At 36.2% G+C, this 57,671-nt stretch carries 48 protein-coding genes and 1 other annotated feature (1 of these 49 running past the window's edge); of the genes, 15 read left to right on the top strand and 33 right to left on the bottom strand.

Annotated features, from left to right (window positions below; genetic code table 11):
* The 3 genes from G577_RS0102170 to G577_RS0102160 all read left to right on the top strand — a co-directional run.
* On the top strand, positions 1 to 933 hold the 3' portion of the coding sequence (locus tag G577_RS0102170) for an NAD(P)/FAD-dependent oxidoreductase (protein ID WP_028789753.1). Its footprint begins 48 nt before the window's first position; 933 of the gene's 981 nt are visible here — the last part of the coding sequence; its start codon lies beyond the left edge, outside the window; the stop codon is at positions 931 to 933.
* Positions 934 to 953: 20 nt separating this feature from the next.
* On the top strand, positions 954 to 1,463 hold the full coding sequence (locus G577_RS0102165) for a phosphatidylglycerophosphatase A family protein (RefSeq protein ID WP_028789752.1): 510 nt from the start codon (positions 954 to 956) through the stop codon (positions 1,461 to 1,463).
* A 156-nt stretch (positions 1,464 to 1,619) separates the two neighbouring features.
* Positions 1,620 to 2,981 (top strand): MFS transporter, encoded by a 1,362-nt coding sequence (locus G577_RS0102160; protein ID WP_028789751.1) that lies wholly within the window; start codon positions 1,620 to 1,622, stop codon positions 2,979 to 2,981.
* A gap of 40 nt (positions 2,982 to 3,021) precedes the next feature.
* On the opposite strand, the gene G577_RS0102155 is transcribed toward G577_RS0102160, so the two are convergent.
* Genes G577_RS0102155 through G577_RS0102145 form a run of 3 tightly spaced genes read right to left on the bottom strand, consistent with a single transcriptional unit; the run spans position 3,022 to position 5,785 of the window.
* Positions 3,022 to 4,023 carry a FecCD family ABC transporter permease gene (locus G577_RS0102155; RefSeq protein WP_028789750.1) on the bottom strand — a complete coding sequence of 334 codons (1,002 nt, stop codon included), beginning with the start codon at positions 4,021 to 4,023 and terminating at the stop codon, positions 3,022 to 3,024.
* On the bottom strand, positions 4,020 to 4,997 hold the full coding sequence (locus tag G577_RS0102150; RefSeq protein WP_028789749.1) for a FecCD family ABC transporter permease: 978 nt from the start codon (positions 4,995 to 4,997) through the stop codon (positions 4,020 to 4,022). Before G577_RS0102150 ends, G577_RS0102155 begins: the two co-directional genes overlap by 4 nt.
* Positions 4,998 to 4,999: 2 nt before the next feature.
* On the bottom strand, positions 5,000 to 5,785 hold the full coding sequence (locus G577_RS0102145) for an ABC transporter ATP-binding protein (protein WP_028789748.1): 786 nt from the start codon (positions 5,783 to 5,785) through the stop codon (positions 5,000 to 5,002).
* A 170-nt stretch (positions 5,786 to 5,955) separates the two neighbouring features.
* On the opposite strand from G577_RS0102145, the gene G577_RS0102140 reads away from it, so the two are divergent.
* Positions 5,956 to 6,879: an ABC transporter substrate-binding protein gene (locus G577_RS0102140; protein ID WP_028789747.1), complete on the top strand. Its 924-nt coding sequence runs from the start codon at positions 5,956 to 5,958 to the stop codon at positions 6,877 to 6,879.
* Positions 6,880 to 7,245: 366 nt separating this feature from the next.
* Here the strand turns inward: G577_RS0102140 and G577_RS0102135 are convergent, their stop codons facing one another.
* A complete protein-coding gene (locus tag G577_RS0102135; protein ID WP_227874544.1) occupies positions 7,246 to 7,941 on the bottom strand; it encodes a ribulose-phosphate 3-epimerase in 696 nt (231 codons plus the stop codon).
* Between the two features lie 19 nt (positions 7,942 to 7,960).
* Positions 7,961 to 8,875 (bottom strand): ROK family protein, encoded by a 915-nt coding sequence (locus tag G577_RS0102130; protein WP_028789745.1) that lies wholly within the window; start codon positions 8,873 to 8,875, stop codon positions 7,961 to 7,963.
* A 265-nt stretch (positions 8,876 to 9,140) separates the two neighbouring features.
* Here G577_RS0102130 and G577_RS0102125 point away from each other — a divergent pair, with 265 nt between their 5' ends.
* The 5 genes from G577_RS0102125 to G577_RS0102105 all read left to right on the top strand — a co-directional run bounded on the left by G577_RS0102125 (position 9,141) and on the right by G577_RS0102105 (position 14,220).
* On the top strand, positions 9,141 to 10,031 hold the full coding sequence (locus G577_RS0102125) for a LysR family transcriptional regulator (protein ID WP_028789744.1): 891 nt from the start codon (positions 9,141 to 9,143) through the stop codon (positions 10,029 to 10,031).
* A 68-nt stretch (positions 10,032 to 10,099) separates the two neighbouring features.
* Positions 10,100 to 11,605, top strand: coding sequence for a UbiD family decarboxylase (locus G577_RS0102120; RefSeq protein ID WP_028789743.1), 1,506 nt, complete (start codon positions 10,100 to 10,102; stop codon positions 11,603 to 11,605).
* A complete protein-coding gene (locus G577_RS0102115; RefSeq protein ID WP_028789742.1) occupies positions 11,598 to 12,188 on the top strand; it encodes a UbiX family flavin prenyltransferase in 591 nt (196 codons plus the stop codon). The genes G577_RS0102120 and G577_RS0102115 overlap by 8 nt, the downstream gene beginning before the upstream one ends.
* Positions 12,178 to 12,576 carry a prenylated flavin chaperone LpdD gene (gene lpdD / locus G577_RS0102110; protein ID WP_155988473.1) on the top strand — a complete coding sequence of 133 codons (399 nt, stop codon included), beginning with the start codon at positions 12,178 to 12,180 and terminating at the stop codon, positions 12,574 to 12,576. The genes G577_RS0102115 and lpdD overlap by 11 nt, the downstream gene beginning before the upstream one ends.
* Before the next feature lie 306 nt (positions 12,577 to 12,882).
* Positions 12,883 to 14,220, top strand: a complete 1,338-nt coding sequence (locus G577_RS0102105; protein WP_028789740.1) for a uracil-xanthine permease family protein — start codon at positions 12,883 to 12,885, stop codon at positions 14,218 to 14,220.
* A 98-nt stretch (positions 14,221 to 14,318) separates the two neighbouring features.
* Here the strand turns inward: G577_RS0102105 and G577_RS0102100 are convergent, their stop codons facing one another.
* From G577_RS0102100 to G577_RS0102060, 8 genes are all read right to left on the bottom strand, one after another.
* A complete protein-coding gene (locus tag G577_RS0102100; RefSeq protein ID WP_038023961.1) occupies positions 14,319 to 14,957 on the bottom strand; it encodes an HAD family hydrolase in 639 nt (212 codons plus the stop codon).
* Positions 14,958 to 15,122: 165 nt separating this feature from the next.
* Entirely contained in the window at positions 15,123 to 16,022 is a 900-nt protein-coding gene (gene gnd, locus G577_RS0102095) for a phosphogluconate dehydrogenase (NAD(+)-dependent, decarboxylating) (protein WP_331279486.1), read from the bottom strand.
* A 143-nt stretch (positions 16,023 to 16,165) separates the two neighbouring features.
* Positions 16,166 to 16,780 (bottom strand): HAD family hydrolase, encoded by a 615-nt coding sequence (locus tag G577_RS0102090; protein WP_028789737.1) that lies wholly within the window; start codon positions 16,778 to 16,780, stop codon positions 16,166 to 16,168.
* Positions 16,781 to 16,794: 14 nt separating this feature from the next.
* Positions 16,795 to 18,876 (bottom strand): BglG family transcription antiterminator, encoded by a 2,082-nt coding sequence (locus G577_RS0102085; RefSeq protein ID WP_028789736.1) that lies wholly within the window; start codon positions 18,874 to 18,876, stop codon positions 16,795 to 16,797.
* A gap of 239 nt (positions 18,877 to 19,115) precedes the next feature.
* Positions 19,116 to 20,906 carry a heavy metal translocating P-type ATPase gene (locus G577_RS0102075; protein ID WP_028789735.1) on the bottom strand — a complete coding sequence of 597 codons (1,791 nt, stop codon included), beginning with the start codon at positions 20,904 to 20,906 and terminating at the stop codon, positions 19,116 to 19,118.
* Positions 20,907 to 21,097: 191 nt separating this feature from the next.
* Entirely contained in the window at positions 21,098 to 21,796 is a 699-nt protein-coding gene (locus G577_RS0102070; protein WP_028789734.1) for an N-acetylmannosamine-6-phosphate 2-epimerase, read from the bottom strand.
* A 242-nt stretch (positions 21,797 to 22,038) separates the two neighbouring features.
* On the bottom strand, positions 22,039 to 23,610 hold the full coding sequence (locus tag G577_RS0102065) for an alpha-glucoside-specific PTS transporter subunit IIBC (RefSeq protein WP_028789733.1): 1,572 nt from the start codon (positions 23,608 to 23,610) through the stop codon (positions 22,039 to 22,041).
* Positions 23,611 to 23,629: 19 nt separating this feature from the next.
* The gene (locus G577_RS0102060; RefSeq protein ID WP_028789732.1) at positions 23,630 to 24,964 is read right to left on the bottom strand and encodes a family 4 glycosyl hydrolase; all 1,335 of its coding nucleotides are present in this window, start codon (positions 24,962 to 24,964) and stop codon (positions 23,630 to 23,632) included.
* 145 nt (positions 24,965 to 25,109) lie between these two features.
* On the opposite strand from G577_RS0102060, the gene G577_RS0102055 reads away from it, so the two are divergent.
* Positions 25,110 to 25,868 (top strand): MurR/RpiR family transcriptional regulator, encoded by a 759-nt coding sequence (locus G577_RS0102055; protein ID WP_028789731.1) that lies wholly within the window; start codon positions 25,110 to 25,112, stop codon positions 25,866 to 25,868.
* 63 nt (positions 25,869 to 25,931) lie between these two features.
* On the top strand, positions 25,932 to 26,921 hold the full coding sequence (locus tag G577_RS11590) for an acyltransferase family protein (protein WP_028789730.1): 990 nt from the start codon (positions 25,932 to 25,934) through the stop codon (positions 26,919 to 26,921).
* A gap of 275 nt (positions 26,922 to 27,196) precedes the next feature.
* Here G577_RS11590 and G577_RS0102045 read toward each other — a convergent pair whose 3' ends face one another.
* The 4 genes from G577_RS0102045 to adhE form a co-directional block, all read right to left on the bottom strand.
* The gene (locus tag G577_RS0102045) at positions 27,197 to 27,865 is read right to left on the bottom strand and encodes a FadR/GntR family transcriptional regulator (protein ID WP_028789729.1); all 669 of its coding nucleotides are present in this window, start codon (positions 27,863 to 27,865) and stop codon (positions 27,197 to 27,199) included.
* 42 nt (positions 27,866 to 27,907) lie between these two features.
* A complete protein-coding gene (locus tag G577_RS0102040; protein ID WP_028789728.1) occupies positions 27,908 to 29,242 on the bottom strand; it encodes a gluconate:H+ symporter in 1,335 nt (444 codons plus the stop codon).
* An 82-nt stretch (positions 29,243 to 29,324) separates the two neighbouring features.
* Entirely contained in the window at positions 29,325 to 29,600 is a 276-nt protein-coding gene (locus tag G577_RS11715) for a beta/alpha barrel domain-containing protein (protein WP_081932001.1), read from the bottom strand.
* A 441-nt stretch (positions 29,601 to 30,041) separates the two neighbouring features.
* Entirely contained in the window at positions 30,042 to 32,732 is a 2,691-nt protein-coding gene (gene adhE / locus G577_RS0102030) for a bifunctional acetaldehyde-CoA/alcohol dehydrogenase (protein WP_028789727.1), read from the bottom strand.
* Positions 32,733 to 33,031: 299 nt separating this feature from the next.
* On the opposite strand from adhE, the gene G577_RS0102025 reads away from it, so the two are divergent.
* On the top strand, positions 33,032 to 33,862 hold the full coding sequence (locus tag G577_RS0102025) for a hypothetical protein (RefSeq protein WP_028789726.1): 831 nt from the start codon (positions 33,032 to 33,034) through the stop codon (positions 33,860 to 33,862).
* Between the two features lie 55 nt (positions 33,863 to 33,917).
* On the opposite strand, the gene galU is transcribed toward G577_RS0102025, so the two are convergent.
* The gene (galU, locus tag G577_RS0102020) at positions 33,918 to 34,787 is read right to left on the bottom strand and encodes a UTP--glucose-1-phosphate uridylyltransferase GalU (RefSeq protein ID WP_028789725.1); all 870 of its coding nucleotides are present in this window, start codon (positions 34,785 to 34,787) and stop codon (positions 33,918 to 33,920) included.
* A gap of 250 nt (positions 34,788 to 35,037) precedes the next feature.
* Entirely contained in the window at positions 35,038 to 35,553 is a 516-nt protein-coding gene (locus tag G577_RS0102015; protein WP_028789724.1) for a cupin domain-containing protein, read from the bottom strand.
* A 230-nt stretch (positions 35,554 to 35,783) separates the two neighbouring features.
* On the opposite strand from G577_RS0102015, the gene G577_RS0102010 reads away from it, so the two are divergent.
* Positions 35,784 to 36,011: a hypothetical protein gene (locus G577_RS0102010; RefSeq protein WP_028789723.1), complete on the top strand. Its 228-nt coding sequence runs from the start codon at positions 35,784 to 35,786 to the stop codon at positions 36,009 to 36,011.
* 81 nt (positions 36,012 to 36,092) lie between these two features.
* Here the strand turns inward: G577_RS0102010 and G577_RS0102005 are convergent, their stop codons facing one another.
* From G577_RS0102005 to G577_RS11710, 12 genes are all read right to left on the bottom strand, one after another.
* Positions 36,093 to 37,130, bottom strand: a complete 1,038-nt coding sequence (locus G577_RS0102005; RefSeq protein WP_028789722.1) for a PTS sugar transporter subunit IIC — start codon at positions 37,128 to 37,130, stop codon at positions 36,093 to 36,095.
* Positions 37,131 to 37,733: 603 nt separating this feature from the next.
* Positions 37,734 to 38,378, bottom strand: coding sequence for a GDSL-type esterase/lipase family protein (locus G577_RS0102000; protein WP_052077221.1), 645 nt, complete (start codon positions 38,376 to 38,378; stop codon positions 37,734 to 37,736).
* Positions 38,379 to 38,597: 219 nt separating this feature from the next.
* Positions 38,598 to 39,548, bottom strand: coding sequence for a sugar-binding transcriptional regulator (locus tag G577_RS0101995; RefSeq protein WP_028789720.1), 951 nt, complete (start codon positions 39,546 to 39,548; stop codon positions 38,598 to 38,600).
* Between the two features lie 15 nt (positions 39,549 to 39,563).
* A complete protein-coding gene (locus tag G577_RS0101990) occupies positions 39,564 to 40,751 on the bottom strand; it encodes a phosphopentomutase (protein WP_028789719.1) in 1,188 nt (395 codons plus the stop codon).
* 17 nt (positions 40,752 to 40,768) lie between these two features.
* Complete coding sequence (gene deoC, locus G577_RS0101985) at positions 40,769 to 41,428, bottom strand: deoxyribose-phosphate aldolase (RefSeq protein ID WP_028789718.1); 660 nt, start codon at positions 41,426 to 41,428, stop codon at positions 40,769 to 40,771.
* A gap of 263 nt (positions 41,429 to 41,691) precedes the next feature.
* The gene (locus G577_RS0101980) at positions 41,692 to 42,903 is read right to left on the bottom strand and encodes a pyridoxal-phosphate-dependent aminotransferase family protein (RefSeq protein WP_028789717.1); all 1,212 of its coding nucleotides are present in this window, start codon (positions 42,901 to 42,903) and stop codon (positions 41,692 to 41,694) included.
* Positions 42,904 to 42,944: 41 nt separating this feature from the next.
* Positions 42,945 to 44,015: an ureidoglycolate dehydrogenase gene (gene allD, locus G577_RS0101975; protein WP_028789716.1), complete on the bottom strand. Its 1,071-nt coding sequence runs from the start codon at positions 44,013 to 44,015 to the stop codon at positions 42,945 to 42,947.
* A gap of 154 nt (positions 44,016 to 44,169) precedes the next feature.
* The gene (gene allC / locus G577_RS0101970) at positions 44,170 to 45,399 is read right to left on the bottom strand and encodes an allantoate deiminase (RefSeq protein ID WP_028789715.1); all 1,230 of its coding nucleotides are present in this window, start codon (positions 45,397 to 45,399) and stop codon (positions 44,170 to 44,172) included.
* A gap of 416 nt (positions 45,400 to 45,815) precedes the next feature.
* The gene (gene arcC / locus G577_RS0101965) at positions 45,816 to 46,754 is read right to left on the bottom strand and encodes a carbamate kinase (protein ID WP_028789714.1); all 939 of its coding nucleotides are present in this window, start codon (positions 46,752 to 46,754) and stop codon (positions 45,816 to 45,818) included.
* Positions 46,755 to 46,772: 18 nt separating this feature from the next.
* On the bottom strand, positions 46,773 to 48,017 hold the full coding sequence (locus tag G577_RS0101960) for an MFS transporter (protein ID WP_028789713.1): 1,245 nt from the start codon (positions 48,015 to 48,017) through the stop codon (positions 46,773 to 46,775).
* An 18-nt stretch (positions 48,018 to 48,035) separates the two neighbouring features.
* A complete protein-coding gene (locus tag G577_RS0101955) occupies positions 48,036 to 48,860 on the bottom strand; it encodes an oxamate carbamoyltransferase subunit AllH family protein (protein WP_038027576.1) in 825 nt (274 codons plus the stop codon).
* The gene (locus tag G577_RS11710; protein ID WP_081675712.1) at positions 48,853 to 51,864 is read right to left on the bottom strand and encodes a bifunctional FdrA/YlbE family protein; all 3,012 of its coding nucleotides are present in this window, start codon (positions 51,862 to 51,864) and stop codon (positions 48,853 to 48,855) included. The genes G577_RS0101955 and G577_RS11710 overlap by 8 nt, the downstream gene beginning before the upstream one ends.
* Positions 51,865 to 51,985: 121 nt before the next feature.
* Between G577_RS11710 and G577_RS0101940 the strand changes: the two genes are divergently transcribed.
* Both G577_RS0101940 and G577_RS0101935 read left to right on the top strand, forming a co-directional pair.
* A complete protein-coding gene (locus tag G577_RS0101940) occupies positions 51,986 to 53,566 on the top strand; it encodes a PucR family transcriptional regulator (RefSeq protein WP_028789711.1) in 1,581 nt (526 codons plus the stop codon).
* Positions 53,559 to 54,365 carry an alpha/beta hydrolase gene (locus G577_RS0101935; protein ID WP_028789710.1) on the top strand — a complete coding sequence of 269 codons (807 nt, stop codon included), beginning with the start codon at positions 53,559 to 53,561 and terminating at the stop codon, positions 54,363 to 54,365. The genes G577_RS0101940 and G577_RS0101935 overlap by 8 nt, the downstream gene beginning before the upstream one ends.
* 316 nt (positions 54,366 to 54,681) lie before the next feature.
* Here the strand turns inward: G577_RS0101935 and G577_RS10880 are convergent, their stop codons facing one another.
* Together G577_RS10880 and G577_RS0101925 are read right to left on the bottom strand one after the other, a co-directional pair.
* A complete protein-coding gene (locus G577_RS10880) occupies positions 54,682 to 55,887 on the bottom strand; it encodes an IS256 family transposase (RefSeq protein ID WP_051176587.1) in 1,206 nt (401 codons plus the stop codon).
* Between the two features lie 141 nt (positions 55,888 to 56,028).
* Positions 56,029 to 56,943 carry a nuclease-related domain-containing protein gene (locus G577_RS0101925; protein ID WP_155988472.1) on the bottom strand — a complete coding sequence of 305 codons (915 nt, stop codon included), beginning with the start codon at positions 56,941 to 56,943 and terminating at the stop codon, positions 56,029 to 56,031.
* 172 nt (positions 56,944 to 57,115) lie between these two features.
* Positions 57,116 to 57,368: a binding site (T-box leader), on the top strand.
* Positions 57,369 to 57,671: the final 303 nt, after the last annotated feature.

The following is a 57,671-nucleotide window of genomic DNA, read 5'->3' as shown; positions in this document are numbered from 1 at the left end:
TTTGCTGCTTTTTATGCCGGTATGCGTAACGCGAAAACAAAAATCATTGATACCTTACCACAATTAGGTGGACAATTAGCCACTTTATATCCAGAAAAATATATTTATGATATTCCGGGTTTTCCTAAAGTTAAAGCAGACGAATTGGCACAAAATTTAGAAAAACAGCTCACTATGTTTAATCATCGGTATTGTTTAGAAGAAGAAGTTATAAAGCTTGATTACCAAGATGACCTTATTGAAATTATTACAAACCAACAGACTCACTATTCAAAAGCTGTGATTTTAGCTTTAGGGAATGGCTCGTTTCAACCTCGAAAACTCCGCCTAGAGCAGGCAGAGGCTTTCGAAAACAACGGCATCGATTATTTTATTTCTGACCTTATGAAGTACGCTGGAAAGAAAGTTGCGGTAGCTGGAGGTGGAGATTCAGCCGTCGATTGGGCGTTAATGTTAGAACCAATTGCAAAAGAAGTCTCTTTAATTCACCGGCGATCCAATTTTCGGGCACATGAACACAGCATCGAACAATTGAAAAATTCTTCTGTCCAAATCTTAACGCCTTATATGATTCGAGGCGTCTCAGGAGATCAAAGTTTAGAATCTTTGCATTTGCAAGTTGCCAAAAGTGAAGAAACAGCCGATTTAAATGTGGACTATCTTATTGTAAATTATGGCTTTACCACCAATTTAAATTTAAAAGACTGGCAAATTAATAGTAGTCGACAAGGTATCTTTGTGCAATCTGATATGAAAAGTTCAAAAGATGGGGTCTATTGTTGTGGTGATATTACCCAGTATAACGGCAAAGTTGATCTTATTGCTACAGGTTTTGGAGAAGCACCTACTGCGGTAAATAACGCCCTTCATTATATTGATCCAAAAAATCGAACACAACCTATGCATTCAACTAGTCTCTTTCAACAAACGTAATTAACTAGGGAGGTTCAAATTTGGTATTAGAAACAAAAACGTTAGAAGAAAAAGCACGCGGATTATTAAAAGAACGGGGAGTTTCTGTCGTAGATATTGCTAAACTCGTCATGTATTTACAAAAGGATTACATTCCAGGATTAACTTTAGAGGACTGTATCGAAAGCGTTGATTCCGTCCTATCAAAAAGAGAAGTTCACAACACCATTTTAACTGGTATTCAATTAGATGTCCTAGCAGAAGAAGACCAACTTCTTCAACCGTTACAAGATATTGTCGCTAAAGATGAAGGACTCTATGGGATCGATGAAATATTAGCTTTATCCATTATCAATGTCTATGGGTCTATTGGTTTTACCAATTACGGCTATATTGATAAAGTTAAACCAGGGATTTTACAAATGTTAAACGATCATAATGGACCACGCGTTCATACCTTTTTAGATGATATCGTTGGAGCGATTGCTGCTTCTGGTGCTAGTCGTCTAGCTCATCAATATCCAGATAAAGCAGATGGTCTAACAGGTTAAAAAGTTGGACTTGACCAATTAAAAAAAGCATTCTACAATATTTTTATGAATGAATCGTACAGATAACACGTTATAAATATGTGTCGAAAAAGAGGCGGTTTCTATTGATTTAGAAGCAGTCTCTTTTTTAATGAAGTTTATTAAAGGAGGACAATAATGGAAAAAACCAAACTTCATCTCTTACCGGCTGTTTTAGCCGCAGGAATTATGTCATTTTCTGGAGTATTAATTGAAACAGCGATGAACGTGACTTTTCCTACTCTTATTACAGAATTTCATATTTCTACTTCAACCGTTCAATGGGTAACGACTATCTATTTATTAGTTATTTCAATTATGGTTCCTTTTTCGAACTATTTAATAAAAAATTTTTCTATCCGCAGTTTATTTATCATTGCCAATCTTTTTTTCATCGGTGGACTTATTATTGATTTTATTTCTCCCACATTTTTCATATTACTTTTGGGACGTTTCTTACAAGGTATTAGTACAGGAATCGCTTTGCCTTTGATGTTTCATATTATTTTAACTTTTACCCCATTGGCAAAACGGGGCGGTATGATGGGACTTGGCACACTTACCACGTCCATTGCACCTGCGATTGGTCCAACTTATGGAGGCATGTTGACATCAATCCTTTCTTGGCATTATATCTTTTTATTTTTAATTCCTATTTTATGTCTTTCTCTGGCGCTTGGATTGTATGCTATTCCTTCCATAAAAATAGCAAAAAGCAGTGCGCTTGATATCATTGGACTTTTGGGTATTGGATTGTTATTTAGCGGCTTGTTAGTATTTTTAAATCAAATAGGAACACTTAAAAGTCTTCTTCCATTACTCATCGGTATTATTGGTTTATTTATCTTCTTACACCAAGCTGCTAAAGCAAAAGAACCTTTAGTCAATATTGGCGTACTCAAAAACAAGGTTTTCGTCCTATTTTTATGTGGTTTTCTCGTTTGTCAATTTTTACTTTTAGGGATTTCATTTATATTACCTAACTTTGTACAAATTGTCGCCGGCCAAAATGCATTTGTAGCTGGGCTGCTTATGCTACCAGGAGCTGCGATTGGTGCGATTCTTGCGCCGATTTCAGGTCGAGTATTAGACAAATATGGCGCTAAAAGGCCTATCTTATTAGGACTAACCTTGGCAGCCATTGGTTGGCTAGCATTAACCATTTTATTAAATCAGCCTTATTTACTTAGTTTAGTCGCAGGACATGTTTTTTATATGTTTGGTATTGGTTTTTCCTATAGTAACATGATGACAAGCGGGATGAATCTTTTGTCTCAAGAAGAATACGGCGATGGAAACACGCTTTTTAACACTTTACAACAATTTTCTGGGGCAGCAGCTACCGCAATTGTAGCTAGCGTAATCAACCTTTTTCAAGAAAGCAGCGATAATTACTTAACAGGGACCACTTTGGGTTCACAAGTTGCGATGGTTATTTTGCTCGTTTTACTTATTCTTATTATGATTGCTTGCTTACGCCATTTCCGAACACGTAAATAATATAAGCGATGCTTTATGAAATTTCATAAGGCATCGCTTTTTATTTTACGTTATTTGAAAGCCCCTGATTTGTTTTTAACAGACGGAAAATAAAATAGGGGGCTCCCACAATCGCTACAATAATTCCTGCTGCCATTTCTCCATTACTTAAGATCACGCGTCCTAAAATATCACTATATAATAAAAGTAAAGCACCAAAAAAAGCGGCCATGAGCAACGATTGACTCTTTTGCCGATGAATAATATTTTTCGCTAAATGTGGAGCAATCAAGCCAAGAAAACTAATACTCCCAACCACCGCTACGCTTATTGCAGCTAAAATAATAGCGATTATTAAGAAAAAAAGTTGTACTTTTTTAAGCGGCAAGCCTAAACTGATCGCTTCTTCATCGCCAAGTGACATAACTTCTAAACTTTTTCCTTGCCATAAAACAAGTGGAAGGAAAAAGCATAAAAAAGGTAAAATCATAAGGACATGTTGCCAAGTCGTGCCCCAAATAGTCCCAGATAGCCAAGTGGTCACGAAGCGATAACTATCTTGGGATACGTTAACCGTACTAATTAGTGTCAATGCCGAAAGACCTGCGTTAACTGCCACTCCAGATAGTAATAGTCGGTTGGGGACAAATTTTTGCTCGTGTTTTCCACAAAAATAAACCAAAAAAGCTGCTAAAAAGCTCCCGCTAGAAGCGATGAATGGTAATAAGCTATTGGAGGATTCTGTTGTAAAAAAACCAAGGTAAAGTAAAACCGTCAAACCAGCGCCAGCGTTAATCCCTAAAATACCTGGTTCGGCCAGATCGTTATGCGTAACTGCTTGAAACAAATAGCCTGAAATAGCTAAACCAGTACCAGCCAAAATAGCAATCAACGTACGAGGAAAGCGGAAATGAAAGACAAGTAACTGTTGAGTCGGCGAGCCTCTTCCAATAATAATTGTTCCGATTTCTTCTATTGATAAAGAATTTGCTCCTATTGTTAAGCTTAGTACCATACCCGCAATAAGGAAAAAAATAAGTAATGCCCACACCTTTGTTCTCATATATTCCCCCTTCTAATTTGTAATAAAAGCAACGGAACACCTATTAAAGTGACAATAACACCCACTGGAGTTTCTAAAGGGGGAGCAATCAAACGAGAGAGCACGTCTGCAACAACAAAAAAGAAAGCCCCAAATAAAACAGTAGCTGGAATCACCCAACGATAATCATGTCCTACAAAAAAACGCACAATATGTGGAATAATCAAACCCAAGAAACTAATCGCTCCTACTAAAGAAACTGCTGTTCCTGCCAGAAGTAAGACACAAAACATACTCAGCTGACGAATCCGTTGGGGATTTTTCCCCAAAGAAATAGCAGCTTCATCGCCTATACTCAATAAAGTTATTTGATTACGCAATAACCAAGCCCCCATAATACCTAAAGTCATCACTGGAACAGCGATTTGAATCTGCGGCCAAGTAACATTGGCGCTACCACCCACAAACCAAAAGGTGATCTCCTGATTAAGATTAAACAACAGACGAATACTTTGGCTCAAAGCGGTAAAAAAAGACCCAATAGCGGCTCCTAATAACACCATATGTATAGAAGAACGAACAAAAATTATGCGACTAGAAGCAATATAAATAATAGCTAATGCTATTGCTGCTCCAGTAAATGAAGCAAACATCGTCATCGCTGGCGTGGGGTTTGTAAAAGCAAAAACTAAAGCCAGACCTAACCCAGCACCTGCGTTAATGCCCAAAAGTCCAGAGTCGGCTAGCGGGTTATGCGTAATTCCTTGCATTAATGCCCCTGAAACAGCAAAAGCAGCACCGATAAATAAGCTTGCAATTGTTCGTGGCAGACGTAAATAATAAATCAATTGCTGAGTTTGATTGTTCCCACCCAATTGCAGTAATGCATGATAAATTTCGCGCCAAGAATTATCACTAGCCCCATACCTTAATGAACTGACAGAAGCTAATACTAATAAAACAACGATAAAAAGAAAAAATATTTTTTTCTTCATACTCAATTCCTCGCTAAATCATAAGAAATAATGACGGGCTTATGGTTTTTTTCCGAAAAGATAACTTCTGGCTGAATATCGAATAATTCAAAAAGATGTTTAGGAGTAAATACTTCTTCAGGTGTTCCCATTAATAAAGGTTCACTTTGTTTTATTCCCAAAATATAGTCAGAAAATTGAGCCGCATGATTTAGATCATGAATTGTCATTAAAATCGTTTTTCCTTGTCGGTTAATTTCTTCTAATAGATAAAGAATTTCTAATTGATGAGCTGGATCTAAAAAAGAAATAGGTTCATCTAAAAGTAAAATTTCAGTATCTTGTGCCAACGCCATGGCAAGCCATACACGTTGCTGCTGTCCACCCGATAAAGAGTGCAGGTTTCGTTGTTTTAAATCTAGCAATCCAGTAACTTCCAAAGCCCACTGAACCCATTTATAATCTTCCTTTTGTAAGCTAGCAAATCCCTTTTGATATGGGAAGCGTCCATAGCTAACAATTTCTTCGACATTTAACCCTTCCACTTGATTATTTTTTTGCGCTAAAACAGCGATTTTTTGCGCTACATATTTTGTATTTAAGTGATGAATATCTTTACCATTTAATTGAACGCTTCCACTTTTAGGTGATAACATTCGTGCTAAAGTCTTTAGTAACGTTGTTTTTCCGCTACCGTTTGGACCGATCAAACTTGTGATTTTATTCTCAGGAATTTCAAGTGTTAAGTTATTTAAAACATTCTTTTTTTCATACCCGCACGAAAGATGCTTTGTCGCTAATTGTGCCATAGCATTTATTCCTTTCTTAATGATAATCATTCTCAATTATCCCTTTTTCTTTGATCAGCGTCAACCTCTTGTCGAAAACTTTGTTAAGTTTCAAACATGTATTGACTTCTATCATTCCTTTTGTAATAATTTAATTGAGAATGGTTATCAACTAGCATAAGGAGATTCATATGACAAATAAATTCCTAACGGGCGCACTCGGATGTCTAAGCCTTGTTGTTTTAAGCGCTTGTGAAAGTTCGAACTCAGAAGAGCTAACGACAAATACCCGCACACTGTCCGACGCACAAAATCATAGTGTAGCTGTCCCTGAAAACCCACAAAGAATCATTGCTCCTTACTTAGAAGATTATTTAATAGCTCTAGATGAAAAACCTGTAGCACAATGGACAGTAGGAGAAGGCGAAGTGCAAGATTATTTGCAAGAAGAGCTAGAAGAAACGCCACTAATTAATTTTGACTTGCCTTATGAAGATGTTTTAAATTATGAGCCTGACTTATTACTTATTGAATCTAACGCTATGGTTGAAGATGGCAAATATGAAGAATATGAAAAAATAGCACCCACCTATGTCGTTGAAAATGGGGTAGATGTTTCTTGGGAAGAAAGACTTGAAGACATCGGGCAAGTATTTGATAAACAAGAACAAGCACAAAGTGTTGAAAAAGAGTACCAAAATACCGTTGAAAAAACAAAAGAAGAATTACAAGAGGACATTGCTCAAAAATCAGCAGCGGTGATTTGGGTAACCAATAATTCTGTCTTCATGGTCTCTGAAGATCGCTCGAGTGGACGTTTATTATATGAGGATTTGGGTTTTGAAGTTCCCAATTTAACTCAAGAAATTTCAGAAGATGCCACAGCAGATTGGTCGCAAGTCTCATTAGAAAGCCTCACCGACTTAGACGCCGACTATCTTTTTTTAGTGAATAGTGATGAAGCAGCCGATATGTTTGATGATCCCTTATGGGAAAATATCCCTGCTGTAAAAAATGAACAATTGTTTGAACTTGGCCCAGAAAGTAGCTGGTTATACAATGGACCGATTGCTTATGCCCAAATGCTCGAAGATATCAAAGAAGCAATACAATAGTTTAAAACCATTGATGCATATTACATCAATGGTTTTTTATTAATATATAAATTCTTTCATTTTTGCCTTAAAAAAAATTAGATTAAGCACGTAAGCTTTGAAGACTAGTGTGCTAAAGAGAAATTAAGCACGTTAGTTTTGCGTTTCTATGGGGTTATAGATCCTTTATCCCACTACTTTTGTCTTCTTATGTGCTTATTTAGTAGAAATCTCGATCAAACGTTAGTTTAACCACATAAGTTTTCGAAACTAACGAGCTTAAAGGTAGCTAAGCACATTGTTTTTGCATTCCCATGGGCTTATAGTCCTTTAATCCCACTACTTTTGTCTTCTTATGTGCTTATAACTTTTTAAAACACACTTATATTAAAAATCTGATTTATAAGCGTTAACCGCTTGTCGAACTGTTCGAATACGCTCCTGATAACTATTAGCATCCCCGCCTTGAAATAAGGCCGATGTGCCCAGCACAAAGATATCCGGCATAACTTCTTTCATCCAAGAAATGGTTTGTGTATTAATATTGCCGTCTACTTCAATTAACGGATGCAAGTTTCTTTGAGCTAAAATATTTTTTAATTCACACAATTTTTCCAACGTTTCTTTACGAAAAGCCTGTCCAGCAAATCCAGTAGGAACAGTCATGAGTAAAATCTGATCCACTTCGGCAAGATAAGGCAAAATATCTTCTATTGGCGTTGCTGGATTTAACGCCAGTGAAGGTTTAATCCCATAATTTTTCAAACGATGGATTAAAAGAATTGGGTTAGCAGCAGCTTCAATATGAAAGGAAATCGTTTCTGGTTTTAAAAAGCGAAACATTTCCACGTATTTTTCCGGCATTTCAGTCGCTAAATGAATATCAAACGGCAAAGACGTTTGCTTTTTTACACTTGCCATCCATTCGGGACCTAAAGCTAAATTGTCAACAAATACGCCATCCATCACATCTAAATGTAGTAAGTCACAGTCTGTTTTTTCCAAACGTTCTAACTCCGTTTGTACATTTAACATATCTGCACACATAATAGAAGCAGCGATCTTTTCCAAAGATTTTTTCATCTCCTTTAATAAATGCCCTCTAGTTATTTGCTTTTTTAGCTAAAGTTATTTTCAAACTATAAACAGCACCAATGATCCCTGCGTCATTACCAAATTGAGCAGGAACAATTTTCGGAAAACCCATGTCGACAAGTGCGCTGTGCTCTTCTTGTAATTGTTGGTAAGCTAGTTGTAAATCATTTAAAAATGTTTTATTCGCACTAATCCCGCCCCCAACAACGACAAGTTCAGGGTCAAAAGAAACAGCAACATTTAAAATTCCCTGTGCTAACTTTCGATGGAATTTTGCTAATACGGTTTGAGCTAAGTATTCTCCATCTTCTGCTCGCTTATAAATGACACGCGCATCGTTTATCTTTTCTCCTGATTTTAAATTATAAATCCTTAATAAACCGCCGACTGTAGCTGCTTGAAGATTCATCGTACTCAAATTCAAATCATCTTGATTATCATCTAAAAGCATCCAGCCGAATTCACCAGAACGAGCATGTGCGCCCCGATAAATTTCATTATTTACAACTAAGCACCCACCAATCCCTGTTCCGATAACTAAACTAATATAATTGGCAACGTCCTGAGCCACTCCGCCCCATTTTTCCGCAATCGAAGCTGCATTGGCGTCATTTTCCACATGAACGAACAAATCCGTTCGTTTCCCAATCTCTTCTTTAATATTAATGCCATAAAGGGCCTTAATAGCGCCAGCTGTCGTCAAATAACCATTTTCTTCTACTATGCCAGGTACAGAAAGACCGACAGCTTCTATCTCATACTTTTGTTGATAATTACCAATAGTTTGCGCAATATCATCTAAAATCGTTGTTTTATCTTTAGGCGTAGAAAAACTTTCTTTGTCTTGGATAACACCTGATTCATCCAACAATCCTATCTTAATTGAACTACCACCAATATCAACGCCTACATAATAATGCAATTTATCCTCTCCTACATTTCGTACCGTTTGAACGAATCACTTCATTTTACCAACTAAAACATAAACAGTCTCATTTCTTTTATTGTAATAGATATCTGTTCGAGATGCCACTGTAAAAGATTCTTTCCAACATATTAACGTGGGTTTCATTTATGCTAAAATGAATAGACTAACGTTCTGTTTTTATTTTCAGGACATTTCTCTTTCTTTATTATAAGACTTTATTGTCTGGACTTTACTTTTATCCAAGGAGACGTTTTAAAAAATGGATATACAAAAAATTACTACTTTTTTAGACTTAGTAGAAACAAAAAATTACTCTAAAACGACTGAACGTCTTTATACCACGCAAGGAAACATTTCTAAACAAATTATAGCTTTAGAAAAAGAACTAGAGACAACACTATTTCTTCGTAAACATCGCCAGGTTGAGTTAACAGAGGAAGCTCGTTTAATTTTGCCTTATATTCAAACAATACACACACAATACCAAAGCCTTTTACATTCTCTTAAAGATTATAAACAACAAAAAGCGGCCACTTTATACGTGCTCACTATCCCCACCATGGCAAATTATTGGGCCTTTGATCAGTTAACCACATTTATGAAGCAACATCCTGAATTTGATATTCAATTAAAAGAAGGAGAAGGAAACGAACTAGTTCCTTTTCTTGATACAGGAGAAAATCATTTCATCTTTGTCAGAACCTTTCAAAAAGAACAACAGCTGGACACTTTAGTCACAGAAAAAGACCACTTTGTTGCTGTTTTAAGCAAGAATCACCCTTTAGCCCAACGCGAAAGTATCCATTTATCTGAATTACAACAAGAAGAGTTTTTAATGTTAAGTAAAGAAACAAAAACCTACCAGCCAATCCTAGATCTTTGTCATAAAGCGGGATTTACGCCTGATATTACTTTTGAAACATCTAGGATTGAACTGCTATTAAATATGGTAGCCAGCGAATTAGGCGTATCTCTTGTTATGGAAAAAACAATTGATAGTCGTTGGAAAAACGAACTGGCTGTTGTCCCCCTTACGCCGAATAAAACGAGTTATTTAGCTTTTATCCGTGGAAAAGAAAAAGGTAATCTAGCTGCCGATACCTTTTGGCAATTTTTAAAAGAACAATTCAATCATTCCAAGTTGGAATAAGCAGGATGGAAAATTGAATTGCTCCGATATCTTTTAAGGACTATGCTAGTCATAAAGGAGCGATACGAATGAATGAACAACCTTATGACTTACGTAAAGTCCTAGAAGAATTAAAACAACTCCCTGGGCAATACCATGAAACAGATAAAGCCATCGATCCTGAAGCAGAGCTATCTGGTGTTTATCGTTATATTGGTGCAGGTGGCACTGTAATGCGCCCCACCCAAGAAGGCCCCGCCATGACTTTTAATAATATTAAGGGATTTCCTAATACACGTGTTTCTATTGGAACAATGGCAAGTCGCAAACGTGTGGGAGAAATCCTACATCATGATTACAAAACTTTAGGAAAACTACTTTATGAATCAGTAGAACATCCAGTTAAACCTGTGACAATCGATCAAAAAGAGGCTCCTGCTCAAGAAGTCGTTCACCGTACTACAGATGATGATTTCGATATCCGCAAAATTCTCCCAGCACCTACGAATACGCCAGAAGATGCCGGTCCTTATATTACTATGGGTGTTGTACTAGGCTCTGATCCGGATAAGACAATGACTGATGTGACAATACACCGTATGGTTTTGGAAGGTAAAGACACTATTGGTATGTATATTATGCCTGGTGGACGGCACATTGGCCATTTTCAAAAACAATTCGAAGCACAAGATAAACCTATGCCGATTACTATAAATGTAGGCCTGGACCCAGCGATTGCGATCGGTACTACCTTTGAACCACCTACCACGCCACTTGGCTATAATGAACTATGGGTTGCAGGCGCTCTACGTAATGAACCAGTACAATTAGTTAATGCTACTTCGGTAAACGAAGTCGGAATTGCTCGTAGCGAGTTTATTATTGAAGCCGAAATTTTGCCTAATCAAACCATGCAAGAAGATATCAACACTAATACTGGCAAAGCAATGCCTGAATTTCCTGGCTATAATGGTAATGCTAATCCTGCCGTCAATGTAGTCAAAGTAAAAGCTATTACCCATCGGAAAGACCGTCCCATCATGCAAACGACAATCGGCCCTAGCGAAGAGCACGTTTCTATGGCAGGAATCCCCACAGAAGCAAGTATCATTGGATTGGTTGATAAAGCTATCCCAGGGAAGGTTTTAAATGTATATAATCCGCCTGCTGGTGGTGGAAAATTAATGACCATTATGCAAATAAAAAAAGAAAATGAAGCTGACGAAGGAATTCAACGACAAGCAGCTGTTTTAGCTTTATCTGCTTTTAAAGAGTTAAAAACAGTAATCCTAGTTGATGAAGATGTGGATATTTTTGATATGAATGATGTCATGTGGACGTTAAATACACGTTTTCAAGGAGATAAAGATGTTGTCGTACTTCCAGGAATGCGCAATCACCCACTTGATCCATCAGAACGTCCAGAATATAATCCGGGAACGATTCGTTTCAAAGGGATGAGTGCTAAAACGATCCTTGATGGTACGGTTCCCTTTGATATGAAAGATCAATTTCAACGTGCGCCTTTTAAAGACGTCCCAAACTGGCAAGATTATTTAAAAGATTTTGACAAAGGAAGCAAGAATGATGAGTAAAAGAAAAAAGCGAATTATTATAGGTATTACCGGTGCTTCCGGTACAGCGTATGCCATTGATTTAGCCAAACAATTGCAAAACGACCCAGGAGTTGAAACTCATGGTGTAATTAGTTCTTGGGCTAAGCAAAATCTAAAAATCGAATCTTTCCTATCATTACACGAACTAGAAAATCTATTTGACTATCATTATGCTTCAAACAATATGGGAGCCGCGATCGCCAGCGGTTCCTATATAGTGGATGCGATGGTCGTTGTCCCAGCTAGTATGAAAACTGTCTCAGCGATTGCTTACGGATTTGGTGATAATTTAATTGCACGTGCTGCTGACGTCATTTTAAAAGAACAAAAAAAGCTAATTATTGTTCCTAGAGAAACGCCGTTAAGCACCCTTCATTTAGAGAATTTGACGAAATTATCTAAAATGGGCGTTCAAATTATTCCACCAATTCCGGCATTCTATACACAGCCACAATCCATTGAAGATTTGATTACTCACCAAACGATGAAACTATTAGATGCTTTAGGCATCGAAAATCAGTTAGACCAGCGCTGGCAAGGAAATGATCGCCATGAGCATTAACTTTTTCCAAATTACGCAGGCAAATTTTACTATGAAATTGCGAGTAGAAGTCATTGGAAAAGATTTATTAGTAAGCATCATGGGCGGTGACTCTTTTCATATTGGAACAACTACTACCGTTACCAAAAATACAGCTGCCCAGACGATTCGCTTTCCTAGTCATGAGGGTCGTTTCCATAAAGACAATGTCTTAGCAGAAAATATCGCACGTATTATTCAACCGAATTTGCCAGGAAATTGCGTAATTACTGCAGGCGTTCACATTAACGATATTAAAAAAGAACAGATTGATGCTTCTTTTTTAATGGCTGAACAATTAGGAAAGAAATTACAAAATTGGCTAAAAGAAGCAAATTTTAACATAGCTGATCCCATTTATAAAAAGTAATATTGTATTGGTATAATTACGACATAGAAAACATCAACTTGTGTAGTATTTTTTAGGATCAAACAAACTCTCCTTATCGGTAAGGATAAGAGCAGTTTGTTTGATCCTATTTTTATAAACTATTTCTTTACAAAAATGTTAGCGTCTCAAAGACAAACATTCATTGGGATTTTCTAAGCTAAAGTGAAATTCCTATTGAAAATCACTTGATATAAAACATAAAATGAAAGTATAAGTTCGTCTTTTAATTAATAGTAAGGAATTTATCCTTGCTGTTCCCAATTTTATACAAAGGAGCGAGAACACGTGAATCAAAATGATCAGTTACCAGAAGTCGACGAGAAACTTCCCTTAAGACAAAACTTGCTTTTAGGCTTACAGCATACGGTGATTGCTGTTTTAGCCGCTATCCCTGTCCCTTTATTAATAGCTACCAATGTCGGTTTATCTCCAGAACAAACCCGTTTTTTTATTAATGCGGTCATTTTTGGCGCTGGCCTTTCTAGTTTATTAATGGCCTTAAATATTGTTCCTAAAACTAGCCCCAAAATTCCGATGGTTATGGGTGCAAATTTTGCTGTAGTGCCTATTGCAAGTACGACATTAAATGACGCTCCTAACATTGAAACAGGATTTCAAATCGTTGCTGGCTCGACAATGATTGTTGCTATTCTTTGTTTTTTAGCTGCTCCTTTTTGGATTAAACTACAGCGTTTCTTTCCACCTGTTGTTGTCGGCACAAATTTAATTGTCCTTGGTGTTTCTTTATTACCAAATACCTTTCATTGGTTAATGGGGGATAATGCTTATGAACTAACGGAAAGTATTGATCATGAAACATTATTAATGGCCCTAGCAATATTTGTTTTTCATGTCATTATCAGTAAGTATTTTAAAGGCTTATTAGGAAACTTAACCATTCTCATTTCTCTTATTTTTGGTACGTTATTAGCGTTATCTCTAGGTATGGTTGATTTTTCCCCAGTACAAGAAGCTCCTTGGTTTGGCTTAAATTTACCTTTTCATTATGGGCTTCCTAAATTTGATTTAACAGCTACATTCTCCTTTTTAATAGCCATTATTTTAGGTATGGTTGAAATTTCCGGTACAGCGATGGGCATCCATAATATTGTCGATAAAGAAATGACAAAAGGACAATTTCGAAGGGTATTACAATCTTTGGGGATTACTACATTTGTATCGGGTTTATTTAACGGCGTACAACCAACAGCTTTTGTACAAAATGTTGGTATTTTAGACCTGTCCAAAGTAAAAAGTCGTTTTGCTATTGCGACTGCTGGTTTCATGCTTGTTTTCATCGGCTTTATTCCAAAATTTTCTGCTTTAATTTCGGCTACCCCAGATCCAGTATTAGGCGGATTAGGCTTCGCTATTTTTGGTATTATTATTGGCAGTGGGATTAATATTTTGAAACAAGTAAATTTTGAAGGAAACCAAAATATGTTGATTATCGGATTGAGCGTGGGTGTTTGTATGTTGCCTTCTGTTTATCCAAACTTCTACGCTAACTTTCCTGCCATTGTGCAAAATATTTTTGGCAGTGGTATTTTAGCAGGTTCTTTAACAGCCATTATATTGAACCTATTTTTCAATTTTAAAGAAATAAAAAATAACACGAAGTAATAATTGAAGTTACAGATCGTTTTCTGATAAAAAAATAGCAATCTATCATCCGAAAATGCCATTTGGATGATAGATTGCTATTTTACTATTTATTTTCATTAAAATTGCTTCTCATCAATCTCACGAAAGTCTGTTACGACCTTATCTGCCCAAGACAAGTCTTGCTTTGGATAACCCGGATTGGCAAATCCAATGCAATACATACCGGCAGCTTTAGCAGCACGTGATCCGTTTTTCGTATCTTCGATCACAACGCAATTATCAGGAACAGCGCCAAGTAAATCTGCCGTATGTAAAAAAACATCAGGCTCCGGTTTTGAATGAACGACTTCTTCCGCGCTAACAGCTTGACTAAAATAAGCGTCCAATCCTAATTCCCGCAAATTATAAATGATTTCTTCTTTACGCGAAGCAGAGGCTACCCCTAATTTAAAACCAGCTTGATACAAGCGCTTGATCAAATCTTTTACATTGGCGATCAGCTGCACACCATCTTTTTGAATAATTTCTTCACGGCGCCTATTCATTTCCATAACATATTCATTTACTGCTTTGGGCAAATCAAATTCATCTTTCATGCCTTGCCACATAAAATTAGGGGTTGTCCCCATAAATTGATAATGATAACTATCAGGAACATCATGCCCTTCTTCATGAAGGATATCTGATTTTGAGTTAAAATAAGTATACTCAGAATCAACGATTACGCCGTCCATATCAAATATAAAAGTATTCATAATTTCTCCTAGAGTTCGTAGATTTTTGTTATATCAGAAATTTGCTTAATACATATTTTATCATCTAGTATAAAAAATTTCATAGGTATTTTTTATTAATTACCTACTATAAAAAAGTATGCAAAGCTTTCACACCTTATATACTTTTACTTAAACTTTTTTATATCATTTCTTCGAAACTTCGTGTCCACCGAATTGATTACGTAAAGAAGCAACGACTTTTTCGCCATATTTTTCTTCATCAACACTAGCGTATCTAGTTAATAAAGCTTGTGTAATTACAGGAGCGGATAACTCTTGCCGTAACATTTCTTCAGCAGTCCACTTACCTTCGCCTGAAGATGGAATCACGCCTTCGATATTCTTAAGGTCGGGATCTTCTTGTAATAAATCTTCAGTCAGACCCATCAGCCAACTGCGGATCACAGAGCCATTATTAAAGACTTTTGCAACACCAGCCAAATCATAGTCATACTCCCCATGATGAATGAGATTAAATCCTTCACCAATGGCTTGCATCATACCATATTCAATACCATTATGAATCATTTTTAAATAATGTCCACTACCGACTGGTCCACAATAAAAATAGCCATCTTTTACACAAAGAGCTTCAAATAAGGGGCGAATCTCTTCAAATTTTTCTGCATCGCCGCCGATCATCATACAAGCCCCTTCACGAGCACCAGAAGTACCACCAGAAGTACCTACGTCAAAGAAATAAACGCCTTGTTCTTTGGCTTTCTCACCATTTTTTTGGCTATCAGTAAATTTAGAATTTCCGCCATCAACTAAAATATCACCTTGGTTCATTGCCTGAACACAGGAAGAAACTTGGTTATTAGTAATTTCACCTGCTGGTAGCATGAGCCAAATAACTGAAGATTGTTCTTTATCTTCCATTAGCGCTTCAAAACTTGAATAAAATTGTCCACCATTTTCTTCAAATTCGTTTTTTATTCCACTATTTTGATCAAAACCAGAAACTTTATAACCATGATCTAACAAGTTATAAGCCAAATTTAATCCCATTTTTCCTAAACCAATAATACGAATATCCAACACTACATCTCCTCGAAAAATAAGTTCTTTATTTTTATAATTTCCCTTATTTACGATAGTACATAATGGCGGTTATTTCAATTCTTAGCCTAACGCAAATTTTTTAATCTGTTCTTAACAGCCCATATCATACTAAGGAGGCATCTTTATACAATAGTCAACAGTGCTGACAGTGAAGGTATTTGACAGTCGGCTTTACTTTGATCGATGTCATAGTCTTGTTTCAACGCGACAGTATAAAGTCCAGCAGCTTTTGCCGAGGCAATACCGACGAATGAATCTTCTACAGCCATCGCTCTACCTCCAAGTTTCTTGGCACTAATTTGATAAATCTCGGGATGAGGCTTGCTCTCTTGTAGTTCTTCCCCACTAATCAAAAAATCTATAAAAACTCCTAGACCACATTGCTCTACCATTTGCTCAATATCTTTTCTTTTTGAAGAAGAAGCAATAGCAATCTTTTTCCCCCTTTTTTTTAATTCTTGTATTACTCGTGGGGCTTCTGTCCTTAGTGCTTGTTGCAAATCAATTGGATTTTCTTGTCGAAATAGCACATATTCTCTTCTTAGCTCTTTTCGTAATTGTTCATCTTGAACTAATTTTTGCCAAGTATCTTCTTCTGTTGAGCCTACATAATCTTCTATATCTCTAGAAGCTGGCTCCATTTGGATCGAATCAAAATATTTCATACGACGATCAAAATAAAATCGTTCACTGTCGATTAATACGCCATCCATATCAAAAATAACGCTGTTATACATAACTTTTTCTCCTTTTAACCGTTGAGTAGTATTTTTTTGAAATCTTCGATGGTGGTTACTTCATCTAACTGTTTTGTTTTTTCCTCATCATTAATTAACTGTACAAGGTACTTCATAATATTAAGATGAGAGAATGAATCTACAGCAGATAAACAAAAAATGATTTTTACTGGGTCATTTTCGGTATTCCCAAAACGAACTGGATCTTTAACTGTAGCTACGCTTAAACCTAGTTTATTTGCTCCATCTTCTGGACGAGCATGTGCCAAAGCTAAATGCTTGCCAATCACAATATAAGGCTCAAAATCATTCACTGACTGAATCATCGCCTGTACATACTGTTGTGTGATAGTTTCGTCTTTAATTAATGGTTGAGAAACAATTTGAATTAGATCCTGCCAATCATTTGCGTCAGCTTGTAAAATAATGTGTTCATCTTCTAAAATGTCTTGAATCATAGGCTGCAACTCCCTCTTATTGACTGAAAATTGGTTTTTTTTAAATACATCAGTTAATTCTTCATAAGCTTCTTTGCTTACTTTTCCTACTTGTTTATCTACAACTTGTAATAGTGAGTGAAAAACATGAGTCATGTCTTGATAATTACTATTAATCCTGCGATGTTCTTTATTTTGCTGTAAAAAATCACGGATCAGTTCTTTACTATCTTCTTTTATTATTGGTTCTAAAACTAATAACGGTTTTTTTAATTCTCTTAGTGGCAGAGTAGAAAAAATCAAATCAACATCCAGTTTCTCAATTAATCCAATTTCGCGTGAACTTAGTACAGCTAGCACTTCAATATTGAATAGTTCTTTAAGATTTTCAGATAACAGTTTTCCTGTAGCCATTCCGTGGTTACAAATGACAACTGCACGATAATAATAAGTTACTTCTTGGTTAAGTTCACTTAACGAAGTAGAAAAATGTATCACTAAAAAGCTTAATTCATCCTGTGATATTTTTTTACCTGTTAATTGATTAATAATTGGTGCAAAACTTTGGACTGCACGATATATGACATCATAATTTTTTTGAATATTTTCTTTTAAAGGGTTAGCAAACTGTACATCATATCTAATACGGTTGAGCAACCCAGCAATATGTTGATACAGACCTTCTTGTAATGCTTCTTCTTTTCTACTAAAGGGAATATGTGTCTGTTTTTCAACATGCTGTATTAATTGTATAGACAATAATTGAGCTTGGACCCAGTCAATAGAAGTATTCATATCTTGCTGGTTAAGAGTTTCCAATATAAACGATAAATAACTAAATTCATTTAAAGCATCAGTAATACCAAAATGGCTAAAAACTGTTTCTACAAAGTTTTCGATTGATTCGCTAATATAAACGTTTCTTTTTAGCCAAGTTCGTGTCTCTATCTTTTTCTTGTTAAGGAAACGGGTAATACAAATACTAGTAAAAATAACTAAGTTCTTACGATAGTAATTATCTTCACTGGCAGAAATACATGAGTCATAGATACGATCAACTTCAGAAATCATATTTATAGGTATATAGTCAAAAATAATTTTTTGTTTTATCGATTGATTTTTATATTGCTCAGTTAATGATACAGAACCAATTGCTTTATTAACGATCGAGTAAATCATAGTACGGACGCTTTTTTCTTTTCCTTCTAAAATCAGTCCTTCTTTAGGAACACTTAAAACACGAATGCCATAGCCTTTTAATAACTCGCGAATTCGCCGCATGTCTTCATCTACAGTGCTTTTTGAAACTTGATATTCTTCTTCTTTATGAAATAAAAAAATTTTATCTTTACTTAAAGCAATCGCTAATATCAAATCCAGAATTCTTTCTTCTCGTCTTAAAACTTCATTTTTTTTATCTGCATCTAAAAGAACATACACTTGTTCTTTTTCCTTTCTATTAAGTTCTAACTTCATCCCCTTTCCTCTGAGTGAATGAACTAGCGGAAGTTTCTGTTGCTGTAAATAATCATTCACTTCGTTAATTTCATTTCTCATAGTACGAGCACTTAATTGAAATTGTTCACTAAGCGCTTTCATACTGATTGGAAATTCCGCAAAAACTAGCTCACTTAACAATCTAGCTGTTCGATCTTTCATATCACTCTCTCCTTGTATATATAAATTATAGGGGGAAACACAGATAAATGTTAGTAGAGATCTTTGCCACATTTTTTGGCAAAAAAGTAAGCGCTACAATTTATTTTAATAACAAAAATTTATTACTGTTATAAGCACATTATCTACACACAAAATAAAAAAGCCATCCCTATTATCAAAATAGAAATGACTTCATTAATTCCTTTTATTATCAGGTAGTTCGTATAAACTAAATAAAATTATCTTCGTGCTCTTAAAGCAGATAAAATCGAAACAGTGTCAACAACTTCTTGCAAAGCTGCACCAATTAGTGCTGGAATAACACCAGTTGCGGCGATTAACATTAAAGCTATACAAATAAAGATACCAATTAATACCGACTGTTGCGCCACTTTCATTGTATCTTGGGACAAGCGAACAGCTTCTGAAACGCGGCTGAGGTCATCTTTTAAAATAACAGCGTCTGCACTTTCACTTGCTGCGGTTGCACCATGAGCACCCATAGCAATTCCAATATCTGCCACCGCCAATGCGGGCGCGTCGTTGACGCCATCACCTACCATAATGACGGGACGATCTTTTTCTTCTAATTTTTTTAATATTTGAATTTTATCTTCCGGTAAACATTCCGGGTACGACTCTGAAATGTGTGTTTTTTCGGCTATTTGATTAGCAACATGGGCGTGATCGCCTGTTAACATGACGGTTTTAGCAATGTTTAAACGATGAAGTTGCTCTACAGTCGCTTTGGCTTCTGAACGTAAAATATCTTCAAAGGTAATATAACCAAGGTAACTTCCATTTAATGAAAAATAAACGGTCGTATCTTCCGTTAATTCAGTTGAGTTTACCTCTATAAATTTCGCATTGCCAACTCGTAATGTTTGTTGGTTGATAACAGCTTCAATTCCTTGTCCAGTAAATTCTTTTAGATGGGAAACAGGCAATAAAGTTAAGCGACGTTGTTTAGCTTCAGCCACTAACGAACGTGCTAAAATATGAGTAGATTCTTGCTCAGCACTAGCTACAAGTTGGAGTAAGTCGTTTTCGGAAAAACGTCCATCGTCAAATTGAATTGTATTGACTGCGAGTTCACCTTTTGTTAATGTACCCGTTTTATCAAAAGCGATTGTTCGTGCTTTAGCTAATTTTTCAATAGTAGTTCCAGTTTTTACTACAATGCCATTTCTACTAGAGCGACTCATCCCTGCTACCAAAGCAACTGGCGCTGCTAAAATTAGAGGACAAGGAGAAGCAACGACAAGGACTTCAGCAAAGCGCACCGGATCTTGTGACCATGCCCAAGCAATACCTCCTATTACATAAGCAACGATAGTAAATGGCACCGCGTAACGATCCGCTAATCTCACAAAATGCGCTGGTTTTTGTTCAGATTCTCTTACTAATTTGACTAAAGTTTGATACTGACTGTCATTTGCTTTTTTAGTTACTTTTATTTGTAAGGACGTATCTTTAATAATCGTCCCAGACATCAATGAATCGTTTACCGTTTTTTCAATGAGTTGTGATTCTCCTGTTAAAGAAGATTCATCGACAAAAGTATCTCCTTTAACTACTGTCCCATCAATCGGTACAACTTCTCCTGGCTTGATCAAAAGTAAATCTCCGATGGAAACCTCATCTACATTCAAATCTTCAATTTGTCCATCTTTGAGGCGATGAGCAATTTCTGGGGCATTTTCCAATAAGGAACGTAATTCGCGACTTGCTGAACGGCTTGCATAATCTTCTAAGCTATCCCCACCAGTTAACATAATCAATACAACCAAACTTGCCCAGTATTCGCCAACTAATAATGTAGCGATAATGGCTGTAATGGCTAATAAGTCCACGCCGTATTTACCTGAACGTAGAGTCTGAATCATACCAATAAACATTGAAACGGTCATGACACCGCCTGCTAAAGCAATAATAATAAAAGCGATTCTCGGCTGATTAAAACCAAACTCCGTTAATAACGCTATAATGCCAATAATGACAGTGATTGAAAATTTCTTAAAGCTACTCATTTCATTACCTCCATCTTAATTCAAATCAATTTTACTTCTTAGATACATTAATTGAAAATAAACGCATTTAATTGAGAATGATAATCATTAAACATGGGGTTATTTAGGAGCAGCTAATTATAATCGATTTAATTAATAGGCTTTAACTGTTCATTCACAATATATGGAAAAACAATAATAAAAGTTGCTTGCTAATCTCTATTTTGCAAGGCATCTATGAAACGACTCGCAATTTCTTTAGGACGAGTAATAGCCCCTCCCACCACGATACTTGTAACACCTAACTCCTGAACTTCTTTTGCTTGTTCTGGCGTATGGATGTTTCCTTCTGCAATAACCGAAAAATTGGCGTCTACGAGTTTCTTGATTAAAGGAATATCCGGCTTTTTGGCGTCTGCACTTTCTTCAGTGTATCCACTAAGCGTTGTCCCAACGAAGTCTACTCCAGCTTTTATTGCGTTCCTTCCTTCTTCAAAGGTAGAAATATCTGCCATCAATAACTGCTGGGGGTATTTGTTTTTGATTTCTTGAATAAATTCTTGGATCGTTTTACCATCGTAGCGTTCACGCAATGTACAATCAAGAGCAATTACCTCAACTCCTGTAGTTATTAGTTCATCAACTTCTTTCATCGTAGCTGTAATGAAAGGTTTCTGGGGTGGATAATCCTTTTTGATAATACCAATAATCGGCAAATCAACTTCTGCTTTAATTTCATTGATGTCTCGAACAGAGTTTGCTCGAATGGCGACTGCCCCTGCTTGCTTGGCTGCTAAAGCAAAAAGTGGCATAACTCCTCCATTTTTGCTATACATTGGTTCTCCTGGTAGAGCTTGACATGAAACGATCAGTCCATTCTTTACTGATGTAATAAATTTTTCTTTTTCCATCGTTGAGTATACCTCCAATTTTCTAAAGTGAAGAAACCTACTATTAAAATATAGCATACCATTTTATCCTGATAAAATTGCTTTAAATAAAGAATAAAATTAATCTTCCATATAATAGTACGATTGGAGGGCACATTTTGAAAGCTGCCCCAGCAATTATAAGTAATAAGAGAAAATTATCGTTCAACACGAATAATCTATAAAAAAACCTGCTCATCTTTAGAGATAAACAGGTTTTTAAACTATTTTTTATTTTCATCTACCAATTTGTCAAAGCTTTCTCGAACTTGCGGCACATTCAAACCAACAATAATTTGGAAATACTTCTTATTTCTAACCACACCATGTGCACCCCAAGCTTTAAAAGCATCATCATTTTTTACTTTATCTTCTTCTTTGACAGAAACACGAAGCCTAGTCGCACAATTGTTTACATTTTCTATATTTTCCGCACCACCGAACGCTTCTAAAAAGCCAAGTGCTTGGTCATGATAAAGTTCATCTTCGTGACCACTCTCTTGATTTTTCTCTTTATAATCAGCTTTTGTAAATAACGCTACTTCATCGTCTGCACGTCCTGGTGTTTTAAAGTCAAATTTCAAAATCAAAAAACGAAAGACAAAAAAGTAAACCAAAATGAAAGCCAGTCCGACGCCAACTTGAATTACATACGTTTGCCAGTGGTTAGCCGCCATAGGAATCCAATTTTTGGTGATAATTTCAATTAAACCACCACCCATATCGCCAACAACACCTAAAGCATAAGAAGTCGTCGCTAAAATAGCAGCCAACACTGCATGTACAAAAAATAATACTGGAGCAATAAATAAAAACGTATAATCAAACGGTTCGGTAATTCCTGCTAATACCGCTGTAATTACCCCAGGAACAATCAAGGCCAAGACTTTTTTCTTGTTTTCTTTTTTAGCTGTTGCGTAAAAAGCTAAAGCAATACCTGGAACACCAAATAAATTTGACAATCCTTGCAATGCAAAGCCGCCTTCAGGAAAAAGCGATTTTAAATTTTGCGATGACGAAGCAAACTCTCGCAAATGTTCCATCCAATAAAGTGTTGTTCCCCCTTCCACAACCGCAGGGCCAAATTGAAACGGTGCATAAATAAAGTGATGTAACCCTGTCGGTAGTAAGGCTTTTTCTAAGAAAATATAAGTAAATACGCCAAAATTGCCTGAACGTACCATAAACTCCTGTAAAGATTGAACACCTTGCTGAAAAATCGGCCAGACCCAAGAAAAAAGAAGAGCCATGACAAACATAACAAAAAATCCAATCATACCAATTAAAGCCGAACCTTGAAAAATTCCTAAATACTCAGGTAGTTGGGTATCAAAGAAACGATTATGCAAATAGATGACAATACCAGCAATAATAATAGAGCCGACAACACCGGTATCTAAGGTCTTTACACCACCAATCATCTTCAGCCCTTCACCAACAGGTTGGTCAAAGTCTACTCCAAAAGTAGAACCGAAATTTTCCAATATTTTTGACATAAAAGTATTAAATGTCATATAGAGCACAAAAGATTCTAAAGCTGCACGAGCATTGGCTTTTCTCGCTAACCCTAGAGGTAAACCGATCGCAAATAAAATTTCCATATTATTGAAAACAGTCCAGCCGCCTTCTTCAATAATTTCCCATGACTGATTCCAGAATGTCCCCTCTTCTGCGATATTTCCAACGATCGCTGGATCATTCACTACAGAGGCAATTGCAATAACAATTCCAGAAAAAACAAAAAACAAAACGGGCGTAAACATTGCGCCTCCAAAGCGTTGTATTTTTGCCATCATAATGATTTCCTCCTCATCATCAATTCAATTCTGGCCAGTAGTCACCATTTGCTTCAATAAAATCATCCAAAATTTGTTTTGCTGGATCAGCTGAATATACGGTTTGATTTAGGGTGAACGCTTGCAATGCTTTTGGATAAGAATGTTCAAAATAAGCATCTACGAGTAATTTTTCCGAGGCATTTTGAGCTTCCATCAATCCTTTATGAAAATCATTGATGCCAAAACGGAAAGAAATAGGCTCAGCGCCAGTACGACCAACATAAGCTGGAACTTCTACCATCGCATCCTCCCGCAAATTGGGAATCGCTCCTTTGTTAGGAACAATTAACATGAACCGATCATGATTATCGTTTAAAATAGAAACTGCCATATCCATAATATATTGTCCATGCTCACCAAAATTAAAATCTAAAATTTCGCCTTTTTCTTGTTCACGCACTTTACGAGCCATCTCTTTTGTCTTTTTTTCACGACCGTCCATGACAATATTCGCTCGCGTGTAACTAGGATCTGTGTATTCAATTGTACGATTCGGATACAAATAATACTCTAAATAATTGTTAGGCAGGTATCCTGGAAAATTTTGGGTCATTAATCGCATCATATCCCAAGCTTCTTGCCAAGTATCATCGCCCGCATTAAAATCAGCAACATGCAATCGTTCGTTTTCCAAACGTTCAAGGATTTCTGGCAAAATATCACGCTCAACGGACTTATCATAAATTGAGCTATACCAACCAAAGTGATTCAATCCGTAATACATTGGTATCCAATTTTTGCGATCATAACCATAATTTGTCGCAATCGTTTCTTCAATAGAGATCGTCATATCACAAGCGTTTAACATTTTGACCTCCGGAAAAGCGCGCCTTACAGCTTCTGATACTAGTGTTTCTGGATTCGTATAATTTAACAACCAGGCATCTGGGGCGTAGTGATCCACGTAAGAGACAATCTCTAACAAACCTTTAATCGAACGTAAACCGTAAGAAAAACCTCCTAAACCGCACGTCTCCTGTCCTACAAGACCATATTTCATTGGAATTTTTTCATCCAACTCACGCATCTTCATACCGCCAACTCGTAATTGTGAGAAGATAAAATCTGCGCCAGTAAATGCTTTTTTTGGATCGGAAGTTTGCGAAAGTTTTACTTTATCGGCTAATTTTTCTTTTTTTAACATATAATTAATAATTTCAAACATATCGTCATTACGCGATTCATCAATATCATAAAGTATTAATGAAGAAAATGGAAATTGTTCTCTACTCGAAATCATTGCCTGTACAATCCCTGGTGTATATGTGCTCCCTCCTCCAGCAATAACAACCTGTAAATGCTCTTTTTTCATACTTTCCCCGTCCTTTCTTTTATGATCACTTTCATGATAAAAGAATATGTAAGGGTTACCAAGCATTTTCATTCATTTCAATTTTTATTTGATTTTATGATTTTATTTTCGTAAAATGAAAGTGATTTCAGAAAGGATCTTTCTTATGCGGTTAGAAGAACGAATCAACCAAGTAGATAGTTTTTCCAATACAGAATATGTACTATTAGAATATCTTATTTCGTCTAAAAGCAAGGTAATCAATATGCAAGCAGCAGAACTAGCAAAGCATACATTTACTTCTCCTGCTAGTGTTACACGTCTTTCACAAAAATTAGGTTTTAGCGGTTTCAATGAATTCAAATTCTTTTTAAAACAAGAAGTGAATGAACTAAAAGCAAATAAGAACAAAAGCTGGCATCTTCTACAATCTGATATTGAAAAAACGATTAACCTAACGGATGAGGCTAATCTATTGCCTATTAGTCGGTTAATCGCTGAAGCAAAAACTATTTTTGTTTTCGGTACAGATTGGGGAGAGCGTAATACAGCAGAACTATTTGTGCGAAATTTTATAGCGGTAGGAATCTATATGACGATAATCCCCTCCGTTACTGAACTGCGTTGGGTATCACAAAAAGTCCAGAAAGAAGATTTAATCATCATTATTTCTTATAGTGGCGAAGGAAAAGATGTGACTGAAATTTCCCAACTTTTGAAATTAAAAAAAGTAAAAATTGTTTCAGTCACACCTTTATCAAAAAATCATTTATCTACGTTGTCTTCGAATAATTTATATTATCAAGCCAGTCAGTTAGAAGGGATCTCTCAAGATCCTTCAGCGGAATATAACTTATTTACCGCCTTGCATATCGTATTAGACGCCTTATTTAGAAACTATTTTGATAATTTCTACTTAAAATAATAAAATATTTCCTATACTTAAAGGAAATATTAATCATACAAGTTGTTTTTTAAGGGGGGTTCAATGAAAAGAGATGTAAGAATTGATACGCTGCGAGCATTAGCTATTTTATTAATCATGTACGCTCACACTAGACCTCCGCAGTGGCTTTATGAGTTACGTAATTTTGATGTCATTTTAATGACGTTTATTCTTGGTGCTTCCTATTATTTAAGTACGGAACGAAAAAAGAAACCCAAGCCCTATTTTTCTTATTTAAAAGAGCGATTTTTGCGCTTGATTATTCCGGTCTGGATCTTTTTAACATTGTTTTTTCTTGTCTTATTTGGTTTCACTTCAATTGTTGACCAACCTTTTCCTTTCTCTTTGAGAACAATATTTACTTCTTATTCTTTAATTTGGGGAATTGGATATATTTGGATTATCCGCGTATTTTTTATTATCGCTATTTTATCCCCCTTTTTATATTGGCTGGCCAAAAAAACAACACATTTGTTGCCACAGCTAGGAGTAATTGGATTATTTCTATTATTACAAAACGGTCTGAACGCACTAGTTACTCTACTATCTGGTACGGAGCAAGCGATCTTTGAACAATATGGGGCGATCTCATTTGGCTATTTTTTGGCAGCACTTGTAGGAATGTGGGCAGTACGACAAAATAACAAAGAAAACTCCATTTTGCTCATTTGTTTTTCCATTCTATTTTTTATTATAGCAACTTATCAGACACTCCCTTCGATCGAAGATAACAAATATCCCCCTACAATCTATTTTATAAGTTACGGTTTGGCTGGTTCTTTGCTTCTTTTTCAATTGACTAGTTTCCAAACAATTAGAAAATTACTTGAGAAAACTCCTGGTATCAATTGGTTATCCCAACACTCTTTGGAATTATATTATTGGCATCTCTTTCCTATTATATATTTTAATCTCTTTGTCGAAAGAGACTCTTGGCTTTTACGTTTCTTCATCGTTTTTCCTGTCGCTTTTCTTTTGACTTTCTTACAAAATCGGTATATCCCTCATCTTTTCCAACCCCAAAAAAGATAAATAGTTAATTTATTAAAGATATTATTTGCTTTCTAATGAAGCGTTCTTCATTATTCATAGAAACTTCTATATAAACAACCTCCACTCTAAAGTTAGAGTGGAGGTTGTTTATATAAAGGAATAATTTTTTACTATTATTTCTTAAATAATCTTCAAGGATGCTCGCAGTTATTAATTTCTTACTAACTTATACAATTTTTAGCAGTCATTCCCATTAAATATATAATGTTTGAAAAATTATTTTATTTTCCATGCTCATCATATATTATCTTTACTTATTTCTCTAAAGGCGCAATCATTGACTGTATGTGCATAATCATTAATTGCTTTGCTTCCTCAGCGTTATGCGTAGTGATCGCAGCTGCAATAAGTTGATGATATAAAGAAGCCTTAGTCCTCATTTGTGGAAGAGTGTTCGTCATACGACGGCTTTCTAATTGATATTTTTCCAACGAACCTGTCATTATCATTAAAGAAGGCTGTTTTGCCCCTTCAGCAATCAACTGATGAAATTTTAAATCAGTCGTTAAAAAACAATCATTTACCTGCATTTCTTGGTCTAACTGATAAGCCAATTCTTGAAGTTTTTCACATAAACTAGGCTCAGCTTGTTTAGCACAATAAAACGCCTGCTCTGGTTCTACCAGTAACCTAGCGCGCAAAATGGAAAGTAAAGAAAGTTTTTCTTTCTTCTTTTCTTCACTTGAAGACGCCGCATTAGGATCATTTCTTACATATATACCTCTTCCATGCTCTATACTCACTATGCCCTGATTCTCAAGTGTACGCATTGCTTCTCTAATTATCGTTAAGCTAACTTCCATTTCTTTTGCTAGTTGCTTCATAGTAGGCAATCGTTGTCCAGGTTTCCAAATTTCATCTATAATATTTCGTTTTAATTTATCAAGCGTTTGTTGGTAAACAGATGGTTTGTTTGTCTCCATGGTCCCCTCCGAATTTCAGCAATAGTTTTTATACTACCTCATTTACACAAAGATAGACAATGTCAAGACTGATAATAAACCAACAACACCTATGATACAGGTCAATGGTGTCCAAGCTGTAAAGGTCTCTTTCAAGGAAAAGTCAAAGTATTCTTTAACCATCCAAAAGCCTGCGTCATTAACATGTCCTCCAAATACACTACCAGCGCCAACAGCAAGCACCATTAAAGCCGGATTTGCTCCAGTAGATGCGATTAAAGAACCGACAAGTCCAGCACCTGTAAGAGCGGCAACAGTTGATGATCCAAGACTCACACGTAAAATAGCTGTTACTAACCAAGCCGCAATTAAAGGCGATATATTTAAACCGGAAAAGATGCCAGAGATATAATCTGAGATTCCTCCAGAAACTAAAACTTCCTTAAGTGCTCCGCCACCGCCAATAATAAATAGCATACCTGCAATTTGAACAATCGCGTTCTCTAAAGTTTTTCCAGTTTCTTTCATACTAGCATGTTGATGGATCCCCATCGTATAAATAGCAAAAAGTAAGGAAAGCAGCATAGCAAAATCTGGATTGCCAATAAAAGTGATGATTTGAGTGATCAACATTTGTTGCGGAATAATAAATTCCAAAATCGTTGCAATACCAATTAAAATAACAGGCATCATCGCTGTAAGTACGCTAATACCAAATTTTGGTGTTTGATTTAAATCAAACTCTTCCACTTTCCCTAATGCTGGTATTTCCTCTTTTACTTTATAAATTTGTGAAAATCTTTTGCGAAGAAAGCGATTATAGACAGGCCCTGAAACAATAATTGTTGGGATAGCTACAATAATTCCATATAAAATTACCTGGCCAATGTTCGCGTTAAAAACTCCTGCAATGGCTGTCGGAGCAGGGTGAGGAGGAATAAACCCGTGCATCACATTTAACGTTGCGGCCATAGGGATAGCCAGTTCCATTAGCGGCATCTTAATCTCGCGGGCAATAATAAAGATAATAGGAAGTAATACTACAAGACCAACTTCAAAGAACAAGGCTAAACCGATAATAAATGAGGCGAAAATTACGGCAATTTGAATACGCTTATATCCAAACTTATCAATTAAAGTATGCGCAATTCGTTGACCTCCACCAGAATCAGAAACAAGTTTGCCTAGCATAGATCCCATTCCAAATATAATGGCTAGGTCTCCTAGTTGCGACCCCAGTCCGTCTGTAATGGTTGTTGGAATTTCATCAAGTGGAATTCCAAGAAATAAAGCAACGACAAACGAAGTAATAATTAACGAAACAAAAGTATTAAGTTCAAGTTTTGTAATTAAAAATATTAATAGTGCTACTCCGAGTATAACAATAAATAATGGCATAGTAACTAAATCCTCCACGTTTTAAATTTTAATAACAACAAATCAATTAATAAACAACTTTTATAAATTCCTCGACCGAATATTATAAAGCTTTTTCTTCTAAATTTTGAACATTGTCTTCATTAAAGAAACTGAAGCCAACCCCTAAATAACTCGCACCATCCGCTACGAAAACTTTAGCATTTGGTAAATTGACGCCTCTTACAGCCATCAACTTTTTTGGGCCAAGTGGACCTTGAATTTGTTTAAAAAATGAAGCTCCAGTAGATATGACTGCTGGAAAGATTTTAACAATGTCTGTTCCGCACTCAAATTGATCATCTTCTTCTGAAGAGGATATGGCAGGGCGTAATAATATTTCCTTTTTAGCTAATAAAAAAAATATTATCGCTAAACTACGTTGCCCCTAACATAAATCTCATTCCAGCTTTCTTTAAAAAATCCATTCATTCATGAATTGCCTTTTCTTAATCTACCTTCAATAGCAGGCCCCCCATCTACTAACAACTTCATTTGTATCAACTTTTAAAAATAGATATGTTTTATACATTAAAGATAACATCTATTTTTAAGCAATCGTAAGCGTTTCCGTTTTTTGTGTCAAGAGATGCCTAATTCCTCTACTTTTTTATGAAACCATATTTAGTCACTAAAAATCCCCAAAGTTAGATTTGTTTGGTCTACCTTTAGGGGCGTCTTCAAATCCTTCCTTTTTATAAAGTTCTGCTTAAAAAATCCTATTTGATAAAAAACCAAAAAACGCCAAAACTTTTTAGTTTTGACGTTTTTAGTATATATTTTAAAATTGACCAATCAACAACTGACGTAATTCTTCCAAATAAGGCTGACGTGGATTGGCTGAGGTACATTGGTCGTTATAAACTAAATCAACTAATTTATCAAGGGATTCGTTAAAATGTTTTTTCGTTACCCCATTAGCTGAAAGTGTTGGTTCTACTTCAACAGCTTTCATTAACGCGTCGATTTTCGCACATAATGATTCAACTAATTCACTGTCCGTTGTCCCTTGTAGCCCAAGGTAACGTGCAATTTCAGCATAATCTTTTTGGCCACGATAAACTTCATAACGTGGAAACGGTGTACGTTTCACATTTCCAGTAGCTGCATTGAAACGAATCACAGGGTTCATGGCAATAGAGATCGCTAAGCCATGTGGTAATCCGAACTCGCCTCCGATTTTATGTGCAATCGAATGATTAATTCCTAAGAAGGCATTGGCAAACGACATACCTGCAAGCGTTGCTGCATAATGCATATTTTCACGAGCAGCTTCACCTTCTGATGTCGGATTTTTTGGATCATACTTATAAGATGCTTCTAAGTTCTCAAAAATTAATTTAATGGCTTCTAACGCCCAAGGCCGAGTAAAGTTTGACGAAAGAACGGAAACATAGGACTCCAAAGCATGAGATAACGAATCAAGTCCAGATAGAGCAACTGTTCTTTTTGGCATGGTCATTACAAAGGCCGGATCGACAATCGCTACTTGTGGGGTTAATTCATAATCTGCTAATGGATACTTCACATGTGTATGATCGTCCGTAATTACAGCAAATGGCGTGACTTCCGAACCAGTTCCTGAAGTTGTTGGTATTGCAAATAATTTTGTATGTTCAGAATGATGAAATTTCGCAATACGTTTACGAATATCTAAGAATTTTTGTTGTAATTGGACAAATACTTCACTTACTTTTTCATAACTATCTAAAAATCCAGGTTCTTGATCGATCGAATATTCATAGATATAACGAGCAATTTTGGCCGCATCTAAAGCTGACCCGCCACCAACAGCTAAAATAGCATCAGGCTTAAAAGCTTGCATTTGTTGTGCAATTTCAATGGTTTGTCCTAGCGTAGGATCAGGTCTTACAGATCCGTAGATTGAAGATTTTACTGGATCATCGCGAACTTCTAGTTGTTCATATACTTTATCAACAAATCCAAATTGTACCATCCCTGGGTCGGCCACAATGAAAGCACGTTCTATTTTTTCGTATTCATCTTGTAAATAGGAAAGTGAGTTTTCTTCATAATACACTTTTTCCGGTAAACGAATCCATTGCGGACGATTACGACGCTTGGCAACTGTTTTAATATTCAATAGGTCTTCTGTTGATAAGTTATGAGACAATGAATTTTTCCCCCATGAGCCTGTTCCTAAAGTTAGACTTGATTTTAATGCATCAGTATAAACATCGCCGATGGCTCCAATAGAATCTGGTTGGTTAATAATAACACGTGAAGCTTTGGTCTTTTCTCCATATTCTTCCACAAACGGATCAATCTGGGAACCAATTTGAATCCCCGCATTATGACCTGCCCCTTGGTAGTTTAACAAATCATCTACAATCTTAATGCCATCTTGACGATCTTTAGCTTTATAAACTGAAAGCAATGGCGATAATTTTTCTGAAGATAATTTTTCTCCGATATTTTTGGAATCTAATTCAAATAATAGAATATCTTTGCCTTCAGGAAGTTTGACACCCGCTTGTTCAGCTATCCAACGAGCAGGCATTCCTGCAACAGCACCATTGACCCCATGATTGTCATTAAAAACAAAATCAGCAATCTTTTTATAATCTGACTTAGGAACCAAATAAGCGCCCTTTTCTTGCATTTTTTCTAACCATTCTTTATAAACAGGAGCTTCTACAACTACCGAATTTTCTGTAGCACAAATCATCCCATTGTCGAAACGTTTGGATAGTAATAAATCCTCTACAGCTCGATCAATATTAGCCGTATGATCGACAAAAATTGCACCATTTCCGGGTCCTACACCCATGGATGGGTTCCCGGATTTTAAAGCTGCATTCACCATTCCAGGACCCCCCGTGGCTAAAATCGAAGCGATCTTTGAGTTTTGAATCAAGGAGGAAGTCGCTTCAAGCGATGGTTTTTCTATCCATTGAATAATATCCTTAGGAGCACCTGCTGCTACTGCTGCATCATAGATTATTTTAGCAGCATGCGCTGAACAATTTTGTGCTTGTGGATGAAAAGCAAAAACAATCGCATTTCTAGTCTTTAGCGATATCAAAGATTTAAACATCGCCGTTGATGTTGGGTTCGTCGTAGGAACAATTCCTGCCAAAACACCCAACGGGGAAGCAATTTTCACACTACCTAAAACTTTATCTTCTCCGATTACACCGACTGTCTTATCATCTTTAATCGAATGGTAGACATTTTCTGTAGCAAAGCGATTTTTTGTATCCTTATCTTCCACTACACCACGGCCTGTCTCATCTACCGCTTCATGTGCTAATTGTAAAGCAGCCTCTGATCCAGCTAGTGCGGCAGCATTGACAATTTTGTCTACTTGTTCTTGAGTAAAACTGGCAAACTCTTGCTCTGCTTTTAATGCTTTTTCGACTAATGCATCTGTATACTTATAAGCTGCTTCTTCTTTTGTTTCTTCGTCTACAGTAACCTTTTCTACTGTTGATTGTGTAGTTTTTTCCATTGCTATCCCTCCAAAATAATTGGTGCTTTCATCTAAAACTTTCAACATCCGGATATGTGAATTAATTCACTTATTATAGTACACTATCATTGCGATAATTACAATATTTTTTTCTTATTTTTTTATATAATTAAAAAGAATTTTTTATTATTGTGCTATTTTGAACAATAATTCAATGAATATAATTTTTAATTCTTTAAGAAAAGTTCCAAATTTTTTTGAACCTTTTTTCACTAACCCTTACTTTTTTCAAAAATTATTATATAATAAACGTAATCTAAGTAGAAAGGAGAATCACGGTGATAGAAGATGTTGATGAATACTTGCTCCATGTTGACGATAAAAAGCCAAAGAAGAAAAATAGAAACGAGGCTTTTACCCCCAATTTATGTCATCTTTTGGCTTATCGTATGAAACAACCTAATCGTCCAATTGATTTGGCTCAACTATATAAAGAATTGTCTATTAGTACACAAGCAAATTTTAAAGAAGAAATTTATGCAATAATTCCTTACGGTGAGCGCTATACGCAATCGTTTGTTTTTTATAAAGATACCGTTAGATTAGTAGATAGTTCTGCCAATGTATTAGCAGAAAAGTTTTTGTATAATCATTTATTTATGGACTTTGAGAGCTATAAAAGAACATTGAATTTCTTTTTAAACAAAGAAATGAATGCGATTCCAATTTCTTGTAGCAAGTTTAGTTTAATCCCTTTTAGTTTAACTTCTAAACCTACAATTTATTGCTGGGTAAATCCAGGAAGAATCGAAAATTTATACTCGCAAGGAAGTACTACACCTACCATTGCCCAATTAACGAATGGCATCAATGTTGCCATTGAACGACAACAACGTCCTATTTTTACTCGAATGAAGCGGGCTTTCTTAACTCATGGAATTATTAAAAGAGATATCGAAACCCAACCAGTTAATGTGACCATGAGTTTGCTAGAATATTTAAACATCAGTTCAACTAAAATTACGAGAAAAGTAACAAAAAATATACAGTATCAACATATTCCTGGATTTGCGCTTAACTTTCACCAGAAATATCAGGAAATCCATGATGCAATCGTCATTGAAAAGTGGCTAGATGCAAAAAGTCTGCCGAAAAGTGAAAACGTTTAACAAAAAAAGAGACGTTCAGGAGACATATTGTTGCTTCTAAACGTCTTTTTTCTATTTAAAGATTAGCTGACAATGATTTCAAATAAGCTTTTAGCTCATCTTTTGTTTCTGGATGTTGTAGTCCATATTCAATATTAGCCTCTAACATCCCTATTTTAGTTCCCACATCGTATCGCTTGCCACTAAATTCTTGGGCAAACACGCGTTGTGTTTTATTTAACTCATCTATAGAGTCTGTTAATTGTATCTCTCCCCCTTTTCCAGGGGTCTGTTTTTCTAGTAAGCTAAAAATTTCTGGCGTTAATAGATAACGTCCAATGATAGCTAAATTACTAGGCGCTTGTTCAGGTTTAGGTTTTTCTACAAAAGAATTCACGTCATATAATCCTTCTTCAATTTTACCATTAGGCTCAATAATGCCATACTTTGAAGTGTCTTCATGAGGTACAGGCATTACGCCTAATGTCGATGCCTTAGTTTTCTCATAATCGTTAATCAATTGTTTTGTTAATGGTACTTGGTTACTTGTGATGTCATCACCTAACATAACCACAAAAGGTTCATCCCCTACAAAAGCTTTGGCTTGTAAAATGGCATGACCAAGCCCTAAAGGTCGCTTTTGTCGTACAAAGTGTAAGTTGATATCTGTCGTTTCTTCCACTAATTTTAAAAGTTCAGTTTTTCCTGTTGATTTTAAATTTTGTTCTAATTCTATATTCGCATCAAAGTGATCTTCGATAGGACGTTTGGCTTTACCTGTTACCACTAAAATATCTTCAATACCAGAAGCCATCGCCTCTTCTACAATAAATTGAATCGTCGGTTTATCAACGATAGGTAACATCTCTTTAGCCACAGCTTTAGTCGCTGGTAAAAATCGCGTACCTAACCCCGCTGCAGGAATAACTGCTTTTCTTACTTTCATTTTCTCCAACCCTTTCTACTTCATCAATTTATCTTATTGTATCACATCCGCTATTAAATAGGGGACAGCTTAAATAAAGTGACTTTTGATCTTTTTTCTCAATAAGACCTAAAAAAGACCCGCCAGCGGGTAACTGACGGGAAAGGAGTAAAAAATGAAAAAGTGTTTATTAGGGTTGTTCGTTGGTACAATTCTAATGTATCCAAAATTTATGAAGAATTTGTGACAAATCTATTTGAATTCACTTAAATCATTCATTTACTTGCCAATAAGCAAATAACTTTCCACTTTCTCCATAAATGGGATCATAACCTGGCATGGGAACTTGCTTTATATTATCTAATTTTTCTGGCCGTTCTTCTTTTTTGCCATAACAAATATCATAATTCTGTCCATTAGGATAAGCTCCAATAACGGAGAAACCAGCTTCTTTTTTTAACAATTTGTGTCCCGTACCAGCTGGTAAAACCAACACGTCGCCGCGTTCAGCTGTTAATTGTTCACCATGCTCACCGCCCATTTGCAATAAAGCTTTCCCACCAACAACGACAAGCACCTCATGCGAGTTACTATGATAATGATGATAAGGAAAAACACCATTACGCCAAGCATTCGACCAATGATTTTGTCTCAATATTTGATTCACTTGATCCTCATCCTCAATCGCATTTTTATAAACCAGCAAAGGAAAGGAAGGATTATTAGGAATAGCCCCATCATCTGTGAAATAAAAGTGACTTGCTACAATGGTTTCTTGCTCTTTCATGAAAGTCCTCCTTCTGATCATATTTTATATTTCCCATTCTATCATGCTTTATACCTTTACCAAAGGTACAGGAAGTTTAATTTCTTTTATAGCTATGTTCATGAATTAGCCAAGAACTTTAAGATGCTATAAACAAAATAAAGTTATCATTACCTCTCTAGTCCTTTATTATTCTTTAGCGTAAAGTAAACAATAGCAACAACAATAATGAAAGGTTGTGTTCGTTTAAAATGTTTACAAAAGCATCAGTTATTTCTGTACAAATAAGAAAAGTATTTTATCCATTTATTATTGCCAAAGCAAAAGACGGACATTATCTCTATCTAAACCTCACATCTACCGAACGTAAAGACAGCGTATTTTGGGAAGTTATGCTGCGGATTTCGCAAGCGAATTTATGGCTTCCTCTTGATAAAAATACCTACCAACTCTTAGAAAGTGATTGGTTAAGTGTGTAATTAGTATTTTAATGTATACAAAACACTCCCAGGAATTAGAATAAAACGAATTTCTGGGAGTTATTCTATAAATTGATTTCCTTAGCCTAAGAACTCAAATACTTCTTGACGGTTGTACAAGTTCAATACTTTTTCGCAAGCATATTGTGAGACAATCGCGGCAACCGCTGGTATAACAATCCAACAAACAAGTGCCATAATTGGTGCCTGTCCGCCATCAATCGCAGCAAAAGGTCCTACCAATCCTACTAAGCCAAATCCGGCAGAAGAAGGTGTGCCAGTAATTTCCAAAAGAGCTACTGGAATTGCAGTTACAATGGCTGTAAAAAAGCATGGTACCAAAATAACAGGTTTACGGAATAAATTCGGCATCATCATTTTCATTGCTCCTAAAGCAATCGCAATGGTAATTCCAGATTTATTGATTTTCCATGAATTAACAACTAGAACAATCGTAGTCGCACCAACGCCCATAGCTGCAGCGCCGGCAGCAACGCCATCCAATTGAATCGCTAAACCAATAGCGATCGTTGAGATTGGAGAGATAATTAACAGGGCAAATGAACAAGAAATTAAAATACTCATTAGAATAGGTTGTAAAGTTGTAAAGGTATTAATAGCTGTTCCAATAGCCGTAGAAATGGCTGTAACATAAGGGAATAAATAAACACCAACTAAACTTGCCCCTGTACCGACAATAATCGGCATTCCAATAATTTCGACTGAACCAAATCTATCGCCAATCAATAAAATTAAACCTACAGCCACCGCTGCCGTAATCATCGTATTAATAATATCGCCAGTGCCTGCGCCAATGAATGCTCCTGCTTCATCATCAAACTGAATTGAGCCGGAACCTATTAAAGCTGCAACACCGACAACAGACATTCGCATAGGATTTAGATTAAATTGCAATCCGATTAAAAATCCAATAACTGCAGGGGTTGCAATTTGAAAAAGTTCTGTTGTCTGCGTCCAGGTTACTGCAAAAGAATTATCACCAAACGCTCCTAATATAACAGATAACACCGCGTTAGGAATTAATCCAACAATAATTCCTGTTGCTGTTCCTGCCAGTATTTTATTCAAAAACCGTTTGGGTGTTATTGTTTCTTCCATAGAAATCGTTCCTTTTTCCTAACAAGTTTCTTTTAATTTTAGCTTTGTTTGTAAGCAAATATTATGTAACAAACAAGCCCTCCTTAAAACTTTTCAGAATTTTTTGATGTAACGATTATTATATAGAAGACAAAATTAAATTGCAATATAATTATCTGAAAATATTGAATTTACTGATAAATTCGTTCGGATTTTGCTTTTACCTAAAAAAAGGACCCGTCAGCGAGTAACTGACGGGAAAGGAGTAAAAAATGAAAAAGTGTTTATTAAGGTGTTTCGTTGGTATGGTTCTAATGTAACTATAAAATATGAACAAATTATGATGATTTTTTTTGTAAACGATAAAATTTTAGTTAAATCGCCATCGATTTATAAAAAGAGCGTTGAGAGAAGAACTTCGGAGAATATAAGCAATGTGTCAATCTCAACGCCCTTTATTCTTTAATGATAACACTTACACAGCTAAAAAGATAGCAGACACCTATTGAAAATTTTAGACCGTGACTCGTATTACAGTAAATATATATTACGTACACTTTAACATACAACTTAGTATAAAATACTCAAGACTTCGCGGCACCTCATTTTGATAGCTTAACTTTTTTACTGAGCGTTTTCCTCGGTGATTTGCTGGTAAAAAAGTTCTGCTAAGGCTGCCGAGCCTTCCTCATTTGGATGTATACCATCAGGGAAATATTCTGGGTGATTGATAGTTTCTTCGTACATATCTACAAATTCTAGTTCATATTCTGCGGCAATTTCTTCTACTGTATTGCCTGCAACACTTATTCTACTAGCATCGATTCCCCCGCTGATGACAGCGCCCTCCAGAAAAACTGCTGGCGGTGAAGCTAAAATGATTCTTGAAACACTAGGTAAATCACGATAACTTTCAAGAAGGTCAATATACTCGTCTTTAAACTGGCCCGAACCATTCCAGTTTGTGTCCTTCGTATCATTTGTTCCTAACATCATAATGACAATCTCTGGATCAAAATCTAAACTTTCTTGATATTCTTCTGTTGTTTCATATGGAAAATCGCTGGAAGCTTGTGCTGCATAATTGGACACTCCAAAATTATGAACAGCATATCCTTCCCCTAATAAATCATCTAATTGTTGAGGATAAAATTCCTCTTGGCCATTTGCTACATATAAATTATAGGTAATACTATCCCCTACTGCTGCGATACGTGTATCCTCAGAACCGATCTCTTCTTCATTATCAGGTCCTGATAAACGGTTCAAAAAAAACACCCCCATAAAAACTAGGACTATTACAAACAAAGCAAACACTATGATAAATTTAACTCGGTTTTTGCGTATTTCTTCACGCATAAATTTCTGCTCCCTTTTTATCTAAGGATACACAAATTTGTGTTCTGTTTAAAGTGAGCTGTTTAAAAAGAACACAATAAAAAGCTAAGAAACCATCTTAGCTTTTCCATTTTTATGATTGACAATCGATTAACCATAATGCATCAGGTGTTGTGCTAAAACAACGTCAAAAATTCCTTGGTTCGCATATCCAGATTTTAACACTGCTTGAACTGCCGCTGCTTTTTTAGCACCCCCAGCCACCAGAATCGAATACTCTTTCTTTTTTAAATCAGCTAATTCAATACCTACTGTACGTTGATCCAGTTCTTGATTCACTAACTGACCTTCTTCGTCAATAAAACGCGACACAACATCGCCTACAGCTTCTTCTCGTAACCGTTCTTTTTGCTTTGCATCTAAATGCCCCAAATTAAAAAGTAAAGCATCCTTACGTACTGATCCCACAGTAAATAACGCGATGTTGGCTTGTTTTCCCAACTGCAAAATGGAGTGAATAAAACGATCTTGTTCCACTAGCTTTTTTGTCGTTTGGTTATCAAAAAAAGTAGGTAATGGCAAATACTGAGCTCGTGCATTAAACGCCTCTGACAGCTCGTTCATACTTTCGTAAGCATACGTCCTTTCATCACCAAAGCTAAAGCTACCCTTTAATTGTACCGTTTGAATCCCTGTAATCTCTTGCTTTTCAAGATGAGAAGTCACAGCATGAATCGTTTTTCCCCATCCAATCCCGATAATATCTGTAGGTTGGACAATTTTTGTTAAGTAAGCAGCTGTATAAGCTCCTAAACGATCTAACATTGTTTTTTTCTCTTGGTATTGCTCAGGCACCACTTGAATTTTTAACTGGTATTTTTCTGATAAAATTTCGCTTAAATCTTGATAATCAACAAAAGGATTTTCTACTTGAATTTTTACCAAACCTTCTTCTTTAGCCAATTGCAAAAAGCGTGAGATCGTCGGCCGTGACATTTGTAACTTTTTAGCAATTGCTGCCTGGCTTAGCCCATCTTCATAATATAGTTGAGCAACGGTTAATGCTTGTTTTAGTTTGGCTGTTTCATCCTTTTGTACCATTTTTCATCCCATCTTTTACATCAATTCTGTTAAAAAGCTTGTGCCTTTTCCAGTTCCTTTGACATTAAAATTGCTTAAAACGGTAGCACCTAAGTCAGAAAAAGTAGAACGTATACCCAAGCTTGCACTTTTTTCCATACTTGGTGAATAAGCTAACAGCGGAACTTGTTCTCTAGTGTGATCCGTTCCTTTAAAACCGGGATCATTCCCGTGGTCCGCAGTAATCAATAATAGATCATCTTCTCTTAGTTGCTCCAATACAGTAGCCAACCGTTGGTCAAAGTCCATTAATGCTTGACCAAAACCGATCGGATTTCGGCGATGACCATACATGGAGTCAAAATCAACTAAATTAACAAAACAAAATCCTGTAAAATCTTGTGTCATGACATGATCTAGATGGTTCATTCCATCCATATTATCGTCATTATGGTAGACATCATCTAATCCATTCCCAGAAAAAATGTCATTAATTTTCCCAATGCCAATCGTTTGAATATGATTTTCTTGAAGATAATCAAGATCGGTCTTTCCTGTAGGCTCTAAGGAATAATCATGACGATGCGAGGTACGCGTAAAGTTGTCTTTGTTATCTCCAACATAAGGACGAGCGATCACTCGTCCTAAAGTATATTTAGGTCCATTCACCAAACTACGAGCATACTCGCAAATCCGATACAGTTCATCTAGTGGAATAATCTCTTCATGAGCAGCAATTTGTAAAACCGAATCGCCAGAAGTATAAATAATTAAATCCCCAGTCTCCATCTGGTGTTCGCCTAATTCTTCAATAATTTTGGTTCCTGAAGCTGGTCGGTTACCTACAATTTTACGACCAGAAAAATCAGCAATTTTAGCTAGTAATTCCTCAGGAAAGCCATCAGGAAAAAAATCTAAAGGTTGAGATACAGGAAGTCCCATCATTTCCCAATGACCGTCCATACTGTCTTTACCCGCTGAAATTTCTGTCATTTTGCCATAATATCCCAGCGGATTATCTACGGCAGGAACACCTTCAATGGCTTCTTCACGTAAGTTGGAAAGACCCAATTTTTGTAAATTTGGTAGAGCGAGATTTCCATTATAAGCTTCGCCGACATGACCTAAAGTATCTGATCCTTCGTCATCAAACTGAGCAGCATCTGGCGCAGCTCCTGTTCCTACTGAATCTAATACAATGGCAAAAATTCGTTTGTAACTCATTTTTTTGCTTCCTTTCTTTAAGCTAAAATTTTCGTTGTCGCACTAACGCCTAAGCGACTCGCACCAGCCTCAATCATTGCTGTTGCTTCTTCAAAACTATGAATACCCCCAGAAGCTTTAACGCCTAAACGATCACCTACTGTTTCACGCATTAAACGAACGTCTGCAATTTTAGCCCCAGCCGAACTAAAACCTGTTGAAGTTTTGACAAAATCAGCTTTAGCACTTTCTGCTAATTGACATGCTTGAACAATTTTTTCTTCGTCAAGAAATGAAGTTTCTATAATAACTTTTAATAGCTTATCTTTTGCATGAACAGCGTTAGCTACAGCAACGATATCTCCTTCAACAGCTTCATTATCACCGCTAAGAAGTTCGCCAATATTAATAACCATATCAATTTCATCTGCGCCTTTTTTCATCGCCGATTCTGCCTCAGCAACTTTTGCTTCTGTCGTTGTCGCTCCTAATGGAAAACCAACTACAACACAAGTTTTGATTTTTGTTTCAGCTAATCTTTCAGCTACAAAAGAAGCCCAATAAGCATTCACACAAACTGCTGCTGTATTAAATTCCTTCGCTTCCTCACAAGTTTTTTGAATTTGTTCCTTTGTTGCATCAGGCTTCAAATTCGTGTGGTCTAAATAAGTTGCTAATTCATCTTTTGTCAAATCCATATTTGTATCCCCTTTCATTTATAAGTATATAATACCAATGTTTTTTACAAATGTAAATTATACTTTTGAAATTATGTTCATATTCGAAAACATAACTGGTAAAATGAACCATTGTCGGATAAAACCAAGTAAAAGTTTTCTCCGAAAGCTTCATATAAAACTTAACAATTAAAAAGCCTAACAGCGTTTTATAACTGCCAGGCTTTTCTAGGATATTTTTTAATTACAGTAGTTCAAAAAATCAAAAAAAGCAGGAATTGCCTTTAAACATCCATATACACTGCCAAAGCAGCTTTTACTCCTTCGCCTTTGTTAATATCCACACCATAATAACTCAACACACCTTCTAATGCAGCTAAGACGTGTAGCACATTTTCATGACGACTACTATAGCCCATGTTTCCAATACGCCAAACTTTACCTTTCAAATCACCAAATGAAGAAGCAATTTCTACACCAAATTGGTTAAGTAGTAAATCTCTTACTTTATCCTCTTCAGCTTCTGCTGGAATTTTTACCGGGGTTACTGTTGGCATCTTGGAATTAAGATCACCATATATCTCTAATCCCATCGCTTGTATACCAGCAATCAGCGCTTGGTTATTTTGGGCATGACGCACATATACATTTTCTAATCCTTCATTTATTAATACCCGAAGACCTTCATGTAAAGCATAAACCATAGTGGTAGCTTCAGTATGATGATTGATCCTTTCTTCATTCCAATAACGTTGCAATTGACTCAAGTCTAAATAATTACTTGTAATAGGATCATCGCTTCTTTTGTCATTGCCTAATCCTAACTCTTTTTGATAGCGTGCATCTAATATTTTTTCTACTCGCTTATTGTAAGTCACAAGCGCCATGCCAGCTGGAACACTTACACATTTTTGTGTTCCTGCAACAGCTACGTCGATACCCCAATCATCTACATGTATAGGAACACCACCATAAGTAGCCACCATATCTACCATTAAGAAGGTATCGTTATTCTGACAATAAGCGCCAATTTTATCTAGCTCTTGCATTTGTCCATTCGCTGTTTCTCCATGGATCATAGCCACGACTTTAGGTTGGTATTCCTTGATTGCTTCGATAACATCATTTTGATCAAAGCTAGACTCCCAGTCTTTTTCCAGAAATTTCACTTCTGCTTGAGCTCGCTCACAAATTTCACCAAGTAAATAAGCAAAGCGACCAAAAGCTGGAATTAATACCTTATCTCCTGGATCTACCAGAGCAATCAAAGCGGCCTCTATAGCCGAGCGTGAAGTGCCATCTACGGCAAAAGCTTGCTCATTTTGCGTATCAAAGGGTTGTTTAATCATTTCCTTAACTTCATCCATAATCGCTAAAAAGTTAGGATCGAACTGTCCTAAAATAGGAGTAGTCATTGCTTTTAACACGTTAGGATGTACTTCAACTGGTCCTGGTGACATTAATGTTCTACTTGGTACGTTCAATTCGTTTGGCATAATAACCTCTCCTAAATATAAAATCTTCTTATCTGGCTTTTTTACTGTTCAGGTTCAGCAAAAGCATTCATTCCGCCATATTTATCAAAATGGACCGTATCGCTTATCAAATACTCGTAAATATTTTTTTCGATGGGAGTACCATTTTCCATATATTTCATGTATTTCTTTTGACTGCGTTCACTTGGTATACTAACTTGATCAAAACCATCTGCTGGCTGCATCTCATGTAGTTCGTCAATCATAGTCTCCACATTTTGCTTAAATGAAGTTAAATCAGTAAATTTCGTTGGGTCGATTAAAATATATAAATGTCCTAAATCTCTTCCCTTGCTCAAATCATCATACATGGAAGAAACATGCTTACCAAAGGGCAACCCTAGCATCATACCTGAGAGAATATCGACCATCATCATTAATCCATATCCTTTAGGGCCCGCTATTGGTAATAAACCACTTACTTTATATGGGTCGGTAGTTGGGTTCCCTTGCGCATCAACGGCCCAAGTATCTGGTATGCTTCTATTTTTCGAACGAGCATCTAGCACTTTCCCCCAAGCTTGTACAGTCGTAGCCATATCAAAAACCACTGGAACGTCATTTTCTCTAGGAAAAGCAAAGCCAATTGGGTTTGTACCAAAATAATTTCCTGCACCACCATATGGAACTACCATCGGATCTGATTGACACATCGATAAAGCAATCAAATTTTCATCTGCTGCTTTTTGCACATAATAAGCCATTGTCCCTGTGTGGCTAACTTTTCTAACACCTACTACTGCTATACCGGACTCTTTACATAAATTAATGGCATTATCTAGTCCTTTTAAGGCAACATAATGACCCATGCCATTATCACCTTGCACAATACCAGAACTAGGTCCTGTTTTTTCAAAGGTAACATTGGGATCTGTGTTAATGCCACCTTTAGCAATTCTTTCTGCATAATAGTCTACTCGTACGGCTCCATGTGAATGAATCCCTTTAGCATCAGCATAAACTAAATGGTTAGCCACAATATCTGCCTGCTCCTGTTTTAATCCTGCCTTAACGAACTTATCGGCCATCAATTGATGTAATTTTTTGGGTTGAACTGTAACTGATTCTTCCACTTCTCATCTTCCTTCCGTTTGTTGATTTTCTATTTATTTTTATCCATTTTAAATCACAGACTCAGGATTGCAATCTAAGGTATATAACGCTTTTTATAAAGAAAAAATTTCCGTTTTTTCTTACTTAGGCGCTGCGCAATACAACAACTACCCATTAATCTTTGTACGCTAGTTCATATAAAGTACTTGCTAAGACCTGTACACCAACGACTAAATCATCTAAATCTGTACGTTCTTCAGGACTATGACTTATTCCATTGATACTTGGAACAAAAAGCATTGCTGTGGGATAATAAGGAGCAATTACTTGGGAATCATGACCGGCTCCACTATGCATAATCTTATAGTTTACTTTTTGTGATTCAGCTGCATTTTTGATCTTACCGACGACTTTTTCATCCATCGGAATAGGTTTTTCGTCCATCCACAAATTAATTTCAGCTTCTAAACCAAGTTCATCGGCAACCTTTTTTACCAACTTTTCAAATTCCGTTGTAAAGTTTTGCAGCTTCTTTCCGTCTGTATGACGGCAATCGAATGTAAAACTAACTTCTCCTGGAACCACATTTACAGTATTTGGTTTAGGATCAACTTTGCCAAAAGTAGCCACTAATGGATCTCCTTCTTCATAAGCACGATCGATTGTTTTAGAGCTAATTTTAGCAAATCCATATACAGCATCTTTACGATAATTCATCGGTGTGGTACCTGCATGGTTAGCCTCTCCTTTTAGAGTCACCGTATATCGTCTTTGCCCTACGATGCTGTTAACAACTCCAACTTGTAAGTTTTCTTTTTCTAAAATACTACCTTGTTCAATATGAATTTCGACAAAAGAACGAATATCTTCACGTAAAGGCGTTGTTTCATCTCTAAAGTCAAAACCTTGGCGACGCATTTCATCGACAAAATTTGTACCTGTGGGGTCTGTAATATCCTCCACATCACTACGTTTTGCTAGATTAATAAAGTTTTTACTACCCCAAAAAGCCGTTGGGAAGCGACTTCCTTCTTCTTCAGCTAAAGAAACAGTCTCCAGAGAACGTAGGGGATTACCATAGGTTTCCAATAAATAACCTATAGCTAGATAAGATGAGATAACACCATATTGTCCATCTAGCGTACCGCCATTTGTAACAGTATCAATATGGGAACCTGACATAATTGTTTCTTCCGGATATTTTGTTCCTTCTACCCTACCAAAAAGATTGCCAACTTCATCAAAATTTGTTGTTAGACCTTCGTCTTCCATTTGTTTTTGAACGTATTTTTGCGCGTTTAACCAAGGGTCTGAATATAACAAACGGGTCATCCCACCTGTTGGATCGCTTCCGATGTATGATAGAGCATCAATATTTTCCTTTAAAACTTTTTTTAATTCCAATGACTCATCTCCTCAAAAATAATTTCCCCTATACCTACCATTAATTCTACTTTCTCTTGTAATACTCTTTCACGGAGATTTATATTTACTCTATACTCTATTCTACCTTATTACATTACTTTATAAAATAATTGTAATTTCAAATGTTTACGTTTACACCGGATAAAAGTGGAAAAAACACCAAACTTTTTTACCCAAAAAGGGGAGTAAAAGGAGCAATTGTTATAAGAATGAAAGATTTGATGAATGTCAATTCATTCAAATGTTATAAAATGCTAACAAACAACATTGATCTAAAAAGACAAACTATATTAGTTTCTGTTTGACTTATCTTATGTATTTAACATTTCATTAAAAAAGTAGACAGGCGAAAAATTCGTCTGTCTACTTAACCCGTCGCATAATTTAATGCAACATTATTTATCGTCTACAATGATCGTACCTTTATCTTCAAAGATATGAGGAAGATTTTCAATTGAAGTAATAATCGCTTTACGACCATTATGTCCTTTAACAAATTTTATAGCTGCTTGAACTTTTGGCAGCATGCTTCCTGCTGCAAATTGCTCTTCTGAAATATACTGTTCAGCTTCAGAAACAGTAATCGTTTCTAATGCCTTTTGGTCAGGTTGGTTGAAATTAACATAAATATTATCCACACCGGTTAAGATGATTAAGCGTTCAGCGCCAACTTCTTCAGCAATAACACTTGCTGAAAAGTCTTTATCATTAACCGCTTCAATACCTTCATATTGACCATCTTTTTCAACAACAGGGACACCGCCGCCACCAGAACAAATCGCTACAGCATTTGAAGCAATAAGTGCATTCACTGCTTCTGTTTCCACCATTTCTTTAGGCATTGGAGAAGCAACAACTTTACGATATCCTCTACCAGCATCTTCTTTGAAAACAGAACCATCTATTTTTGCTTCCTCATCTGCTTCTTCTTTAGATAAGAATGGTCCAATAGGTTTTGATGGATTTTTAAAAGAAGGATCGTCAGCATCTACACGCATTTGAGTAACCAAGGAAACAACAGGCTGTGCCATTTTCAAACGATTAAATTCATTGATCAAAGCACTTTGTAACCAGTAACCAATACTTCCTTGGGTCATAGCAACGCATGTATCTAATTTCATTGCAGGATTTTTTTCATTTTCTGCTGCTTTTTGTTGTATCAATAAGTTTCCCACTTGTGGGCCATTCCCATGACAAATAACGACTTTTTCCCCTTCATCAACAAATTTAGCAATATGTGTAGCTGCGTCTCTTACCACCGCTTTTTGTCCTTCATCTGTAGGATCAGTTTCTAAAATCGCATTTCCGCCAAGGGCAATCACATTTACACTCACGATATATTTCCTCCTCTATTATTCACTAATTGGCTTGTCTTTAGCCATAAATGAAAAGACTATTAAACCAGCAACTAGCAATACACTAGCTAAATAAAAACCAATTTGCATAGAACCTAGACTGTCAGATAAAGCCCCCGTAATATATGGAGCTAAAATTGAGCCAGACATTCCAATAAAGTTATACGCACTTAAAGATGTACCTAGCGCTCCTCTTGGCGCATTTTTTGTTACAAAAGTAATCAAAATTGGATCTAAAGCTAATTTTCCTGTCAATCCATAAATAACCAATACTGCAAGTAAAAGCGGGCGATTTGTTACAAAAGCAATAGCAAACACTGACAATAATGCAATAGGTACCAGTGTGTAAACTAAAGGTTTTGCTTTGCCAATTTTGTCATTAACCCATGCAAAAATTAATGCCCCTGGAATAGAAGCCCATGGTACTAAGGAAGAAATAAAACCAACACTAGAACCAGCAAATCCACGTTCTGAAATCAAAAATTCAGGTAACCAAGTAATAATTACAAAGTTTGCATAAATACTGACAAAACATAGAATAAAGGCTGCTAACAAATTACGGTTTTTAAAAATTTGACCAAGCGAAATTTTATTTTCCGACTCTGTCCCATTTGTTTGTTCATCTTTTTCTACATCTTCAGGTCTAATGACTTTTTCTTTTAATACAAAGTAGAAAATAATACCCATAATTACTGTTGGAATTGCCATAACGGTAAACGGCAAGCTCCAATGCTCACCATTGTCTAGTACTAATTTACTAGAAAGTAAATAACCACCAGAAGTACCAAAAGCCATCCCACTATTGATAATCGCGTTTCCTACTGTTCGCTTTGAATCAGGAATCGCTTCTGTCGATAACGCGTATTGCGGGCCATAGTACGCCCCTTGGCTGACACCAGCCAACGCACGAAATATCAAAAACATTACAAATGTGGTAGCAATCCCACTAAAGTAAGTCATTGCCGCAAGAGCAATAAACCCGACTGCGATTACGATTTTTCTTCCAATTTTATCACCAATCATGCCAGATGGAATTTGTAGAATCGCATAAGTTAGAAAGAACACACTATTGGCTAAACCTAACTGCGTATTACTTAATCCAAACTCATCGCCAACAACGCCCATAATTGGGTTAAAAATGGTACGAGTAGCGTAGATTAAAATCCAACCGATGAAAAAGAGTAAGACAACCTTCATCCAATAATTCTTGCTGACTTTCACTCCTTGTTTCGCATCATTCATTGTTAACTTTCACTCCTTTTATTTTTGTAAACCTAAAAGTAACCCCATACTTAAGTCTTTTCCAGAGGTATGCCCAATCATCATCACTTTTTGAACATCTCTTTCAATTATGTTTTTATCTTTTTCTTCTTGTAAATCTTGATATAATTGATAAACCAATGAGTTCACATGACCTTGCATAGAAGCCACTACATATTCTTTACTTACATCTGTCGTTGACAAATTCGATTGCGCGAGAACTGAGGAATATTCCTCAGCTCGCGAATCTTTTTTTAATTTTAAAATTGATAAATAGGCTACTAACAAATCATCTCCGCTAGGCGTTAAGCCTTTCCCACGACCAATCAAAAATCGGGTGATTTCTTCATAGTCTACTGTGGTTAATTCTTCTTTTGTAGCATAGGCCAATTTTTTCAAAATCGTTTTTGTCTCCACAGTCAAATCTAATCCAATTTTTTCCTCGAGATTTTCGTTACTTAAAACCTCTTTTAAAACAGCTAACTGTTCAGTAGGGATCGTCATTTTAGCTACATCTAAGTCAACAATTTCTTGCTCTTCCTCTTGCCAGCTTACAGATTGCACGCCTTTAATACTGTAGGCAGTCAATTTTTGTTTTTGAATCTTCACTTTATTTCCTTGTTGAATATAAGGAAATAATTGAGCAAACATTGCGTCTGGCAAGTATAAGCCAAAACTTGAAAGATATCCACTGTAATTAGCGACGTTAATTAAATGACCGCCAATTTGTAAATTAAACGAATGGTCAAACACACTATGAACAGTTGCCATTTTCCCGAGTTGATCGATCGGATAAATCCATTGACTAATAGTTACTTTATTCATCAACATCAATGCCAAAGTCTTTAGCATAAGCCTCTAATGCTTTTTCAAAACAACCTAAAGGTGCGCGAACTGTACCCGCACCAACTTGGCCTACACCAGCTTCATTACTAGCAATACCAGTGTTGATTAGTGGTGTAATCCCAGTTTCTACAACTTTTCTGATATCAATGCCTAGACAAGTTCCCTTGAAGTCCCAAGTTGGAATTGTAAATGTTGGATTATGAGAAAGTGTGATTTTTTCCATTTCATTTGATACATCTAATGCATCTTGGAAACCACCAGCACCGACAAAACGAGTAACACCAGGAGCTGCAACCATTGCCATACCGCCAACACCAATTGTTTCAGTAATTGAACTATCTCCGAAGTCAGGATTTCCGTCTTCTTCAGAAAAGCCAGTGAAATACAAGCCTTTAGGAGTATTTACCGGTGCAATATGCCAGTCATCTTTGGTTTGAGCAATACGTACGCCAAAATCACGGCCATTACGCGTCATAGTTGTAACAACAGTTCCTTTAGTATCTTTCCTAGCACCGTCAACAATTGCTTTACCTGTTGCCATCATGATATTTAAGAAAAATTGATCCGTATCAGCTAAGAATTGAATCACTTCTTGTTTTTCATTTTGTGGAATATCCAAAGCTACAATTAATGGTGCCATTTCTTTTAAGAAGTTCATTGAAGCTGCAATATTACGTTGATGGAATTCATCTCCCATAGTAATGGAGCGAGCAATTAATACACTTAAGTTCACGCCTTCTTTAGTTGTTTGCAACGCTTTAGAAAGAGTTGGTCCTAGCGTATCTCTGATCCAATCTAAACGATCGATGACTTCTTGTGAATAAGCACCAAAACGTAAAACTTTACCAATACCTTCATTAAGAATACAGTAAGCTTGATTGTTCGTTAAACGATTTTCTATAACAGCTACTGGCATACTACCAGAAGTAATTCCACCCATTGGCCCAACTGCTTGTACTTGGTGACATGGAATAAAGCGAACTTCTCCACTTTCAAGTAGCTTGATTGCATCTTCTTCGTTATCTGCCCAACCTTCATATAATGCGGCTCCTACACAAGAACCTTGCATCGGGCTCGTCATTTCATTGTATTGAATTGGAGGTCCAGCATGAAGTAATGTTTTTTGTTCATTAAATTCTGGGATCACGGTATCTGCTGTTACCACATCGACTAAGAATGGCTGTGCATTTTGGATTTTATCCGTTACTTTTTGGTTTTCTTCTGCAATTTGATCGTCGTATTCTTCTAGTGCATCAAGAATGCGAATCATTTTCTTATTCCCATTTGCACGTGGACGCCAGTTAAATTGAACAGATTTCCCGCCAAAATCAGCAATGGACTGATTGAAACTTTGCAAGCCAATATTAATAATGCTTGGCTTAGTGTTTAGTAATTCATCAATTTTGGGACTTACTGCAGGAACATCTACCGTTTCTCCTTTATAAGGAACAACTGTTTTATCTTCTTCTGTTAATGTAATTCCTTTTAGCATCAAAGCAAGACGGACAGCCTTATCGTTGCTTTCTTCAACAAAAACGCCAGCTTCTTCTAAGCGTTTCACTGAATCATCATAATCTTGCGGATCTTTTCTCGTACCACAAACTGTCGCAACAAAATGCAGATCTCTACCATCTGCTTTAGCTGTTTCTTGTGCTTCGTTAATTGCTGGGATTAATGCGCCAGCCATATCTTCGTGTGCGCCATACCCTAATACTACATCCAATAAGATGACGCCCGTTTGAGGATCTTGTGCATACTCTTGAATTTTCTTAACACGTACGTCTGGATCGATCATAGGGTGTGGGCGACCTTGTGTATAAATATCATCACCTAAGTCGATGACATCATATCCTTTTGCTCTTAGGATATAACCTTCTTCTTTAACGACTCCGCCTAGATCTAATGCTTCTGAAATCAACATACCTGCTTCGTTTGCTAACGTTCCACCAGAGTATAACCCTTTAACAACTTGATTTTCTGGCAATACATTTACATTCGGTTGTTTTATTTCATCTGTATAATTTGATTTAATTGGCTCTTCATTAGCTAAATCAACCGCAATTTTAGCTGTTTCTTCTAATGTATGAGCTAAATAAACTTGACCTTCATGATTTTCTGGTTTTTCTCCTAAGAAAATGGCAACGACAGGTTTAGAAACACTTTGTAAAAGTTGTACAACTTTATCACGTACAGACTTTTCAGGTGGTTTAGAAATAATACAAATAACATCCGTCGGTTCGTGGTTTTCTAAACCTACAATTGCATCCATCATAGTAGTAGCGCCGACTTTATCACTTAAATCCCGGCCACCTGTACCAATCGCATGGACAGCTCCGCCGCCTAAGCGATCAATGATCGTTGTTACTTCTTGAATCCCTGTTCCGGAAGCGCCTACAATACCGATATTTCCGGGCGATACAACATTAGTAAAGGCAATTGGGATACTTGAAATAATTCCGGTACCACAGTCAGGCCCCATCATCATTAACCCTTTTTCGTGAGCTAAATTCTTCAAACGTACTTCGTCTTCTAGCGGAACATTATCTGTAAATGAAAAAACATGCAAATCATTTTTTAAAGCCTTTTCCATTTCAGGTGCTGCATATTCCCCAGGAATACTAAATAACGCAACATTGGCATCTGGTAATTGTTCCATTGCTTCATCCCAAGTAGTCGCGGTGGTATTTTGTGTTTCGCCACTATCTTCAGAAGCTAGGTCATTCAAAAAGTCGTCAATAGCTGGCAAAACATCATCCATTACGTTTTCGTCTGCACTATCAACAACGATCATCATATCATTAGGAGAAGCTTCTTTTGCTTCATCTGTCAACAAATCCGTATTTTGTAGGATATCTTTGTTGGCATCTGTCCCCATCATGATTTGACTCGAACTAACGTTATCAAAATCGTTGATCTTATTCGTTAATAACATCAAATTAATCGAGTCTTGGTAATTATTTTTCGAAATTACCGTTTGTAACATTTCGATCTCCCCTTTCTTTATTTACATTTTTATTGTAAAATTTATTGTCTGCGTTTACACTGGATAAAAAGATAAAAATTCACCCTTTTTTTATCCAAAAAGGGAAAAGGCGGCTATAATAATGAAAATCAAAGATTTAATGGCATTAAACTTGTTTAAAGAATGCAAACTATTAACTAAAAATATTGGATTAGAAAATACGATAAGTTCTGCGATGGTATTAGAAGCAAGAGATATCGAAAATTGGACAAGAAAAAATCAATTAATTATGACTTCTTTTTATGCATTAAAAGATGCTTCTAACGATGAAATCCATGTTTTTTTCCAAAAAATGAAAAAAATAGGAATTAGTGGGTTAGCGATAAAAATGGATCGATTGATAACCATCATTCCAGATTGGTTAATTCAGCGTTGCTTTGAATATGAAATTCCTTTAATTAAAGTTCCCGAGGCTATCACTTACGAAAAGATTATGATAACGATTTATGAACCTATTTTAAATCAACAAGAACATTTGCTTCGCACGTATTACGACGTACGGCAAAAGTTCACTAAAGTAGAACGTAACTTACGCTCTTTTGAACAAATTATGGAAACCTTCTATCAATTAATTAAGGTTCCTTGTATGTTAAAAATCGACAGCTTGGGCATCGAGATTCACTACGGTGGTAATTTTGATAATTACGTTGTTAGTCAGCATCATTTTTTACAAACGACAGAGTTTACCAAAAATTTATACGAAAAACTTACACTATTTTCCCAAGAACAAAATCAACAAATTACTGCTCTAAAAACAGAAATTTTTTCCCCACTTGCCCAAAAGTGTACTTTGTCTATCTATCAGGAAAGTACAGAAGTTAAACAATCGGATCTAATGATTATTGAAAATGTGACAGATTTAATTCAAGAAAAACTACAAATGGAATCAATACTGAAAAAAGAACGCTATGCGCGTATGAATAACTTGGCTGATGCTATTTTACAAAACACTCCAAAAAATGCAGACGAATTGAATAGCTTGCTAGATGAAGCAAATATTAATTCCTCCCCCTATTATCAAGGGATTGCCTTTATTTGCCCTGATGAAGAAAAACGGACAATAGACGAGACCGTCATTGCTAAAAAATTAAGACGTCTACGAAAATTAGAAATCTACTTTGATCATTATAATTACACTGTCGTTTTATTTAATTTAAAATCGGAAAGCGACGCCGTTACAAAAAAAGAAATTAAGCAATTATTCACTGAAAAAGAAACTATTTCCAAACAGTTTCATTTTTCGCTTAGTCAAATCAAGAAAAAAAGCGGACTAAAAGAGATCTTATTCGAGTGCTTGGATACACTTCGTTTTAATCGTTCGTTTTTTATTGATTATGTTATTTCAGTAAAAGATCTAGGGATCTTCCGTTTTTTCATGCAGGAAGATCAGTTCAGACAACTCGAAACAATTATTCCCGAAGAATTGACCAACTTACGTTACGACAACAAAGAGCTTTTTGATACATTGCATACTTTTTTTAAAACAAATCGAAATTATAAACAAACAGCTGAAACACTTTTCTTACATCCTAAAACCATTCGTTATCGTTTAAATAAGGTCGAAGAACTTTTAAGAATTGATTTGACAAACCCAATTCAATTAGTTAATTATGAAATAGGAACTTATCTATTATCAATGAAAAGGAGTTCAACAAATGAGTGAAAACATTACACTAGACTCTGGAGGCACAGTAGCAGTTGCTCGTCCTGAAGCGAGTGCCAAAGGGGCAGTTATTTACATCCATGGTGGTGGGTTTGTCTACGGTAGTAAAAGTGACTTACCACAAGCACTGCAAAACGTTTTTTTGAATAAGGGATATATTATGCTAGCTATCGATTATTTACTAACACCCAATTCTTCATTAATTGATAGTTTAAATCAAATGCAACAAACCTTAGAAGAATTACAAGAAAAAGAAATTAAAGATTTACCCTTTACTTTCTGTGGTAGATCAGCGGGTGGCTTTGCCATCAATTATTTGACTAAACAATTAATCGAGCAAAATAAAACTTTACCTACACAACTTGTCCATTTTTATGGTTATAGTGATCTCGCTTTTATTAATAATCCACGCGAACTAACCGATACAACAGTAACCAAAGAAATGATTGCTAACATTAATCAAAGTGACAAAATATGGGATGATCCTTTCTTGCAACGTTATTTACTTTATATCTATGGTGTTCAACAACAGAAATTAAGTGACTTTTATCAAACATCAACTAAGGATAATTCACAATTTGTTATCGAAAAAGATATACTACAAAAATTTCCACGCACGTTCAGCTCGGCTAGTACAACCGATGAAGAGGTGCCTTTTAAATACAGTAAACAACTAAAACGATTGATTCCAGATTGTAAGTTTGTCCCTGTTTATGACCTAGGGCACGATTTTTTGAAACATACGGAAGATGAACAGGTGGAAAAAGTGTTGAATAGCTTGGAAGAATGGTTGGAGTAAGCTTTTATATGTAAAAATACGCCCCCTAGTAGGGTCAAGTCCAAAATCTTGTGTAAAAATATCAATGTCATTTACGCCCTGTCTGTTGAACGATTTTCCAATCATTTGATAAAGGTTCTTTTCATTTATGGTTTAAATTTTTCTCGAAGCAACGGATAAGATCAGGTAGTCGACGGATTTGACAACGAATCTATTCAGACATGGTGATCTTGGGCGGCTTCTTCGGTTCTTCAACCTAAGAACAGGCGCCCATTTCGCTTACCGCGAATACCATGCCTTCATTCATTGTCAAATCGTCCTTCGTTTTCTTTCAAGATCAATCCGTAGAGAATGGGAACTCTTCTTCTAAGACAGGGCCTTGTAAAAAGGGTTTGGGCATTTGTTGCCATTCTTCTTGTATATCCATTAAAACGGCGCCAATCAAACGTTCAGCGGAAACGACATTGGGAAAGATCGAAACCACTTTTTCCCGACGTCGAATTTCCCGGTTTAAGCGTTCTAAAGAATTTGTTGTACGTAACGAAAAATGATAGTCTTCCGGCTCGCTTAAGTATTGTAAGCCATCATGGAAGCCTTGATCGAGTAGCGCCAATACTGCTTCGTAACGAGAATCTCCTTGCACGCATGCTTCAAATTTCTGACGAGCTTCTTTGGCTCCTTGTAGGGTATTCGAACGGAAGATTTTTTTCAAATGCTTGCGGGCTTCTGAGTTATTTTTCTTGGGCATTTGGTCGATCATATTTCGTAAGAAATGGACCGTGCAACGTTGCCAAGCATCCCCTGTAAAGATTTCTTGAATCGCTTTTTTTAGCCCAGAATGAGCATCGGAGATAATGAGACGTGGTTGCGTTAAGCCTCGTTCTCGCAACTCTTGAAAAAATTGTTTCCAGCTAGCGTACGATTCTTCTTCACTCACCTTAAAGCCTAAGATTTCCCGGCGGTTTTTCTGGTTGACCCCTTGCGCAATATATACGCCTTTACTCACCACGTGATGGTTTTCTCGAACTTTAATATACATGGCATCGACATAAACATAACGAAAGGAACTGTGGGTTAATGAACGAGACTTAAAAGCTTCGATCTCCGGATCTAATCGTTTCATCGTATTCGAAACAAATGATTTAGACACCGACTCGCCACACAATTCTTCGACAATGTGTGTGACTTTCTTTGTGGAAACACCTTGAATGACTGCTTCCATTAAACTTAAGACAAAGGCTTGATCTTTGCGCTGATATTGTTCAAAAACGTGCGTGGAAAACTCCCCTGATCGTGTACGTGGGATTTTCAAACGAAGTTTTCCTACTGCTAAGGTAAAACTTCGTTCATAGTAGCCGTTACGATAGTCTAAGCGCTGACCATTGCGTTCATAGTTTTGAGCTTGAATAAATTCGTCCCTTTCCACTTCCATATAAGCGTTGAGTACAGTGACAGCTAACGATTTCATCATCATATTCATATCACTTTGCATAATTGCCTCTGTTAATTCTTCAAAATCTATATTAATATTAAGTTGGGTCATATCCATCTTCCTTTCCAATGTTTTCGGCTAAATGACATTGTAACAGAGATGGATATGATCTCTTTTCTTTTTACACAATTATATGGAAACAACTCTAGTTTTCCAATTTCTAGAGTCACTTTCTTATTCCTACTCTAGTTTTCAATCTTTTCTATTCCAAAAAATTCTGCTTTCTATCGAATCGAGATATTCCTTTTTATCGTCAAACCAAATATCAAAGCTAACTCCTTTATTTTCGTAACAATAAGTATCCCCTATACGCTTAAAATGTTTTTTTAGCAACGTTTCAAGATAGGCTAAACCATACTCTTTTCCAATAAATTCATGAATATCTTTTTTCTTCAACGAAACATCATGCCTGATTATGTCGTACTCGCTAATTGTACGTAAAATGGCTTTTTCTTTTACTCGAAAACAACCACAAGAACATTCTAACGTATGATAATGTTGTTTTTTCGTGGCAAAGCTACCACAATTAGGACATCGAATTCCTTTCTTCAATTTTGCAAAATGTTCAGCAGTTGTGATACGCGTTGTCCTATAATTAGGTATACGATAATTTTCGATTGCAGATTGCCAAGCCACAGAATGTCTAGGCTTCTTCAACGACATTAACCACTGTGGAATTTGATTTGAGCTAAGTACAAGCTCATTGATTGAGTCAACAATCTTCACTTCAGAATGAGGATTAATAAATACCAAAACTCCTTTAACAGTCATTTTAATTCCTTCTTGATTAAGTATTTGTTGAGTTATTCGACAGGCTCGCGATAATTGCTCACAAATATTATTTGACAGAATACTTCCATTTATGGTCCAACAATTGTTTTCATACTTGTACTTTCCTTGATAATTTTTAATATCGATGATCCATAATACTGTTCCCTCTGCAATTAATTGATCAATTTGAGTGACACTTTTTCCCAATTGCAATGTAATATCCTCCATCACAGTGGGTTCAGAGCTCAAAAAATAATGACACATCTGATCAAATTGGATCTCTCCTTGATAACCTTTTAGCAATTTCCAATATTCTTTTTCTTCTTCTACCGTCAACCCTCCTCTTTGGTATAATACTTCTAAATACTGCAAATCATGACTTTTTTGTCGCAAGTTTAATCACCCCCCCTCCTACTATCTAAATACGCAAAAAATATCCATTTCTTTTTTTAAATAAAAAATTAGTTGACAAATAAAATAATTTAAGGTAACGTATATCAAAATAATATGAAACACGTTGATGAAGGAAGTAAAATTCGCTAAACTTTGGAAAAGAGAGCTTCGGTAGCTGAAAAGAAGTGAAAGTGCGGGAATTTGAAAATGGCTTTTGAGTGGGTACTTCAAAAAATTTTTAGAGGTGCACGGATGTCTCCGTTAAAAAGATCGTAATATCGCATAGCAATATGCCGTATTGACGCAGAGGTAAAAGCATTCGCTTTTACGAAGTAAGGTGGTACCATGTATACATATACATCCTTAGAAGGAATGATTCCTTCTAGGGATTTTTTTAGTATGACGGGCATGTGTTATGTCTAGAGTGAAAGTCTCTGTGGAGCGTCGTTACCAACGAATCCCAAAGCGACTTGCAAGTTTCGTGCTGTGAGGCACGGGAGAGAGGAAGCAATAGCGAAATCGTGGCCCAACGAACAGGAATAAGGTAGGAAGGCGCTACGAGCGGATAAGTCGGCTAAAGGCGATAAAGTCCAAAAGGTAACCGTAATCTTGTGGCGTAAACCTTATGGGTAAACGAGGAAAGAGATAACACTTATCCCGTGAGGTCTCAC

The organism is Tetragenococcus muriaticus DSM 15685, assembly GCF_000423785.1.
In the GTDB taxonomy this organism is placed as follows: Bacteria; Bacillota; Bacilli; order Lactobacillales; family Enterococcaceae; genus Tetragenococcus; species Tetragenococcus muriaticus.
Note: the sequence above shows the minus strand (reverse complement) of the source record. Positions and strands in the feature narration are given on the sequence as shown.

Excerpts from the sequence above, each read along its gene's own strand:
- G577_RS0102120 (WP_028789743.1), top strand. The coding sequence starts at position 10,100 with ATGAATGAACAACCTTATGACTTACGTAAAGTCCTAGAAGAATTAAAA.
- G577_RS0102155 (WP_028789750.1), bottom strand. The coding sequence starts at position 4,023 with ATGAGAACAAAGGTGTGGGCATTACTTATTTTTTTCCTTATTGCGGGT.
- G577_RS0101980 (WP_028789717.1), bottom strand. The coding sequence starts at position 42,903 with ATGCCAAACGAATTGAACGTACCAAGTAGAACATTAATGTCACCAGGA.
- G577_RS0102015 (WP_028789724.1), bottom strand. The coding sequence starts at position 35,553 with ATGAAAGAGCAAGAAACCATTGTAGCAAGTCACTTTTATTTCACAGAT.
- G577_RS0102085 (WP_028789736.1), bottom strand. The coding sequence starts at position 18,876 with ATGAAAGATCGAACAGCTAGATTGTTAAGTGAGCTAGTTTTTGCGGAA.
- G577_RS0101940 (WP_028789711.1), top strand. The coding sequence starts at position 51,986 with ATGAAAATCAAAGATTTAATGGCATTAAACTTGTTTAAAGAATGCAAA.
- G577_RS0101955 (WP_038027576.1), bottom strand. The coding sequence starts at position 48,860 with ATGAATAAAGTAACTATTAGTCAATGGATTTATCCGATCGATCAACTC.
- G577_RS0101935 (WP_028789710.1), top strand. The coding sequence starts at position 53,559 with ATGAGTGAAAACATTACACTAGACTCTGGAGGCACAGTAGCAGTTGCT.
- G577_RS10880 (WP_051176587.1), bottom strand. The coding sequence starts at position 55,887 with ATGACCCAACTTAATATTAATATAGATTTTGAAGAATTAACAGAGGCA.
- G577_RS11710 (WP_081675712.1), bottom strand. The coding sequence starts at position 51,864 with ATGTTACAAACGGTAATTTCGAAAAATAATTACCAAGACTCGATTAAT.
- deoC (WP_028789718.1), bottom strand. The coding sequence starts at position 41,428 with ATGGATTTGACAAAAGATGAATTAGCAACTTATTTAGACCACACGAAT.
- G577_RS0102135 (WP_227874544.1), bottom strand. The coding sequence starts at position 7,941 with ATGAAAAAATCTTTGGAAAAGATCGCTGCTTCTATTATGTGTGCAGAT.
- G577_RS0102100 (WP_038023961.1), bottom strand. The coding sequence starts at position 14,957 with ATGAATACTTTTATATTTGATATGGACGGCGTAATCGTTGATTCTGAG.
- G577_RS0102040 (WP_028789728.1), bottom strand. The coding sequence starts at position 29,242 with ATGCCATTATTTATTGTTATACTCGGAGTAGCACTATTAATATTTTTA.
- G577_RS0102075 (WP_028789735.1), bottom strand. The coding sequence starts at position 20,906 with ATGAGTAGCTTTAAGAAATTTTCAATCACTGTCATTATTGGCATTATA.
- G577_RS0102090 (WP_028789737.1), bottom strand. The coding sequence starts at position 16,780 with ATGTATAACAGCGTTATTTTTGATATGGATGGCGTATTAATCGACAGT.
- G577_RS0102060 (WP_028789732.1), bottom strand. The coding sequence starts at position 24,964 with ATGAAAAAAGAGCATTTACAGGTTGTTATTGCTGGAGGAGGGAGCACA.
- G577_RS0102140 (WP_028789747.1), top strand. The coding sequence starts at position 5,956 with ATGACAAATAAATTCCTAACGGGCGCACTCGGATGTCTAAGCCTTGTT.
- G577_RS0102125 (WP_028789744.1), top strand. The coding sequence starts at position 9,141 with ATGGATATACAAAAAATTACTACTTTTTTAGACTTAGTAGAAACAAAA.
- G577_RS0102005 (WP_028789722.1), bottom strand. The coding sequence starts at position 37,130 with ATGGAAGAAACAATAACACCCAAACGGTTTTTGAATAAAATACTGGCA.
- G577_RS0102010 (WP_028789723.1), top strand. The coding sequence starts at position 35,784 with ATGTTTACAAAAGCATCAGTTATTTCTGTACAAATAAGAAAAGTATTT.
- G577_RS0102115 (WP_028789742.1), top strand. The coding sequence starts at position 11,598 with ATGAGTAAAAGAAAAAAGCGAATTATTATAGGTATTACCGGTGCTTCC.
- G577_RS0102065 (WP_028789733.1), bottom strand. The coding sequence starts at position 23,610 with ATGATGGCAAAAATACAACGCTTTGGAGGCGCAATGTTTACGCCCGTT.
- G577_RS0101990 (WP_028789719.1), bottom strand. The coding sequence starts at position 40,751 with ATGAGTTACAAACGAATTTTTGCCATTGTATTAGATTCAGTAGGAACA.
- galU (WP_028789725.1), bottom strand. The coding sequence starts at position 34,787 with ATGAAAGTAAGAAAAGCAGTTATTCCTGCAGCGGGGTTAGGTACGCGA.
- adhE (WP_028789727.1), bottom strand. The coding sequence starts at position 32,732 with ATGGAAAAAACTACACAATCAACAGTAGAAAAGGTTACTGTAGACGAA.
- G577_RS11590 (WP_028789730.1), top strand. The coding sequence starts at position 25,932 with ATGAAAAGAGATGTAAGAATTGATACGCTGCGAGCATTAGCTATTTTA.
- G577_RS0102145 (WP_028789748.1), bottom strand. The coding sequence starts at position 5,785 with ATGGCACAATTAGCGACAAAGCATCTTTCGTGCGGGTATGAAAAAAAG.
- lpdD (WP_155988473.1), top strand. The coding sequence starts at position 12,178 with ATGAGCATTAACTTTTTCCAAATTACGCAGGCAAATTTTACTATGAAA.
- G577_RS0101960 (WP_028789713.1), bottom strand. The coding sequence starts at position 48,017 with ATGAATGATGCGAAACAAGGAGTGAAAGTCAGCAAGAATTATTGGATG.
- G577_RS0102070 (WP_028789734.1), bottom strand. The coding sequence starts at position 21,796 with ATGGAAAAAGAAAAATTTATTACATCAGTAAAGAATGGACTGATCGTT.
- G577_RS0101995 (WP_028789720.1), bottom strand. The coding sequence starts at position 39,548 with ATGGTACAAAAGGATGAAACAGCCAAACTAAAACAAGCATTAACCGTT.
- G577_RS0102045 (WP_028789729.1), bottom strand. The coding sequence starts at position 27,865 with ATGGAGACAAACAAACCATCTGTTTACCAACAAACGCTTGATAAATTA.
- G577_RS0102160 (WP_028789751.1), top strand. The coding sequence starts at position 1,620 with ATGGAAAAAACCAAACTTCATCTCTTACCGGCTGTTTTAGCCGCAGGA.
- G577_RS0102150 (WP_028789749.1), bottom strand. The coding sequence starts at position 4,997 with ATGAAGAAAAAAATATTTTTTCTTTTTATCGTTGTTTTATTAGTATTA.
- G577_RS0102055 (WP_028789731.1), top strand. The coding sequence starts at position 25,110 with ATGCGGTTAGAAGAACGAATCAACCAAGTAGATAGTTTTTCCAATACA.